This is a genomic window from Agromyces litoreus, from assembly GCF_040496015.1.
Taxonomy (GTDB): Bacteria; Actinomycetota; Actinomycetes; order Actinomycetales; family Microbacteriaceae; genus Agromyces; species Agromyces litoreus.
On record NZ_JBEPKA010000012.1, the window covers coordinates 1 to 56,436 of the forward strand.

Sequence of the window (56,436 nt, forward strand, 5' to 3'; positions counted from 1 at the left end):
GACCTCGAGCGTCGCGGGGCCGAGCGTGGGCGGCGGCGGGTAGGCGGCGAGGGTCTCGTCGCGCACCTCGCGCCGTCGCCACGAGCGGAGCATGAGCCACGCGGCCGTGCCGACGAGCACGACGGCGACGACGACGCCGATCCAGCGGCTATCCACGCGCCGCCTCCTCGGCGATGCCGGCGGACGCGGCAGCGACCTCGTCGGCCGGGCGCACGGCGCCGTCGAGCACCGTGGGCACGCCGCGATGGAACGTCGCGACGACCCGACCCGGCAGGGTTCGGCCGAGGTAGGGCGAGTTGACGCTCCGGCCCGCGAGCCGCTCGGTGCCGAACTCCGAGGACCCGCTGGGATCGACGAGCGTCAGCTCCGCGGCGGAGCCGGCCGCCACCGGCTCGCCGTGCCCGGCGATGCGCCCGATGCGCGCCGGCGTCGCGGAGAGCACCCGGGCGACGTCGGCCCACCCCATGCGGCCCGGCTCGACCATCGTCTGCTGCACCACCGAGAGTGCGGACTCGAGGCCGACCATCCCGTTGGCGGCCGAGTCCCACTGCCCCTCCTTGGCCTCGACGGGGTGCGGGGCGTGGTCGGTCGCCACGATGTCGATCGTCCCGTCGGCCAGGGCCGCGCGCAGCGCGTCGACGTCCTCCTGGCGTCGCAGCGGCGGGTTGACCTTGAACCGCGGGTCGTAGCCCGCCACGAGCTCCTCGGTGAGCAGCAGGTGGTGCGGGGTGACCTCGGCCGTGACGTCGATGCCGCGGGCCTTGGCCCACCGGATCACCTCGACCGACCCGGCCGTGGAGACGTGGCAGACGTGCAGTCGCGAGCCGACGTGCTCGGCCAGGAGCACGTCGCGGGCGATGATCGACTCCTCGGCGACGGCCGGCCACCCGGCGAGCCCGAGCTCGCCCGAGAGCGCGCCCTCGTTCATCTGGGCGCCCTGCGTGAGCCGGGGCTCCTGGGCGTGCTGCGCGATGACGCCGTCGAACGCCTTGACGTACTCGAGCGCGCGGCGCATGAGCAGCGGGTCGAACACGCAGAACCCGTCGTCGCTGAAGACGCGCACGCGTGCCCGGGAGGCGGCCATCGCGCCGAGCTCGGCGAGCTGCTCGCCCCGCAGCCCCACCGTCACGGCGCCGATCGGCTGCACGGTCGCGTAGCCGGCGGCCTCGCCGAGCGTGAGCTCCTGCTCGACGACGCCCGCCGTGTCGGCCACCGGGAAGGTGTTGGCCATGGCGAACACGGCCGTGAAGCCCCCCGCGGCGGCGGCGCGCGTGCCGGTCAGCACCGTCTCGCTCTGCTCGTAGCCGGGTTCGCGCAGGTGCGTGTGCAGGTCCACCAGGCCCGGGAGGGCGACGAGACCCTCGGCGTCGACCTCGGTCGCACCGGCGGCGTCGGTGACGCGGCCGACCTCGGCGATCCGGCCGTCCTCGAGCAGGAGGTCGGCGCGCTCGCCGGTGGGGAGCGCGGCGCCGCGGATCAGGAAGCGCTCGCTCATCGGGCCTCACCCCGTTCGCCGGACAGCAGCAGATACAGGGCGGCCATTCTCACTGATACTCCGTTCGCAACCTGCTCGCGCACCGTCGACTGCGGGGAGTCGGCGGCGCGGGCGGCGATCTCGAGCCCGCGGTTCATGGGGCCCGGATGCATCACCATCGTAGTCTCGGGAAGCTGGGCGAACCGGTGGTCGTCCAGCCCCCAGGTCCGCGCGTATTCGCGGCTGTTCGGGAAGAATGCGCCCTGCATGCGCTCCGCCTGGATGCGGAGCATCATGACGACGTCGGGCGCCGCGGCGAGGGCGCGGTCGAGGTCGTACTCGACCGTCGCCGGCCAGCCGGTCACGTCGACCGGCACGAGGGTGGGCGGGGCGACGAGGGTGACCTCGGCGCCGAGCGTCTCGAGCAGCCACACGTTCGATCGCGCGACCCTGGAGTGCAGGATGTCGCCGACGATGACCACCCGCACGCCGTCGAGGTCCCGTCCACGCGATGCGGCCCCGTGCAGGCGGCGACGCATCGTGAACGCGTCGAGCAGTGCCTGGGTGGGGTGCTCGTGGGTGCCGTCGCCGGCGTTGACGACGCCCGCGTCGATCCACCCGCTCGTGGCGAGCGTGAACGGCGCTCCCGACGCGTGGTGGCGGATGACCACGCCGTCGGCGCCCATGGCCTGCAGGGTCTGCGCGGTGTCCTTCAGGCTCTCGCCCTTCGAGACGCTGGAGCCCTTCGCGCTGAAGTTGATGACGTCCGCCGAGAGCCGCTTGGCGGCCGCCTCGAACGAGATGCGCGTGCGCGTGGAGTCCTCGAAGAACAGGTTCACGACCGTGCGGCCGCGCAGCGTCGGGAGCTTCTTGACCTCGCGGTCCTGCACGGCGGCCATGTCCTCGGCGACGTCGAGCAGCGCGATGGCCTCGTCGCGCGCGAGGTCGCGCGTGCTGAGCAGGTGCCTCATGCGTCGCCTCCCTCGATCGTGACGGAGTCCTCCCCGTCGACCTCGACGAGGTGGACGTTGATGCGCTCACGCGCCGAGCTCGGCAGGTTCTTGCCCACGTAGTCGGCGCGGATCGGGAACTCGCGGTGCCCGCGGTCGACGAGGACCGCCAGTCGGACGGCGCGCGCCCGGCCGAGGTCGGCCAGCGCGTCGAGCGCGGCGCGGATGGTCCGGCCCGAGTAGAGCACGTCGTCGACGAGCACCACGACGCGGCCGTCGATGCCGTCGCCGGGCACCTGGGTGGGATGCGTCTCGCGGATCGGGTTGCGGCCCAGGTCGTCGCGGTACATCGTCACGTCGAGGGCGCCCGCGGGCACGTCGGCGCCGGCGATCCGGGACACGATCCGGGCGAGTCGCTCGGCCAGCGCCACGCCGCGCGTGGGAATGCCGAGGAGGACGAGATCGTCGGCGCCGCGATTGGCTTCGAGGATCTCATGGGCGATGCGGGTCAACGCCCGCTCGAGGTCGGCCTGCTGGAGCACGGTGCGCACAGCGATGCAGACTCCCTTCTCCGCCTCACGGGACGGACTTCAAGGTTGTCGGTCGATCGATCCTACCAGCGCGCGTCGCCTGGTGACGGCACCGCGACGGGACGGCGACGGCCCCGCTCGCGCGAACGCGGGCGGGGCCGAGCAGTGCGGGCGTCAGCCCTTCGCGTGCGAGACCGCCGCGAGCAGTCCGTTGACGAAACCGGCGGAATCGTCGGTCGAGAGCACGGTCGCCGCTTCGACGGCCTCGGCGATCGCGACCGGGTCGGGAACCTCGTCGTTGTAGACGATCTCCCACACGCCGATGCGCAGCAGCGCGCGGTCGACGGCGGGCATGCGCTCGAGGGTCCACCCGCGCGCGTGCGTCGTGATGAGCTCGTCGATCTCATCGCGGTTGTCGACGATCCCGTCGACGATCTCGCGGGCGTAGAGCCACGACGCCTGGCGCTCGGGTTCGTTCACGGCGCGCTCGGCCTCGGCCACGAGCAGCTGCTCGACCGGGACCTGCCGCATGTCCGCGGCGTAGAGCAGGTCGAGGGCGCGCTTGCGCGCCTTCGTGCGGGCGCTCACTAGTCGTTCACGCGGCCGAGGTAGTCGCCCGAGCGGGTGTCGACCTTGACCTTGGTGCCGGTCTCGAGGAACAGCGGAACCTGGATCTCGTAGCCGGTCTCGACGGTCGCCGGCTTGGTGCCGCCCGAGGAGCGGTCGCCCTGCAGGCCCGGCTCGGTGTAGGTGATCTCGAGCACGACCGACGCGGGCAGGTCCACGTAGAGCGGGTTGCCGTTGTTCAGCGCGATCGTGACCGACTGGTTCTCGAGCATGAAGTTCTTGGCGTCGCCGACGACCTCGGCCGGGACCGTCACCTGGTCGTAGTCGGTCGTGTCCATGAAGACGAAGCCGTCGCCGTCGCTGTACAGGTACGTGAAGTCGCGGCGGTCGACGTTCTCGATGTCGACCTTCGCGCCGGCGTTGTACGTCTTGTCGACGACCTTGCCGGACACGACGTTCTTCAGCTTCGTGCGCACGAACGCACCGCCCTTGCCGGGCTTGACGTGCTGGAACTCGACGACGCTCCAGAGCTGGCCGTCGATGTTCAGGACGACGCCGTTCTTGATGTCAGCGGTGGATGCCATGGAAGTGCTTTCCGTTCGATGGGAGGGGAAGTGCGCGGGCACGCCGAACGGGCGTGCGACTGGTCGAGTGTAGTCGACTCAGCTGTGCGATCGCAGGAGCCAGTCCACTGCGAGCCGGTAGGACTCCGCCCCGAACCCCGCGATGACGCCGGAGGCGACGCCGGAGATCACGCTCGTGTGCCGGAACGCCTCCCGCGCGTGCGGGTTCGACAGGTGGACCTCGACGAGCGGCACGCCCACCGTCGCCAGCTGGGCGGCGGCATCCCGCAGGGCGTAGCTGTAATGCGTGAACGCCGCGGGGTTCAGCACGACGGGCACGCGACGGTCGACCGCCTCGTGGATCCAGCCGATGAGCTCGGCCTCGTCGTCGGTCTGCCGGAGGTCGATCTCGACCCCGTCGGGAACGGACGCCGCGAGGCCCGCACCGATGTCCGCGAGCGTCTCCGACCCGTACACCTCGGGCTCGCGCGTGCCGAGCCGTCCGAGGTTCGGTCCGTTCAGGACGAGGATCGTGGTCATGCCCGAAGCCTAGCGGCGCCGCATCCGGCGCATCGGGCGCCCGTGGCCGAGGCGGCCCGGATCGAACGAGCGCTCAGGACGCGATCTCCTGGTACGCCGCGAACAGCAGCGACTGGTCGGGCGCGAGCATCACGGTCGGCTTGCCAAGGTCGTCGAGCACGATGAACCGGAGCTGGCCCGCGCGCGCCTTCTTGTCGCGCTGCATGGTCGCGAGCAGCGTGTTCCAGCGCCCGGCAGGGTACGACGTCGGCAGGCTGAGGAGGTCGAGGATCCGGCGGTGCCGGTCGGCCACCTCGTCCGAGAGCCGGCCGGAGAGCCGGCCGAGCTCCGCGGCGAAGGCCATGCCCACGGCGACCGCCGCGCCGTGTCGCCACTGGTAGCGCTCGGCGTGCTCGACCGCGTGACCGAGCGTGTGACCGTAGTTGAGGATCTCCCGCAGCCCGGCCTCGCGGAAGTCCTCGGTGACGACCTCCGCCTTCATCCGGATCGCGAGCTCGACCACGCGCCGGAACTCCGGCGTCGCCGGGTCGGTCGCGACCTCCGGATCCGACTCGATGACGTCGAGGATCTCGGGGTACCGGATGAAGCCCGCCTTCACGACCTCGGCGAAGCCGGCCAGGACCTCGTTGCGCGGCAGGGTGTCGAGCAGGGCGAGGTCGCACAGCACCGCGGCCGGTGCGTGGAACACGCCGACGAGGTTCTTGCCCTCGTTCGTGTTGATGCCGGTCTTGCCGCCGATCGCCGCGTCGACCATGCCGAGCACGGTGGTCGGCACCTGCACGATCGGCACGCCCCGCAACCAGGTCGCGGCGACGAAGCCCGCGAGGTCGGTGATCGCTCCCCCGCCGAACCCCACGACGGCATCGGTGCGCGTGAAGTCCGCCTGGCCGAGGATCTGCCAGCAGAACGCGGCGACCTCGACGCGCTTGGCCTGCTCGGCGTCCGGCACCTCGGCGAGGAGCACCTCGAACCGGCCGCCGAGCGACTCGCGCAACTCGGCCGCGCGGGCGCCGAGCGTGGACGGGTGCACGACGAGCACCTTGCGCGCCGCCGGGCCGATCGCGTCGGCGAGGCCGTCGAGCACGCCGCGCCCCAGGCGCACGTCGTACCCGTCCTCTCCGCCGACCCGGATCACGGTCGCCTCCTGCTCGCTCATGCGCGTCCTCCAGCCCACTCGGTGATCTGCGCGACGATCCGCGCGACCGAGCGGCGCGAGGTGTCGATGGTGAGGTCGGCGACCTCGTCGTACAGGGGGCGGCGTTCCTCGCGGATGCGGGTCCACCGCTCGATCCCGCCGTCGGCGAGCAGGGGTCGCCCGCCGCCGGTCAGCCGCGGCGCGACCGCCTCCGGCGTGACGTCGAGGCGCACGACGGGGAGGTCGGCGAGGTCGGCGCGCGTCGCGTCGTCGAGGACCGCGCCGCCTCCGAGCGAGACGACCGCCGGTTCGCGCAGCGCCTCGGCGACGACCTCGCGCTCCACGATGCGGAAGTACGGCTCGCCCTCGCGGCCGAAGATCTCGGGGATGGGTCCGTACCGCTCCGCGATCCTCCGGTCCGTGTCGATGTACGGCACGTCGAGGGAGGCCGCGAGGCGCGCGCCGACGCGTGACTTGCCGGAGCCCATCGGCCCGACGAGCACGATCGGCAGCGGCACCTCCCGGCTCCGGGACGCGGCGGGTCGGGCCGCCGCGTCAGGCACGGACCGCGCCGTCGGCGACCTCGCTCGCCAGGGCGTCGGGGATCGCCGCGAGGTAGGACTCGAGGTTCCGACGCGTCTCGGCGACGGAGTCGCCGCCGAACTTCTCGAGCACCGCGTTCGCGAGCGTGAGCGCCACCATCGCCTCGGCGACGACGCCGGCCGCCGGCACCGCGCAGACGTCGGAGCGCTGGTGGTGCGCGGGCGCCGGCTCGCCGGTCGCGACGTCGATCGTCGGCAGCGCGCGCGGCACGGTCGCGATGGGCTTCATGCCCGCGCGGACCCGCAGCACGGTGCCGGTCGACATCCCGCCCTCGGTGCCGCCGGCGCGGTCGCTCGCGCGGATGATGCGTCCGTCGGCGAGGTGCAGCTCGTCGTGCGCGTCCGAGCCGCGACGCGTGGTCGTGAGGAACCCGTCGCCGACCTCCACGCCCTTGATGGCCTGGATGCCCATGAGCGCCGCGGCGAGCTGTGCGTCGAGGCGGCGATCCCAGTGGACGTGCGAGCCGAGCCCCGTCGGCAGCCCGTAGGCGAGCACCTCGACGACGCCGCCGAGCGTGTCGCCCTCCTTGTGCGCGGCATCGACCTCGGCGACCATGCGCTCGCTCGTCACCGCGTCGAAGCAGCGGAGCGGGTCGGCGTCGAGCGCGTCGACGTCCGATGGCATGGGCAGCACCGCCCCCTCGGGCACGTGCACCGGGCCGATCGCGACCGTGTGCGACACCAGGCGGATGCCGAGCTCGCCGAGGAACGACCGGGCGACGGCGCCGAGGGCGACCCGTGCCGCCGTCTCGCGGGCGCTGGCGCGCTCGAGCACGGGACGGGCCTCGTCGAAGCCGTACTTCTGCATGCCCACGAGGTCGGCGTGCCCCGGGCGCGGGCGCGTCAGAGGGGCGCCGCGTCCGCGACCGAGCGTCTCGGGGTCGACCGGCTCCGAGCTCATGACCTGCTCCCACTTCGGCCACTCGGTGTTCCCGATCCGCAGGGCGACCGGGCTCCCGAGCGTGAGGCCGTGCCGGACGCCGCCCGAGACCGCGAGCTCGTCCTGCTCGAACTTCATGCGCGCGCCGCGGCCGTAGCCGAGCTTGCGTCGCGCGAGGTCGGCGCGGATGTCGTCGAGGGTGACGGGGATGCCTGCGGGGAGGCCTTCGAGGATCGCGACGAGTTCGGGGCCGTGCGATTCCCCGGCGGTGAGCCAACGGAGCATGCCCACCATCCTCCCACAGGGTCCTCAGGCGCTCCGGCGCATGACGTCGAGCACGGACTCCTCGTCGGGCAGCGGCTCGAGCGGATCGCCCGACGTGAAGACCCGGACCTGGAGCAGGGCCTGGTGCACGAGCATGCCGAGCCCGTGCACGAGCCGTCCGCCGCGATCGAGCCAGTCCGACGCCAGCGGGGTGGGCCACGGGTCGTAGGCGACGTCGAGCAGCACGGCGGCCTCGACCAGGGCGGCGGAGGGCGCGACGCCGAGGTCGGTCCCGCCGGGCACCGTGCTCACGAGCAGGTCCGCCGGCGGCGCATCGGAGAGCTCGGCGACCGACCCGACCCGCACGACGAGTCCCACGCGGCGCCCGAGCTCGACGACGCCGAGCGCGCGGGAGGGATCGCGCACGAGCACGTCCACCTCGGCCGCGCCGAGCTCGGCCATCGCGATGAGCGCGGACGCGGCCGTGGCGCCGCCGCCGAGGAGGACCGCCCGGTGGACCCGGTCGACGCCGCCGTGCCCGAGCGCGCCGACGATCCCGCCGATGTCGGTGTTGAAGCCCTGCAGCGTGCCGTCGTCGGCGAACCGCAGCGTGTTGGCTGCGCCGGCGAGGTCGACGAGCCGGTCCGCGCCGTCCAGGTGGTCGAGCACCTCCCGCTTGAGCGGCATCGTCAGGGACAGGCCGCGCCACGCGGCATCCGGGTCCGAGCGCACGCGGGCGATGAGGTCGCCCAGCGTTCCGGCCGGGGTGTCGATGGCGTCGTAGCTCCAGTCGAGTCCGAGCGCGGCGTACGCGGCCCGGTGCAGTGCGGGGCTCTTCGAGTGCGCGATGGGCGAGCCCAGCACGGCGAGCCGGACCCGTCGCCGCGCGGTGCGCGCCGGGTCGCCCGAACGGCGTCCGCCGGTCACCGTCATCCGTTCTCGTCGAGGTACTGCAGGAAGCGCTGGACCGCCGCCTCGTGCTCCTCGAGCGTGGCCGAGAACACGGTCTCGCCCGTCTCGAGGTTCACGGTCACGAAGTACAGCCACGGACCGTCGGCGGGGTTCCTGGCGGCGTCGATCGCGACATCGCCCGGGTTGCCGATCGGCCCGGGCGGCAGGCCCGGATGCACGTACGTGTTGTACGGGTTCGACTCGTCGGCGCGCTCCGCGTCGGTCGTCGTCACGAGCGAGTCGTCGCCCGTGCCGTAGTGCACCGTCGAGTCGAACTGCAGCAGCTGCGAGGGGAACTGGTCCGGGTCGAGTCGGTTCCGGATGACGCGGGAGACCTTGTAGGCGTCCGCCTCCGAACCGGCCTCGCGTTCGATGAGCGACGCGATGACGACGGTCTGCCAGCGGTCCTCGGGGGCGACGCCGGCGTCGTCGAGCGACTGGAACGACCGGTCGACGAGGGTCTGCACGACCTCCTCGGCCGACACGTCCGGCGGGAACGTGTACGTCGCCGGGAACAGGAAGCCCTCGACGCTCGTCGCCTGCTCGGGCAGGCCGAGCGCCTGCGGGTCGGCCGCCGCCGCCTGCAGGTCCTCGATGGGGATGCCGGTGGCGGTCGATGCCGCAGCGAGGGCATCACGAGCCCAGAGGCCCTCCTGGATCACGAACGTGTTCTCGAGCTTGTTCTCGGGATCGAGCAGCGCGTCGAGGGCCGCCTCCGCGCTCATCTGGTTCGCCATCGCGTACGCGCCCGGGTAGAACGTCGGCTCGGGGCTGCGGTCGGTCACCGCCGCGATGAACGCGTCGCCCGAGGCGACGATGTCCTGGCCTTCGAGGTTGGCCGCGATCGCCTCGCCGCCGTCGCCCTCGTTGATCATGAACACGACTTCGCCCGTGCCGGACCCGGTGTAGTCCTCCGGCGGCTGGAAGCGCTCGACCAGCGAGGTGATCGGCCCCTGGAGGACGAACGCCGCACCGGCGACGAGCGCGCCGAGGACCAGGAGCGCGATGAGGCAGCCCCATGCGCCGCGACGACGACGGTTCGGTTCGCGTTCCTGCTCCTCGAGCTCCCACGACGACACCGCGCGACGGTCGGAGCGCGAGGGCCGGGTGCCGTCGTCGATCAGGTCGGCGAACGGGTCCTCCCCGTGCGGGTCGGCGCTGGAGATCATGCCCGGACTGGTCGCAGGGCGGATCGACTCCTCGCCCGGCGCCGTGGCGTCGTCGCGCGCGTAGGCGTCGTACCGCGGATCGCCGGACACCGCGGGAGTCGCACCGATACCGGTGAAGTGGTCCTCCCGCCCGGTGCGCCCCGGACTGCCGACGGCCTGGTCGGCGACCCGACGGTCGTCGCGAGCGGTCCGGTCGTACTCGGCGTCGTATCCGTGCTCGTCGTACCGCTGCTGGTCGTACCCGCGCTGATCGCGCGCGGCCCCGTATCGCCGGTCGTCGTACTCGCGACGGTCGTAGCCGCCCCGCTCGTAGCCGCGCTGGTCGTAGCCGCCGTGTTCGTCGTACGCCGCCTGATCGTGTCCCTGCTGGTCGTACCCCTGCCGGTCGTAGCCGGCCCCGTCGTACCCCCGCTGGTCGTAGCCGGCCCGGTCGTAGCCGCCCTGGTCGTAGCCGGCCCGGTCGTAGCCGCCCTGGTCGTAGCCGGCCCGGTCGTAGCCGCGCTGGCCGTAGCCACCCTGGTCGAACCCGGCCTGGTCGTTTCCCCGCTGGTCGTATCCCCGCTGGTCGAACCCGGCCTGGTCGTATCCCCGCTGGTCGTATCCGGCCCGGTCGTACGTGCGCTCGTCGTACCCGCGCGGGTCGACTCCGCCCGTGGGCTCGCCCTGGGCCGCGGCATCCTGCCCCGCGTCCTGCCGCGCCTGCTCCTCCGCGGCGGCACGCTGCTGAGCACGGAGCTCACGTCGCGTCAGCGGGGCGTTCGGCGTCGACCCGGTCGTGGTCGGCGGGTCGGCGGGCCGACGGCGTTCTGGGGGAAGCTGGGTCACGAGGTCAGGGGCCTTCCTCGACGGAGATCGTGCGTCCGGGGGCGGTGCCCGATGCACGTTCGGCATCGATGGCGTGTTGCAAGATGATAACGGCTGCGGCTTGGTCGATGATGGGCCGCTGCTTGCGCGACGACTTCCCGGCCGACCGCAGCGCCTGCTGCGCGCTCACCGTCGACATGCGCTCGTCGACCAGGCGAACCGTTGCGGCGCCGCCGGCCGCCAGCCGCTCGGCGAAGCCGACCGCGTCGTCCGTCGACGCGGTCGGACGGCCCGACAGCGACAGCGGATGACCCACGACGAGCTCGATCACCTCGTGCTCGCCCGCCAGCTCGAGCACCCGTCGGATGTCGGCGTCCTCCCCCTCGGGGCTGCGCGCCACCGTCTCCACGGGGACCGCGAGGATGGCGGACGCGTCGCAGCGGGCGACGCCGACGCGGACCCGGCCGACGTCGATGCCGAGTCGTGCGCCGGGACGCATCATCAGCTTCCCGCGGCGGACCGCGCGGCGCGCAGCGCGGCGGGGATCGCCGTCAGGTCGGAGCCGCCGCCCTGGGCCAGGTCGGGCTTGCCGCCGCCGCCGCCGCCGAGTGCCGCGGCCATGGCCTTCGCGATCGTCCCGGCGTTCGCCCCGGCTTCCCGAGCCGCCGGCGAGGTCGCGGCGATCGCGAGGGGCTTGCCGCCGACCTCGCCGACGAGCGCCACCACGGATGCCGCGTCGCCGAGCTTCGCCCGGACCGCGTTCGCGAGCGAGCGCAGTTCGTCGCCGGAGCCGAGCCGGCCCGTCGCCTCGGCGACGACGAGCAGGTCGCCCACCCGCTCCGCCTTCGACGCCAGGTCGGGCACCCGATCGTTCAGCGCCTTCGCCTCGAAGGCCTGGATCTTCTTCTCCGCCGCCTTCAGGCTCGCGACGAGCTCACCGACGCGGTCCACGAGCAGGTCCGGGCGCGTCTTGAGGGTGCCGGTCAGCTCCTGGACGAGCGCACGCTCCGCCGCGAACCGCTTGAAGGCGTCCTGTCCGACGAGGGACTCGACGCGGCGGTTCGAGGCGCCCACGGACGACTCGCCGACGATGTTGATCATGCCGATCTCGGCGCTTCGCGCGACGTGCGTGCCCGCGCAGAGCTCGCGCGACCAGGGGCCGCCGATGTCGACGACGCGGACGACGTCCCCGTACTTCTCGCCGAACAGCGCCATGGCGCCGAGCGCCTTCGCCTCGTCGATCGGCATCTCGCGGGTCACCACCTCGAGGTTCTCGCGAACCGCGACGTTCGCGACCTCCTCGATCTCGCTGCGCGTCTCGGATGACAGCGCCTGGTTCCAGCCGTAGTCCAGGCGGAGGTAGCCGGCCTTGTTGAACGAGCCGGACTGGTGCGCGGTCGGGCCCAGCACCTGCCGGAGCGCGGCGTGCACGAGGTGCGTACCGGAGTGCGCCTGGGTCGCGCCGCGCCGGTAGTCCTCGTCGACGACGCTCGTCGCGGGTACGCCCACGCCGACCTCGCCCGCGGTCACCTTCACCGTGTGGCTGATGAGGCCCTTCACTGGCTTCTGCACGTCGAGCACCTCGAGTTCGAAGCCGTCGCCGACGATCCGGCCACGATCCGGCGCCTGTCCGCCGGACTCGGCGTACAGCGAGGTCTCCGCGAGGATGACCTCGGCGGTCTGACCGGTCGTCGCCGAGGCCGACGGACGGCCGTCGACGAGGATGCCGAGCACCGTCGAGTCGGTCACGAGGTCGCTGTATCCCGTGAAGACCGTCTCACCACGCGCCCGGAAGTCGCTGTAGACCGAGAGGTCCGCCAGCACCTTCTTCTTCGACTTGGCGTCGGCCTTCGCGCGCGAGCGCTGGTCGGCCATCAGGGCGTCGAACGCCGTGCGGTCGACGGCGAGGCCGGCCTCATCGGCCATCTCGAGCGTGAGCTCGATCGGGAAGCCGTAGGTGTCGTGCAGCAGGAACGCGGTGTCGCCGGCAAGGCGGTCGACTCCGTCGGCCCTCGTCTTCGCGACCGCGGTGTCGAGGATCGCGGTGCCGGCGGTGAGCGTGCGGAGGAATGCCGCCTCCTCGCCGAGCGCGAGCTGCTCGATCTGCGTGTAGTTCGTCGCGACCTCGGGGTAGGCCGCCTTCATCGCGTCGCGAGACGCGGCGAAGAGCTCCCGGAATGTCGGGCCCTCGACGCCGAGCAGGCGCATCGCGCGGATGCTCCGGCGGAGCAGGCGGCGCAGGATGTAGCCGCGGCCCTCGTTGGACGGCGTCACCCCATCGCTCATCAGCATCAGCGACGAGCGGATGTGGTCGGCGATGACGCGCATGCGCACGTCGTCCTCGTGGTCGGCGCCGTAGGTGCGACCCGACAGCTTCGCCGCGGCGTCCAGGACCGGACGCACCTGGTCGATCTCGTACATGTTGTCGACGCCCTGCTTGATGAACGCGACGCGCTCGAGCCCCATGCCGGTGTCGATGTTCTTCTTGGGCAGTTCCTTGACGATCGTGAAGTCGGTCTTCGACTTCACGTCGGCGATGAGGTACTGCATGAACACGAGGTTCCAGATCTCGACGTATCGGTCGTCGTCCGTGGCGGGGCCGCCGTCGATGCCGTACGCGGGCCCTCGGTCGAAGAAGATCTCGGAGCACGGTCCGGCCGGCCCGGGCTGACCGGTGTGCCAGTAGTTCGTGTCCTTGCCGAGGCCCTGGATACGCTCATCGGGCAGGCCCGCGACGCGGCGCCAGATCTCGCGAGCCTCGTCGTCCTCCTCGTAGACGGTGACCCAGAGGTCCTTCGGGTCGAAGCCGTACCCGCCGTCCGCCTCGGGACTGGTGAGGAGCTCCCACGCGAACGTGATCGCCCCCTCCTTGAAGTAGTCGCCGAACGAGAAGTTGCCGTTCATCTGGAAGAACGTGCCGTGGCGAGGGGTCTTGCCGACCTCCTCGATGTCGTTCGTGCGGATGCATTTCTGCACGCTCGTCGCCCTGGCGTAGGGTGCGGGGACGACGCCCGTGAGGTACGGCACGAACGGCACCATGCCGGCGACCGTGAAGAGCAGCGAGGGGTCGTCCGAGACGAGCGAGGCCGACGGCACGACCGTGTGGCCGCGCTCGGCGAAGAAGTCCAGCCAGCGCTGGCGGATCTCTGCAGTCTGCATGGTTCCGTTCTGGTTCGTGGGAATGGTGGAGCGTTCCCGCGGCGTCCGCGGGAACAGGTTCGGCCCGCGGCGCCTAGCGGTCCTCGGCGGCCCGGAGCTCCGCTTCGCGCGCGTGGTAGCCCTCGGCGACGGCGCGGCCGAACGCGCGCGCCTTGGCGTCGAGACCCGCGAAGAACTCACGACCCTGGGCCGTGCGGTTGACCTGGTGGGCGGCCGCGAACCCGGCTGCCACGCCGACGGTGAACCACAGGATGCTCTTCACGTCTCACTCCTCGCTGGGTCGTGCCGCACGGTGCGCACGCGTCCCACCAGTCTAGGGCGTCGCATCGACCTCGCGAGGAGACGACGAACGGGGCCGCGGCGAACCGCGACCCCGTTCGGGAGCACCGACCGACTAGCGGGCGGCGTAGTACTCGACGACGAGCTGCACGTCACACGTGACGGGGACCTCGGCGCGCTTCGGGCGACGCACGAGCTTGGCCTGCAGCTTGTCGAGCTCGACCTCGAGGTAGCCCGGCACCTTGGGCAGGACGTCGACGTGGCCGCCGGCGGCCGCGACCTGGAAGGGCTCGGTGCCCTCGGAGCGCTGCTTGACGCCGATGACCTGGCCCGGCTTCACGCGGAACGAGGGGCGGTCGACGAGCTGGCCGTCGACGGTGATGTGGCGGTGCACGACGAACTGGCGGGCCTGCGAGATGGTGCGGGCGAAGCCGGCGCGGAGCACGAGCGCGTCGAGGCGCATCTCGAGCAGCTCGACCAGGTTCTCACCGGTCAGGCCGTCGGTGCGGCGCGCCTCGTTGAAGGCGATGCGGAGCTGCTTCTCGCGGATGCCGTACTGGGCGCGCAGGCGCTGCTTCTCGCGGAGGCGGACGGCGTAGTCGGAGTCCTGCTTGCGCTTGGTGCGGCCGTGCTCGCCGGGCGCGTACGGGCGCTTCTCCATGTACTTCGCGGCCTTCGGGGTCAGGGCGACGCCGAGTGCGCGGGAGAGGCGGGTCTTGCTTCGGGACTGGTTGGTCACGATGTCCTTTCGGAGGATTCTCAAACGATGTGTTCCGGGCGCGTTCGACGCCGGAAAGACGATGTTCAGAGGGGTTCGCCGCGGGGCGACCGGCTACAGGTCGCATCCCTTCGCCGTGGAGACCGCGCAGCCGCACGCGAGAATCCAGCTTCAGGCCAGCGACGATCCTATCACGGACGGCGGGTCAGGGTTCGCCGCGCACGATGCGCCGGAGCTTGGCCAGCCGCGCAGACACCTCGCGCTCGTTGCCGTGCTCGGTCGGCGAGTAGTACACCGCGCCCCGGAGCGGGTCCGGCAGGTACTGCTGCGCCACGACTCCGATCGCGTCGTCGTGCGGATACGAGTACCCGACCCCGTGGCCGAGCCGCTTGGCGCCCGGGTAGTGGGCATCGCGGAGGTGCTTCGGAACGCGGCCGAGACGCCCGGCGCGCACGTCGGCGAGGGCGGCGTCGATGCCGAGATAGGCCGCGTTCGACTTGGGCGCGGTCGCGAGGTGCACGACCGCCTGTGCCAGCGGGATGCGGCCCTCGGGCATGCCGATGTACTGCACGGCGTCGGCGGCTGCGACCGCGACGCCGAGCGCGGTGGGGTCGGCCATGCCGATGTCCTCCGATGCGAGCACGATGATGCGGCGCGCGATGAAGCGCGGATCCTCCCCCGCCTCGATCATCCGGGCGAGGTAGTGCAGCGCCGCGTCGACGTCGCTGCCCCGCACCGACTTGATGAACGCGCTGATCACGTCGTAGTGCTCGTCGCCGTCGCGGTCGTAGCGCAGCAGCGCCCGGTCCACCGCCCGCGCGACGATGTCCGGCGTGATCACGGGGCGCCCCGCTCGCGCGCGATCGTCGGCGGCGTCCTCGGCGGCGTCCTCGTCCTCGTCGTCACTCCCGACCTCCCCCGGGTCGGCGGCGGCGGCCGCCGATGCCGCGCGCTCGCCGTCGGCCCGCGCGGCCTCCCCCATCGCGGAGGTCGACGCCGCTTCCAGGGCGGTGAGTGCACGCCGGGCGTCGCCGGAGGCGAGCCGCACGATCGCCGCGCGCGCCTCGGGGGCGAGGTCGACGCGTCCGTCGAGCCCGCGAGGGTCGGCGACCGCCCGGTCGACGAGCAGTGCCACGTCGTCGTCGCCGAGTGGTTCGAGCGTCAGCAGCAGCGAACGCGACAGCAGCGGCGAGATCACGGAGAACGACGGGTTCTCGGTCGTCGCGGCGACCAGGATGACCCAGCCGTTCTCGACCCCCGGCAGCAGCGCGTCCTGCTGCGCCTTCGTGAACCGGTGGATCTCATCGAGGAAGAGCACGGTGGACAGGCCGTAGAGGTCGCGGTCCGCCCGCGCCGCCTCCATGACCTGTCGCACGTCCCTCACCCCGGCCGTCACGGCCGAGAGCTCGACGAACTTGCGACCGGAGGATCGCGCGATCGCCTGCGCGATCGTCGTCTTGCCGGTGCCGGGCGGCCCCCACAGGATGACCGAGACGGCGCCCGACTGCCCGCTCCGATCGGCCGCGAGGGCGACGAGCGGCGAGCCCGGCGTGAGCAGGTGCCGCTGGCCCGCGACCTCGTCGAGGCTGCGCGGTCGCATGCGGACGGCGAGCGGGGTCGCGCCGGCGCGCAGTCCGGCCGCCGTGTCCACCATGCGCACCAGCGTAATCGCGGCCGCCGACACCTCGGCGCCGGCGGAGGAGACGGATTCGCCCCGGCGGACCGCGGTTGCGTAGGCTCTCTCCGCAGGATTCCCCCGAAGGAGCAGCGTGGCAACGAACGACCGTCAGGCGCGCGAGGAACGCTCGCGCCTGCGCACCTACCAGGCCCGTCAGGAAGTGCACCGTCGCTCCGTGCGGCGACGCACCCGGGACAACGTCCTCGCCGGCATCGGGCTGGTGGTCGTGCTGACGCTCGCGGTGGTGGCCCAGCTGTTCTACTTCTCGGCCGGTCCGGGCGCGCCCGAGGCCACGCCGACGCCCACGCCGACCCCGGAGGCCGAGGCCCCGTCGCCCGACCTCGCCGAGGATCGCACCTGGGTCGGCGCACTGAGCCTCAACGACGTGCCGCTGTCGATCGAGCTCGACGGGCAGGCGGCCCCGCAGGCCGTCGCGAGCACGGTGAGCCTCGCCGACTCCGGCTTCTACGACGGCCTCGCCTGCCACCGGCTGACCACGCAGGGCATCTTCGTGCTGCAGTGCGGCGACCCGAACGGCGACGGCACCGGCGGCCCCGGCTACTCCTACGGCCCGATCGAGAACGCGCCCGCCGACGACGTCTACCCGGCAGGCACCATCGCGATGGCGCGGGCGGGCGGGGCCGCCGAGAGCCAGGGCAGCCAGTTCTTCATCGTGTACGAGGACTCGACGATCCCGTCCGACGCGGCCGGCGGCTACACCGTGATCGGTCGGGTCACCGACGGACTCGATGCGCTGCGCAGCGACATCACCGACCTCGGCGTCGCGGACGGCGCCCCCGACGGCGCGCCCGCCGACGCGGTGACCATCACGGCCTTCGAGGTCGAGTGAACGCGGCCCCGGAGCCCCGAGGGCACGTCCGGCGGCCCGCTCCGGGGGTGCAATAGGCTTGAAGCCGTCTTCCCGCCGCGCATGCGGCATCCGACCGACGACAGGGTGACTTTCGTGACCGATTCAGCACAGCAACCGTGGGGCCGCGTCGACGAGACGGGCACCGTCTTCGTGCGGACCAGCGAGGGCGAGCGCGAGGTCGGGCAGTACCCCGACGCGACGCCGGAGGAGGCGCTGGCCTACTTCGAGCGCAAGTACGCGGACCTCGCCGGCGCCGTGGCACTGCTCGAGCAGCGCGTGCGCCGCGGCGCGCCTGCGGCCGATGTCGCGAAGGCCGTCGCCACGCTCCAGTCCAGCGTCGCCGACGCCCACGCGGTCGGCGACCTCGAGGCGCTCGCGCGCCGCCTGGATGCGCTGTCGGGGACGACCCAGGAACTCACCGTGCAGCAGCAGGCCGAGGCGAAGGCCGCACTGGCCGACGCCATCGTCGAGCGCACGCGCATCGTCGAGGAGGCCGAGTCCCTCGCGGCCCAGGACCCGGCGAAGACCCAGTGGAAGCAGACGTCGGCGGCACTCGACGACCTCTTCGCCCGGTGGCAGCAGCACCAGCAGGACGGACCGCGCCTGCCCAAGGGCGAGGCGAACGAGCTCTGGAAGCGCTTCCGCGCGGCCCGCTCCACGATCGAGCAGCACCGCAAGGCGTTCTTCGCCGAGCTCGACGCCCAGCACCGCGAGGTCCGGCAGCGCAAGCAGCACCTGATCGAACGCGCCGAGGCGCTCGCCCCGCGCGGGGCGGACGGGGTGCCGGAGTACCGCGCCCTGCTCGACGAGTGGAAGCAGGCCGGTCGCGCGGGCAAGAAGGTCGACGACGCGCTCTGGGCGAAGTTCAAGGCCGCGGGCGACGTGCTCTTCCAGGCCAAGGCCGAGATCGACGCGAAGGACGACGAGGAGTATCGCGCCAACCTCGAGCAGAAGCGCGCGCTCCTCGACGAGGCCGACACGCTCCTCTCCGCGACTGATTCGCGGTCCGCGCGCTCCACGCTGAACGGCATCCAGCGCCGCTGGGACGAGATCGGCCGGGTGCCCCGTGACCAGGTCCGCTCGGTGGAGGACCGCCTGCGCAAGGTCGAGAACCACGTGCGGGCCCTCGAGGACGAGCGCTGGGAGCGCGAGGACCCGGAGAAGAAGGCTCGCTCCGAGGGCATGCTCGGGCAGCTGCACGACGCGATCGAGAAGCTCGAGTCCGAGCTCGCCGACGCCGAGGCGTCCGGCGATGCCGAGGCCGCCGCCGCGGCGCGCGAGGCCCTCGACGCGCGGCGCGCCTGGCTCAAGGCCGTCGGCGGCTGACGCGTCCGGCGCGCGGCGGGTCCGTTCGTCGGGGCCGTCGGCCCTCCTCAGGGGAGCCGACCGCCCCCTCGTCCACAGGTTCCGACCTGGTCCCCGACGCGGCGGCCGGATGGCCGAGCATGGACGCATGGCCAGACTCCCCGCCGTCCTCGACTCCCGCGACCTCCCGCTCGCCGAGCTGTGCGCGGCGCGCATCGACGGCGAGCTCATGCGGCTCGGCGAGCGGTGGTGCCCGATCGACGAACCCGACCTGCCCGCGCTTCGCGCGGCCGCGATCGCGCCTGCGACGCCGACGTCCACGATCCTGGAACGGCGATCGGCGGCATGGGTGCACGGTGCGCTCGCCGTGCCTCCTCGCACCATCGAATGCTGCGTGCCGCACACCGAGCGGGTGTCCGTCCGCTCGATCCCGTCCGGAGTCCGGCTGCGCGAGGTCGCGATCACGCCCGATGAGGTGGCGAGCATCGGCGGCATCCGGTGCACCCGGCTCGATCGGACCATCTACGACCTGGTGCGCGATCCGCACGCCGCTCCCGAGGTGGTCGGCATCGTCGCGGGCCTCCTCGCGATCGGACCCGGCGCGGGGCAGCGCGCCCGCGAACGCATCGAGCGGGCGCACCGGATGCCGCACAAGTCGGTCGCCCTCGAACGTCTGGCCGAGGCCGCAGCCCGCCCCGAGGCCGCGGCCTAGCCGTCGCTGACGCGGTACACGTCGTAGACCGCGTCGATCCGGCGCACCGCGTTCAGCACGCGGTCGAGGTGGGTCGTGTCGCCCATCTCGAAGACGAACCGGCTGATCGCAAGTCGGTCGGTCGAGGTCGAGACGTTGGCAGACAGGATGTTCACGTGGTGCTCGCTCAGCACACGGGTCACGTCCGACAGCAGCCCGGCACGGTCGAGGGCCTCGATCTGGATCTGCACCAGGAAGACGCTCTTCGAACTGGGCGCCCACTCGACATCGATCATCCGGTCGGGCTCGCGCAGCAGCGACTGCACGTTGTGGCACGACGCCTGGTGCACCGAGACCCCCGAGCCGCGGGTGATGAAGCCGACGATGTCGTCGCCGGGGACGGGCGTGCAGCACCGTGCGATCTTGACCAGGATGTCGGGTGCCCCGCGAACGAGCACGCCCGAATCGCTGGTCCGCGGCAGCGGCCGCGAGCGCACCGGGATCGGCGGCAGCTCGGGCTCGTCGACGTCGTCGTCGTCGCGGACCAGCGCGACGACCTTCTCGATGACGGACTGCGTGGACACGTGCCCTTCGCCGACGGCGGCGTACAGCGCCGAGACGTCGTCGTACCGCAGTTGCGCCGCGACCTCGGCGAACGACTCCTGGCTCATGAGCTTCTGCAGCGGCAGGTTCTGCTTGCGCATGGCCCGCGCGATGGCATCGCGGCCCTGCTCGATGGCCTCGTCGCGACGCTCCTTCGTGAACCACTGCCGGATCTTGCTCCGGGCACGCGGGCTCTTGACGAAGGTCAGCCAGTCCTTGCTCGGGCCCGAGTCGGGGTTCTTCGACGTGAACACCTCGACGACGTCGCCACTCGTGAGCTCGCTCTCGAGCGGCACCAGCCGGCCGTTCACCTTCGCACCCATCGTCCGGTGACCGACCTCGGTGTGCACCGCGTACGCGAAGTCGACCGGCGTCGCGCCTGATGGGAGCCCGATCACGCGCCCCTTCGGGGTGAAGACGTAGACCTCCTTCGCACCGATCTCGAAGCGCAGCGAATCGAGGAACTCACCCGGATCGGTCGTCTCCGCCTGCCAGTCGGAGATGTGCGCCAGCCACGCCATGTCGGCGTCCCCGCTCGTCCCCGAGTCGGCACGGCCCGTGGCCATCCGCTCCTTGTACTTCCAGTGCGCCGCGACACCGTACTCGGCGCGCTGGTGCATGTCATGGGTGCGGATCTGGATCTCGACCGGGCGTCCCTTGGGGCCGATGACCGTCGTGTGCAACGACTGGTAGAGGTTGAACTTCGGCGTCGCGATGTAGTCCTTGAACCGCCCGGGCACCGGGGTCCAGCGGGCGTGGATGGAACCGAGGATCGCGTAGCAGTCGCGCACCGAGTTCACCAGCACGCGGATCCCGACCAGGTCGTAGATGTCGTCGAAGTCGCGGCCGCGCACGATCATCTTCTGGTAGATCGAGTAGTACTGCTTCGGTCGCCCCACGACCTTGCCGCGGATCCGCGCGGCCTTGAGGTCCTCTCCGACCAGGTCGATGACCGACTGCACGTACTCCTCGCGCTGCGGCGTGCGCTGCTTGACCAGGCTCTCGATCTCGGCGTACAGCTTCGGGTACAGGACCGCGAACGAGAGGTCCTCGAGCTCCCACTTGATGGCCTGGATGCCCAGCCGATGCGCCAGCGGCGCGTAGATCTCGAGCGTCTCGGTCGCCTTGCGCGAGGCGGACGCCGCGGGCACGAAGCCCCACGTCCGCGCGTTGTGGAGGCGGTCGGCGAGCTTGATGATGAGCACGCGGATGTCCTTGGACATCGCGACGATCATCTTGCGGACCGTCTCGGCCTGCGTCGAATCGCCGTACTTGACCTTGTCCAGCTTGGTGACGCCGTCGACGAGCATCGCGATCTCGTCGCCGAAGTCGGCACGGAGCTGGTCGAGCGTGTACGAGGTGTCCTCGACGGTGTCGTGCAGGAGCGCCGCCGCCACGGCCTTCGAGCCGATGCCGAGGTCGGCGAGGATCTGCGCGACCGCGATCGGGTGCGTGATGTACGGCTCGCCGCTCCGGCGCTTCTGGCCGGCATGGGCCTGATCGGCGACGGTGTACGCGCGCTCGACGACCGAGACGTCGGCCTTCGGATGGTGCATCTTGACCGTCCGGATGACGCCGTCGATCGCTCCGGTCGGCAGTGCCTTGGAGAAGATGCGCGGCACGAGACGGCGCAATGACGCCGTCGAGTTGACACCGGTCTCGGTCATGGGCCCCACACCTCCAGACCTCAATTATCACCGCTTCCGGGGCGCCCGGGGACCACCGGTCCCCGGGCCCCGGTCAAGCGACGGTGACGGCCTCGGCCGAGCTGCCGCCCGCGCGCTCGCGCTCCTTGAGGACCTTCTGGTCGTGACGCTTGATCGCCGGCTCGCCCTCTCGCAGCTGCGAGTAGAGCGGTGCCGCGATGAACACCGTCGACCAGGTGCCCACGATGATGCCGATGAGCAGGGCCAGCGAGATGTCGCGAAGGGTGTCCGCCCCGAGCACGCCCGCGCCGATGAAGAGGATCGCCGCGACCGGGAGCGCCGCCACGACGCTCGTGTTGATGGAGCGCACGAGCGTCTGGTTGACGGCGAGGTTGACCGATTCCGCGAAGGTGCGACGCGACTCCATGCCGTCGTCCGTCGTGTTCTCGCGGATCTTGTCGAACACGACGACCGTGTCGTAGAGCGAGTAGCTGAGGATCGTCAGGATGCCGATCATCGCGGCCGGCGTGACCTCGAAGCCGACCGCGGCGTAGACCCCCGCGGTGACGATGAGGTCGCCGAGCAGCGAGAGCATCGCGGCGAGCGACATCTTCCAGGTGCGGAAGTACAGCGCCATGATGATCGCCGCGAGCAGCAGGAAGGCGAGGAGGCCGACGAGCGCCTGCCGTGTCACGTCGGCGCCCCAGCTCGCCCCGATGAACGAGGACGTCACCTCGGACTCGGGCACGCCGTACGCATCGGCGAGGGCAGCCGTCAGCTGGCGGGACTCGGCCTGCTCGAGCTGGTCGGTCTGCACCCGGACGCCCTCGTCGCCGACGATCGTGACGCGCGCGACCGCGTCAGGGGCGACCTCGGCGACCGCGTCGACGGCGGGCTGCGCCGTCGCCGATGAGACGCCGGAGATCTGGAACTGGGATCCGCCCCGGAACTCGATGCCGAAGTTGAAGCCGCGCGCGAACGGCATCAGCAGCGAGAGGATGATCAGCACTGCCGCGATCGCATACCACTTGCGGCGGCCGCCGACGAAGTTGAACGAGCGCTTGCCCGTGTAGAGGTCGTTGCCGAACGTCGTGAGTCGGTTGGCCATCAGGACTCCTTGCCTTCGCCGGCGCCGACCTTGGCGTCGGCCTGTGCCGCCTTGCGCTCGGCGATGGTCTGGCGCTTCTGCGCCTCGCGCGAGCTGGAGGCCGCCTTCTTCGCGGGCACTGCCACGGGCTTGCGGAACTCCGCACGACCGCGGTACACGGCGCCGAGCGCCTGCGGGTCGAGCCCGGACCATGGATGGCCGCTGGAGAAGAACCGCGTCTGCGCGAGCAGCTGCAGCATCGGGTGGGTGAACAGGATCACGACGACGACGTCGATGATGGTCGTGAGACCGAGGGTGAACGCGAAGCCGCGCACGCTGCCGACCGCGAGGATGAACAGCACGACCGCAGCCAGCAGGTTCACGCCCTTCGAGGCGAGCACGGTGCGCAGGGCGCGCTTCCAGCCGGCCTCGACCGCGCCGACGAGCGGACGCCCGTCGCGCAGCTCGTCGCGAACGCGCTCGAAGTACACGATGAACGAGTCGGCCGTGAAGCCGATCGCGACGATCAGGCCGGCGATGCCCGCGAGCGAGAGCCGGTATCCCTCGCGCCACGACAGGATCGTGATCGTGAGGTAGGTGATGATGCCGGCGATGATGAGCGAGGCGATCGTGACGCTTCCGAGCGCCCGGTACTGGAACAGCGTGTAGATCACCACGAGCACGAGGCCGATGAGGCCGGCGATGAGGCCGGACTGCAGCTGCGAGGTTCCGAGCGTCGCGGAGATGGTGTCCGAGGACTGCACCTCGAACGAGATCGGCAGGGCGCCGAACTTCAGCTGGTCGGCCAGGGCCTTGGAGGTCTCCTGGGTGAAGTTGCCCGTGATCTGCGGGCGGCCGTCGGTGATGACGGCGTTCATCTGCGGCGCCGACAGGACGGCGCCGTCGAGGACGAACGCGAACTGGTCGCGCGGCGTCTGGCCGTTCAGCGCGAACAGTCGCTGGCTGACGTCGGCGAACGACTCGGCTCCGCGGTCGTTGAAGACGATGTTGACCGCCCACTGCCCGGTGCTGGCGCCGGTCTGGGTCGACACCGTGCCGTTCGTCGCGTCGACGATGTCCTCGCCGCCGACCTCGACCGGGCCGAGCAGGTACTTGATGGTGCGGGTGTCATCGCAGGTGACGAGCGGCTGGTCGGACGGTGCGACGTTGGCGGTGCCCTCGTCGAGCGCGGCGCAGTCGAACGTGTCGAACTCGTCCTGCAGCGCGGGCGTGATCCAGTTCGGGTCGCTCGCGTCGGTGGGCTCCACCTCGGGCGTGTCCGACAGTTCCCCGTCGGCGCCGTCGGTGGCCTCGGGGGTGTCGGTGGGCGTGATCACCTGGTTGGCGGCGGCGTCCGCGAGGAGCACCGGGCGGAGCTCGAGCTTCGCCGACGACTCGATCCGGTTCCGGGTCTGCTCGTCGAGCTCGCCGGGGATCGCGACGACCACGTTCTCGCCGCCCTGGGTGTTGATCTCCGCCTCGGCGACGCCCGACGCGTCGACGCGCTGGCGGATGATCGCCACCGCCTGGTCGAGCTGCTCCTGGGTGACCGTCTCACCGTCCGCGAGCTGCGGGGCGAGGATGATCTGCGTGCCGCCCTCGAGGTCGAGCGCCAGCTTCGGGGTCCAGGACCCGTCGCCGAAGATCACCCCCGCGGCGTTGATGCCGAACAGGGCGACGATCAGGACGCCCAGCCAGGTCAGGGATCGCACGGCCTTGCGGACGGGCGTGGGTCGCGAGGACCGCTTCGATGGTGCAGCCACGGTTGTGCCTTCTCTGCAGGGAGCCCGCGCAGCATCGCGCGAGCAGAGCGGTGGGGTGGGCTCAGTCGTCCGACTTCTTGGCGTCGGGCGCCTCGTCGTTCGGCGTCTCGTCGACGCGCTCGCCGAACTCGGGCTCGCCCTCGACCGGGGTCGACGCCACGGCGGGCTCCTCGACGGGGTCGACGACGCGCGAGATCGTCTGGCGGTGCACGGTGAGCACCGTGCCCGGCGACGACTCCAGCTCGACCTGGTTCTCGTCCTCGTCGATCGACAGGATCGTGCCGAAGACCCCGAAGTTCGTCATGACCTTCGCCCCGGGCACGACCTTGGCCTGCAGGTCGCGCATCTCCGCCTGACGACGCCGCGAGTTGCGGAACATGAAGAAGATGAGCACCGCCAGGACGGCGAGCATGATGAGGGTCAGCGGATCCATGGAGTGGGAAACCTTCCGGTGTGCGCTCGGCGCACGATCAGGGGTGGGGTGGCCGAAGCCTCCAAGGATTATAGGTCATCGATGGGCAGCGTCGTCCCGGCGTCGGCGGTCTCACGCACGAGGCCGAAGTGCCGCCAGGCGTCCGACGTGGCCATGCGACCGCGCGGCGTGCGAGTGATCAGGCCGATGCGGACGAGGAACGGCTCGACGACCGCCTCGATCGTCTCAGCCTCCTCTCCGACCGACACCGCGAGCGTGTTCAGGCCCACCGGTCCCCCGCCGAACCGGTTCAGGATGGTGAGCATGACGGCGCGGTCGAGCCGGTCGAGGCCGAGCGCGTCGACGTCGTAGAGCTCGAGCGCCGCGCGGACGGCCTCGACGTCGGCGCTCCCGCCGTGCACGAGCGCGTAGTCGCGGACCCGGCGCAGCAGCCGGTTCGCGATGCGCGGGGTGCCCCGGCAGCGACCAGCGATCTCCGCGATCGCATCGCGGTCGATGTCGAGGCCGAGCATGACCGCCGCGCGCGCCAGCACCTGCTCGAGCTCCGCCTCGTCGTAGAACTCGAGGTGTGCCGTGAACCCGAACCGGTCGCGCAGGGGGTTCGGAAGCAGCCCGGCCCGGGTCGTCGCGCCGACGAGCGTGAACGGGGCGAGGTCGAGCGGGACGGAGGTCGCGCCGGCGCCCTTGCCGACCATGATGTCGATGCGGAAGTCCTCCATCGCCAGGTAGAGCATCTCCTCGGCGGAGCGCGCCATGCGGTGGATCTCGTCGATGAAGAGCACTTCGCCCGGCACGAGCGAGGAGAGGATCGCGGCGAGGTCGCCGGCGTGCTGGATGGCCGGCCCGCTCGACATGCGGAGCGGACGCCCGCCCTCGTGCGCCACGATCATCGCGAGCGTGGTCTTGCCGAGCCCGGGCGGGCCCGCGAGGAGGATGTGGTCGGGTGTGCGCTGCTGCATCGCCGCGGCCGAGAGCAGCAGCTGCAGCTGGCCGCGCACGCGGGTCTGGCCGACGAACTCCTCGAGGCTCCTGGGTCGGAGCGCCCCCTCGAACGCGAGTTCCGCCTCGGAGGCGAGTTCCGGATCGGTCAGGTCCTCGGTGCTCATCGGGCGCGCGCTCCCTGCTGGGCCGGTCCGAGCCTCGCGAGCGTCAGCCGGAGCAGGACGGGCACCGAGGCCGCAGCCGCCTCGTCGGCGGTCTCAAGGGTCTCGGCGAGCGCCTCGCCGGCGAGCCGCTCGGACCAGCCGAGACCGGTCAGCGCAGCGAGCACGTCGTCGGCGATGCCGCCGGTGGCGACCGGGGCACCGGATGCCGCCGCGGCGGGCGCGACCACCTTGCCCGCGAGCGAGACGGTGATCAGCTTGGCCGTCTTGGGGCCGATCCCGCTCACGCGGCGGAACGCGGCGTCGTCCTCGGACTCGACCGCGCGGGCCACGTCGGCGGGCGACATCGTCGACAGCACGCCGAGCGCCGACTTCGGGCCGACGCCGGTGACGCCGATCAGCAGCGCGAACACCTCGAGTTCGTCGGTCGTCGCGAAGCCGAAGAGCGTGAGCGAGTCCTCCCGGACCACGAGCGACGTGTGCACGAGCACCTCGTCGCCCTCGCGACAGGCGAGGACGAACGCGGGAGTGGCGTTCACGAAGTAGCCCACGCCCGAGACCTCGACCACGAGGGAACTGCCGGAGGCCTGGAGCACGCGACCGCGGAGGGAGGAGATCACTCCTTCACCCTACGGGCCGCCCCCGACACGCTCGCGGCACGCTCTGCGGCGAGCCACGCACGCTGCGCCGGCGTCATCGGCGTGCCGGTCGCATCGCCGCCGGAACGCCGCCCGGCCGGACCGCCGCGCGCCGACGCATCCGCGATCGCGGCTCCCGCGGCACCTCCGGTCCGCCACGCGTGGCAGATCGCGAGCGCGAGCGCGTCCGCGGCATCCGCGGGCTTGGGCACCGCCTCGAGGCCCAGGATGCGCGCGACCATGGTGCCGACCTGCTTCTTGTCGGCGCGACCGTACCCGGTGATCGCCGCCTTCACCTCGCTCGGCGTGTGCAGCGCCACCGGCAGCACGCGGCGCGAGGCGATGAGCATCGCCACGCCCGAGATCTGCGCCGTGCCCATGATCGTCGAGACGTCGCTGCGCGCGAACACCCGTTCGAGTGCGACGGCGTTCGGGCGGTGCTCCTCGATGATCGCCTCGAGTCCGTCCGCGATGCGCTCGAGTCGCGCCGGCGTCGGCAGGTCGGCGGGCGAGCGCAGCACGACGACGTCGACGAGCCTGGCCGTCCGGTCCGGGGCGACGTCGACGACGCCCACGCCGCAGCGGGTCAGCCCGGGATCGATGCCGAGGACCCGCACGGGCACTACTCCGAGTCCGCCTCGAGTTCGGCCTGCACCTCGGCGGTGAGGTCGAAGTTGCTGTAGACGTTCTGCACGTCGTCGCTGTCCTCGAGCGCGTCGATGATGCGGAAGACCTTCTTCGCCGTCTCGGCATCGATCTCGACCTTGAGGTTCGGCACGAACTCCACGTCGGCGGACTCGTAGTCCAGCCCGGCGTCCTGCAGGGCGGTCCGCACGGGGACCAGGTCGGTCGCCTCGGTGACCACCTCGAAGCCCTGCGCGTGCGGCTCGACCTCCTCGGCGCCCGCCTCGAGCGCCGCCATCATCACGTCGTCCTCGGTGGTGCCGTCGCCCGACACGACGATGACCCCCTTGCGCGAGAAGTTGTAGGCGACCGAGCCCGGGTCGGCGAGCGTGCCGCCGTTGCGCGAGAGCGCGGTGCGCACCTCGGCCGCGGCGCGGTTCTTGTTGTCGGTGAGGCACTCCACCATGAGCGCGACGCCGCTGGGGCCGTAGGCCTCGTACATGATGTTCATGTACTCGACGCTCTCGCCGGAGATCCCCGCGCCGCGCTTGATGGCGCGATCGATGTTGTCGTTCGGGACCGAGGTCTTCTTGGCCTTCTGGACCGCGTCGTAGAGCGTCGGGTTGCCCGCCAGATCGGCGCCGCCGAGCTTCGCGGCGACTTCGATGTTCTTGATGAGCTTGGCGAACGACTTCGCACGGCGCGCGTCGATGACGGCCTTCTTGTGCTTGGTCGTCGCCCACTTGGAATGCCCGGACATGCCTCTCCCGACTCGGTGATCAGTACCCGGACATTCTAGGCCAGCGCTCCCCCACCGACCGGCGACGGGCGCGCCGGAGGGCCCGACGAGGCGCCGCGGGACGCACCGGGATCAGGCGACCTCCGGCATCCCCGCCGGGAAGAGCTCGCGATGCCAGGCCGTGTAGCGGCGCTTCAGCATGATCGCCCACAGCAGCCTGACGGGCGCGGGCATGTGCGCCCGGAACCACTCGGAGCGCTCGTCCTCGGGCACGGCATCGAGCATCAGGCCGAGCTGCACGGGCAGCCCGTCCTTCGGGATGCGCTCCTGCCCGTGCTCGCCGAGCGCACTCCATTCCCGTTGGCTCAGCTCCTCGGCGGCGACCGGGATGATGTCGTCCTCCTCGTCCCGGAGGTGCACGCCGAGCAGCGCACCGACGTCGTCGAGCGCGATCGCGAGGGCTTCGGCCGTTTCCGCGTCCGGCTGGTCCCGCCAGCGGGGCGAGGCCGACTCGACGCGACCGAGGAGTTCGGCGACCCGGCGATGCTGCTCGCGCATCAGCTCGACGGTCGCCTCGCACGCGGGCCGTCGTGCCTCGACCTTGCCGAACAGCAGTTCGTCCTCGGCCTCGTGGTGCAGGTGGAGTGCGAGGGCGACGAGGTCGACGGAATCGGCGACGACGCCGGCGCGGGCCCGATCGCCGGGCGGCGCCGTTCGCACGAGCTTCGGCATCTCACGGAACCCCCAGCGGAAGATCCGGTGGACGATCAGGATGTCCGACGTGTCGCAGCCGACCGTCTCCCCCTCGGGGAGTTCATCGGAGGTGCTCGGGAGGCGCTCTGCCATGGGGGTATCAAACCCCGTCGACCGACGATCCGCCAGAGGTCCCGTGCGGGCTCCGACGCCGAATCGGCGATCGACCGGGACGGCATGCCCCCGGCGAACGCCCGGCGCGCTACGCCGCGGCGCCCACCGCCGCCCGGACCTTGTCGAGGAAGTAGGCGTGGAACCGATGATCGCCGAGGATCTCGGGATGGAAGCTCGTGCCGACCAGGCCGCCCTGCTCGACCGCCACGACGCGACCGTCGGGCAGCGCCGCGAGCGGCGTCGCGCGCTCCCCGACGGACTCGACGACCGGCCCGCGGATGAAGACCGCGCGCACCGGCGGCTCGCCGAGCACCGGGATGTCGAGTTCGACCTCGAACGACTGGTTCTGGGAGCCGAACGCGTTCCGGCGCACGACCACGTCGAGCCCGCCGAGGTTCTGCTGGCCCGGGATCGCCTCGAGCACGGTGTCGGCGAGCATGATGAGCCCGGCGCACGTGCCGTACACGGGCATGCCCTCGGCGATGCGGCGCCTGAGCGGCTCCGCCACGCCGAAGGCCCGCGACAGCTTGTCCATGACGGTCGACTCGCCGCCGGGGATCACGAGTCCGTCGATGCCCTCGACGTCCTCGGGACGGCGCACCAGCACGATGCGCGCCCCGAGGCCTGCGAGCACGCGTGCGTGCTCGCGGAAGTCGCCCTGCAGCGCCAGGACGCCGACGGTCGGGCCTGCGGCATCCGCCAGGCCCTGCGACTCGTCGCGGAGGGTCACCATCCGCGCTCGGCGAGGCGGTGCGGCGCCGCGAGGTCGGCGACGTTGATGCCGACCATGGCCTCGCCCAGGCCGCGCGACACCTCGGCGATCACCTTCGGGTCGTCGTAGAACGTGGTGGCCTTGACGATCGCGGCCGCACGCTGCTCGGGGTTGCCCGACTTGAAGATGCCGGAACCGACGAAGACGCCGTCGGCGCCGAGCTGCATCATCATCGCCGCGTCGGCCGGGGTCGCCACGCCGCCCGCGGTGAAGAGCACGACCGGGAGCTTGCCGGTCTCGGCGACCTCGAGCACCAGCTCGTACGGCGCCTGCAGCTCCTTCGCGGCGACGTAGAGCTCGTCGCGCGTCATCGACTTCAGCTGGTTGATCTCGGAGGTGATCTTGCGGATGTGCTTGGTCGCCTCGGAGACGTCGCCCGTGCCGGCCTCGCCCTTGGAGCGGATCATGGCGGCACCCTCGTTGATGCGGCGGAGGGCCTCGCCGAGGTTGGTCGCCCCGCAGACGAAGGGGGTCGTGAAGGACCACTTGTCGATGTGGTTGACGTAGTCGGCGGGCGAGAGCACCTCGGACTCGTCGATGTAGTCGACCTCGAGCGCCTGGAGCACCTGGGCCTCGACGAAGTGGCCGATGCGGGCCTTCGCCATCACCGGGATCGACACCTCGGCGATGATCGCCTCGATGAGGTCGGGGTCGCTCATGCGCGCGACGCCGCCCTGGGCGCGGATGTCGGCGGGGACCCGCTCCAGTGCCATGACGGCGACGGCGCCGGCGTCCTCGGCGATCCGGGCCTGCTCGGGCGTGACGACGTCCATGATCACGCCGCCCTTCAGCATCTCGGCGAGGCCGCGCTTGACTCGGCTCGAGCCGATCTCGGCAGTGCTCATCGTGATTCCCTTTCGACGGATGACGCGCGATCGCGCGACGGATGACGCGCGATCGCGCAAATTCTCGGACAAGGCGCTTGCTTGGCCTAGGCCAAAAGATAGCATGGACCGGACCCTGCACTTCGACGCGTATCGGATCGTGACATGACCCTCGAGATCACCGGCCGCTCCGCCGCGGACATCGCCGCGAGCGTGCGCGCGCTCGTCGAGCGCGGCGCCCTGCGGCCGGGCGATTCGCTGCCGCCGGTGCGCAATCTCGCCGACCACCTGGGCGTGAACCGGAACACGGCCGTCGCCGCCTACCGCCAGCTCACCTCGGCCGGCGTCCTCGTCACCCGCGGCCGCGGCGGCACGCTCGTCGCCGACCGCTCCGCGGTGTCCCAGGAGGGCTTCGCCGCCGACAGCGTGTTACGCGACGTCGCGACCGGCAACCCGGATCCCGACCGGATCCCGGACCCGTCCCGCGCGCTCGCGCGCATGGCCGGCCGCCCGGTGCTCTACGGCGAACCGGTCGTCGATCCCGGCCTGGAGCGGTGGGCGCGGGAATGGATGGCGGCCGACCTCGCGCCGTCCGACGTGCGCCTCACGGTCACGAGCGGCGCCGCCGACGCGGTCGAGCGCCTGCTCGCCCAGGCCCTCGTGCGCGACGACGCGGTGGCCCTCGAGGATCCCTGCTTCCTGACCAGCATCCACACGGTGCGGGTGGGCGGGTACCGGCCGGTGCCGGTCCCGGTCGACGACGAGGGCATGACGGCCGACGGGTTGCGCGCCGCGCTCGACCAGGGCGTCCGTGCCGTCGTGTGCACGCCGCGCGCGCAGAACCCGACGGGCGCGAGCCTGACCGAGCGGCGCGCCGACGAGCTCCGCGCCGTGCTGCGCGACCACCCGTACGTGCTCGTCATCGAGGACGACCACTTCTCGATGCTCTCGCGCGACACGTTCAGATCGATCATCGGGCCGGAGCACCGGCGATGGGCGCTCGTGCGGTCGGTCTCGAAGTTCCTCGGCCCCGACATGTGCCTCGCCGTCACGGCATCCGACCCGGAGACCGCCGACCGGCTCTCCATGCGGCTGAGCCCGGGCACGACCTGGGTCAGCCACCTCCTCCAGCGGCTCACGCTGTCCCTCGTCACCGACCCGGTGGTGGCACGGAGCATCGCCGACGCCGGCGAGCACTACGCGTCGCGGAACGAGGCGTTCGCCGCGCGACTCACCGAGCTCGGCGTGCCCGCCGGAGCGGGCGACGGCCTCAACCTCTGGGTGCCGTTGCCGGTGCCGGCTCGCGACGTGTCCGAGCAGCTCATGCGCCGTGGATGGCTGGTTCGCGCCGGCGACGAGTTCGCCCTGGCCGACGAGCCCGCGGGCCACCGCCTCCGGCTGACGGTGCACGACCTGTCCGACGCCGACGCCGAGCGGCTCGCGAACGACGTCGCCGCGGCCGTCCGCGCGGCCGGCGGCCCGCTCGCCGCCCCGGGGATGGAATGATCGTCGGGTGAAGGTCCTCTCCATCCAGTCCGCGGTCGCATACGGTCACGTCGGCAACTCGGCGGCCGTGTTCCCCCTCCAGCGCATCGGCGTCGAGGTCATGCCGGTCTACACGGTGAACTTCTCCAACCACACGGGCTACGGCGCCTGGCGCGGCCCGATGATCGGCCCGGACGACGTGCGAGCGGTGATCGACGGGATCGAGGACCGCGGCGTGTTCCCCGAGGTCGACGTCATCCTGTCCGGCTACCAGGGCGGCGAGGGCATCGCCGACGTCATCCTCGACGCGGTCGCCCGCATCAAGGCCGTGAACCCCGACGCGATCTACGCGTGCGACCCGGTCATGGGCAACGCCAAGAGCGGCTGCTTCGTCGCCCCGGCGATCCCGATCCTGCTGCGCGAGCGCGTCGTCCCCGCCGCGGACCTGATCACGCCGAACCAGTTCGAGCTCGGCTACCTCACCGGAACCGAGCCGGGCTCGCTCGAGTCGACGCTCGAGTCGGTCGACCTCGTCCGCGCGTCCGGCCCGCGCACGGTCCTCGTGACCAGCGTCGAGCGACCCGACGCCGAGGACGGCACGATCGAGATGCTCGCGGTCGACGACGATGGTGCGTGGATCGTGCAGACCCCGCGCCTGCCGCTGAAGGCCAACGGCTCGGGGGATGTCACCGCGGCGCTGTTCACCGCCCACTCCCGCCGCACCGGTTCCGTGCGCGACGCACTCGCGATGACCGCGTCGAGCGTGTTCGACCTCCTGTCGAACACCCACGAGTCGGGGCAGCGGGAACTGCGGCTCATCGAGTCCCAGGATGCCTACGCGCACCCGCGCATGCAGTTCGAGGTGCGTCGGGTGCGCTGACGCCGCGGCCTCAGCGGGGCCAGGCCTCGGCGAGCTCCTCGCGCACCTCGCCGAGCAGGCGCGGCAGCGCCTTCGTGCCCGCGATGATCGGGAAGAAGTTCGCGTCGAGGGCCCAGCGCGGCACGATGTGCTGGTGCAGGTGCCCGGCGATGCCGGCGCCGGCGATGCGGCCCTGGTTCATGCCGATGTTGAAGCCGTCGCAGCGCGAGACCTGCTTGACGGTGCGCATGGCGACCTGGGTGAGCTCGCCGATCTCGACGACCTCCTCGGGCGTGGCCTCGTCGTACGTCGCGATGTGGCGGTACGGGCAGACCAGCAGGTGGCCGCTGTTGTACGGGTACAGGTTCAGCAGCACGTAGGCGTGCGTCCCACGCGCGACGATCAGCGACTGCTCGTCGCTCAGCTCGGGCGCGCGGCAGAACGGGCAGGCATGCTCGTCCGGTTGCTGCCCGTGCTGGATGTAGACCATCCGGTGCGGCGTCCAGAGGCGCTGGAACGCATCGGGCACCCCCGCGAGGTCGGCCGCGTCATCCGTCGGGACGCCGTCGAACTCGTCGGGCTGGTACGCGCTGGTCATGCGAACAGGTCGTCCCTGGTGCTGATCTGGCGACGATCGGCGATCGCCTCGTGGATGCGGCGCTCGGCCTCGGCGATCGAGACGCCGTTCTCCTGCGTGCCGTCACGGAAGCGGAAGCTCACGGTCTCGGCGGTTCGGTCGTTCTCGCCCGCGATGAGCTGGATCGGCACCCTCTGCTTGGTGTGCGTGCGGATCTTCTTCTGCATCCGGTCGTCGCTGGTGTCGAGCTCGGTCCGGACGCCCGCTCCGGAGAGCTGGGTGAGGATGCCGCCGAGGTACGGGGCGTACTCGTCCGCGACGGGGATGCCCACGACCTGCACGGGCGAGAGCCAGAGCGGGAACGCGCCTGCGTAGTGCTCGGTGAGCACGCCGAAGAAGCGCTCGATCGACCCGAACTTCGCCGAGTGGATCATCACGGGCTGCTGGTGCGTGCCGTCCGCCGCGGTGTACTCGAGGCCGAAGCCCTCGGGCTGGTTGAAGTCGTACTGGATGGTCGACATCTGCCAGGTGCGGCCGATCGCGTCGCGTGCCTGCACCGAGATCTTCGGGCCGTAGAAGGCGGCGCCGCCCGGGTCGGGCACGAGCTCGAGGCCGGAGCGCTCCGCGACCTCGCGCAGCACGTTCGTCGCGACCTCCCACTGCTCGTCGGTGCCCTTGAACTTGTCGGAGTCCGCGTCACGGGTCGACAGCTCGAGGTAGAAGTCGTCGAGGCCGAAGTCGCGCAGCAGGCCCAGCACGAAGTTCAGCAGGTGATCGATCTCGGCGGGCGCCTGCTCCGGCGTGACGTAGCTGTGCGAGTCGTCCTGCGTGAGACCGCGGACGCGAGTGAGGCCCTGTACGACACCCGACTTCTCGTACCGGTAGACCGTGCCGAACTCGAAGAACCGCAGCGGAAGCTCGCGGTACGAACGCCCGCGAGAGCGGTAGATGAGATTCTGCATCGGGCAGTTCATCGCCTTGAGGTAGTACTCGCTGTTCTCCAGCTCCATCGGCGGGAACATCGTGTCCTTGTAGTACGGCAGGTGTCCGGACATCTCGAAGACGTGCGCCTTCGTGATGTGCGGCGTCGAGACGTACTGGAAGCCCTCCTCGATGTGCCGCCGGCGGACGTAGTCCTCCATCTCCCGCTTGATCACACCGCCCTTGGGGTGGAAGACGGGCAGGCCCGAGCCGATCTCGTCGGGGAAGCTGAACAGGTCGAGCTCGAGGCCGAGCTTGCGGTGGTCGCGGCGGGCGGCCTCCTCGAGCCGGTGCTGGTAGGCGCGCAGCTCATCCTTGGTCGGCCACGCGGTGCCGTAGACGCGCTGCAGCTGCGGGTTCTTCTCCGACCCGCGCCAGTACGCGGCGGCGACGCGCATGAGCGCCCAGCCGTTGCCGATCATCCGGGTGTTCGGCAGGTGCGGACCGCGGCAGAGGTCCATCCAGGCCACCTCGCCCGTCTTCGGGTCGACGTTGTCGTAGATCGTCAGCTCGCCGCCGCCGACCTCGACGTTCTCGTTGTCGTCGCCGGATGCGGCCGAGCCCTTCAGCCCGATGAGCTCGAGCTTGTAGGGCTCGCCGGCGAGCTCGACGCGCGCCTCGTCGTCGCCGACGACCCGGCGCACGAAGCGCTGGCCGGAGCGGATGATCCGCGCCATCTCCTTGTCGAGGACCTTCAGGTCCTCCGGGGTGAAGGGCTCGGCGACGTCGAAGTCGTAGTAGAAGCCGTCGGTGACCGGCGGGCCGATGCCGAGCTTCGCGTCGGGATTGACCTTCTGCACGGCCTGGGCGAGCACGTGCGCCGTCGAGTGCCGCAGGATCGCCAGCCCGTCGGGCGAGTCGATCGTGACCGGCTCGACGGTGTCGGCATCCGTCACCGTCGTCGCGAGGTCCTTGAGCTCGCCGTTGACGCGCATCGCGACAACGGATCGATCGGTGAAGAGCTCGAAGCCGTCGGCCAAGTGGATCCACTCCCCTGCTGTGTGAGACGCAACCCCTCAACTGTAGTCGCGTGCGCCGCACGTGCCGCGCGCGTCGCGGTCCGATCCCGCGGCCGACGATCGACGACCCCCGAACGGGCGTGGCGGCGGCCGATCCCGGCCTGCCACGCTCCTCACGGATGGAGGCATCGAGGCCTCCTCAGGAGATCGGAGCGCGTCATGAACCGCACCACCCTGTTCCACGCCGCCGCCGCCGTCGCCGTCGCGGTCCTCGTCGCCGCCGGGGGCACCGCGGCGCAGGCGCACGATGACGACCTGCCCGAGCTGCCGCCGGGCGCCCTCCTCCCCGACGTGATCGAGGAGGTGCCGCACCACCTGCAGATCCAGAACACGCAGCAGCGCGAGTTCCTGCGGTTCTCGACCACCCACATCAACATCGGCGAGGGCAACCTCCAGATCCGCGGCGGCGGCCAGGTCGAGCCGTGCGTCTCCGACGACATCGGGTACGACGAGTGCACGGTGGCCACGCAGGAGATCCTCGACGCCGCGGGCGACGTGGTGGCCACGCACGACGCCGGCAGCGCGGTGTTCCACCCGGAGCACAACCACTGGCACCAGTCGGCGGTCGCGCTGTTCGACATCCGGAGCGCCGCCCCGGGCGACGACCCGGACGACCCGGCGACGTGGAGCACCGTCTGGTCGGAGGGCGTGAAGATCACGTTCTGCTTCGTCGACATCGAGTTCATCGGCGACACCGGCTCGCTCAAGAAGGTGAAGCCGCGCACCTACTTCGAGTGCAACGGAGAGCTGCAGGGGCTCGCATCCTGGTGGGCGGACTCGTATCACCAGTCGACCCCGCTGCAGGAGCTCGACGTCACCGACGTCCCGGACGGCGAGTACGTGCTGACCCACCTGGCCGACCCCGACGGGCACTGGATCGAGTCCGACGAGACCAACAACTTCACGTGGGTGAAGTTCCGGCTGAGCCGGACGAGCTCGAACGCGAAGGTCGAGGTGCTCGACCACTCGCCGTGCGAGCCGCTGGTCATCTGCGGATTCGGCGGCAACCCCTGATCCGACGCGAGCGCGGGTGCGGCCCGCACCGGCTCCCCTCGGAGACGACGAAGGCCCCGGCTGCTGCCGGGGCCTTCGTGCTGGTGGGCGATACTGGGATCGAACCAGTGACCTCTTCCGTGTCAGGGAAGCGCGCTACCGCTGCGCCAATCGCCCGTGACCTGAGTCGAGCCGCACGGGCCCTGCTCGAGGTGGATACGGGATTCGAACCCGTGTATACGGCTTTGCAGGCCGCTGCCTCGCCTCTCGGCCAATCCACCGTTGCTTGGGTTCACCACCAAACGAACAAGAACCGGCTTGCGCCGGTTGCTTGATCAGAGCGGATGACGAGACTCGAACTCGCGACCCTCACCTTGGCAAGGTGATGCGCTACCAACTGCGCCACATCCGCGTTTGCGATCCGCATTTCTGCGTGCAGAAAGACGATAACCCATCCGATGAACGAATGACAAACCGAGCGCGACCAGCGGGTCGTTCGGGCCGGTCACCTGCCCATTCCGGGTGCGCGATCCGGGCGTGTCGTCGGCCCGCGGTCGCCGCTCGCGGCCACGCTCGACACCACCCTCGGGAGCCCCGGTGCGCCGATGTGCAATCCACCCGGCCCGTGGGCTAGTATCGATCCGCGGCCGGATCCCATCGGGCCGCGTATCCCACATGGGCGATTGGCGCAGCTGGTAGCGCGCTTCCTTCACACGGAAGAGGTCGTCGGTTCGAGCCCGGCATCGCCCACCGAGATCGAGACGCCCCCGGTTCCCCGGGGGCGTTCGTCGTTCCCGGGGTCGGCCGCGCGTTCGGAGCGACCCGGACCTCACCCCCAAGCCGTACCGGCGGGCGAGCGCCTCGACGACCCGCTCGTACCGCGACACGTCGAGTGACGCGGCCTCGCGTCGCATCCCGTCGGCGTGGATGCGGAACACCCGGTCGATCCGCGCCCAGCTCGGTCTCCCGTCGCGATCCCACGGGCCGGCGCCGAGCTCGACCGCGTCGGGGTCGCCCTCCTGCGGACGGCTCGTGAGTGGGACCGCGAGGAAGGTGTCGTCCTCGCCCGCCGCGACGACGACGACCGGGCGGTCCTTGCCACGGCCGTCGCGCTCCACGTAGGGCACCCAGGTCCAGACGACCTCTCCCGGATCCGGCTCGCCGTCGCGCTCGGGGGTGTACGAGAAGGCCACGCGGCCGACCCGACCGGGGTCGAGTTCCACCGTCGCGGCCGGGCCGAAGCGACCCGGGGAGCCGGGGTCATGCGAGGAGCGACCGGAGGACGCCGTCGCGCCTGCCGACGGGTCGGGACGCGGCCGGGAGGCCGTCGAGGACGAGAACGGTCGGATGACACGCCCGAGGGCGGTGAGGAAGCGGCGGGCGTCAGGCACACCCGCACACTATCCCCACCGCCCTCGCGGTGATCGCAGGATCAGACGGTCTCGAGCTTGTAGCCCTCCTCGCCGTGGACGATCGTGTCGATGCCCGCCAGCTCGTCCTCGTTCTTGACCCGGAAGCCGATCGTCTTCTCGATGGCGAAGCCGACCACGAGGGCGACGATGAACGAGTAGAGCAGGACGCCGACGGCGGCGATCGCCTGCACGGCGAGCTGGCCGAGGTCGCCGCCCACGAAGAGGCCGGTCTCGGTCGCGAAGAAGCCGAGGTAGAGCGTGCCGATGAGGCCGCCGACGAGGTGGATGCCCACGACGTCGAGCGAGTCGTCGAAGCCCCACTTGAACTTCAGCTCGATCGCGATGGCGCAGACGGCGCCGGCGACGACGCCGAGGAGCGTCGCCCAGCCCGGGGTCAGGTTGGCACAGGCCGGGGTGATGGCGACGAGGCCCGCGACGGCGCCCGAGGCGGCACCGACCGAGGTCGGCTTGCCGTCCTTGATCTTCTCGACGACGAGCCAGGCGAGGATCGCGGCGGCGGTGGCCACGAGCGTGTTGACGGCGATGAGGCCGACGCCGGGCATGCCCTCGGCGAGGAACTCCGCGCCGGCGTTGAAGCCGAACCAGCCGAACCACAGGATCGAGGCGCCGAGCAGGGTCAGCGGCACGTTGTGCGGCTTGTCCATGCCCTTCTGGAATCCGACGCGCTTGCCGAGCACCAGCGCGAGCGCGAGTGCCGCAGCACCGGCGTTGATGTGGACCGCGGTACCACCGGCGTAGTCGATCACGCCCGGGAGGCCGAGGTTGTCGCCGAGCGAGAGGATCCAGCCGCCGCCCCACACCCAGGCCGCGACCGGGAAGTAGACGAGGGTGGCCCAGATGCCGGCGAAGATCATCCACGCGCCGAACTTCGCACGGTCGGCGATCGCGCCGGAGATCAGCGCGACGGTGATGATCGCGAACGTCGCGCCGAAGACCACGCCGAGCAGGTCGGCATTGGCGCTCTCACCGGAGGCGATGCCGGCGAGCCCGAAGTCGGAGAACGGGTTGCCCGAGAACTCCCACGCGCTGCCGACCGCGCTCATGTTGAAGCCGTACAGCACCCAGAGGACGCTGATGAGTCCCATTGCGCCGAAGCTCATCATCATCATGCTGACGACGCTCTTCGCCTTCACCAGGCCGCCGTAGAAGAACGCGACGCCCGGCGTCATGAAGAGCACGAGCGCGGATGCCGTGACGGCCCACGCGATGTTGCCGCTATCCATAGGTAATCCTCACACCTCTTGGTTTGCAGGGGACGTACCGCGAGGGGGATGAGACAGGGGCTCGGTCTCGGGGTACGGGGATCAGAATGGTGCGGCAACGTTTCGACGACGGGGCCTCGCACGTTTCGCAACGGTTACGGAATCGTCCCGTATGTAACGAGCGTGTTTCCGGATGCCGCGATGCGCCTCCGAATGCGCGCGCGGCCGGGGTCGCGGAACGGACCCGACCGATGCGGCCGGGGCCGTGCGACGGGGGGCCGCGGCTCAGTCGTGCGGCGGGAGCTCGCCCGTCGTGAGGGCGATCATGCGCGACATCGAGCGCAGGTACTTCTTTCGGTACCCGCCGTCGAGCATGTCGCCGCCGAAGACCTCGTCGAGCGGCGTGCCGCCGGCCATGATCGGCACCTCGGCGTCGTACACCCGGTCGATGAAGGCGACCAGCCGGAGCGCCGCGTTCTGGTCGGTGAGCTCGTGCACGCCGGTGAGGCCGATGAACTCGATCCCGTCGATGAGCTTGATGTACTTCGACGGGTGCACGGTCGACAGGTGCGACATGAGGGCGTCGAACGAGTCGAGCGAGACGCGGTGCCCTCGCCCGGAGAGCGTGGCCGCCGCGTGCTCGACCGCGTCGTCGTCCGCGAGCACCTCCGCGTGCCCCTCGGTATCGCGTCGACGGTAGTCGAGTCCGTCGATCCGCAGGGTCTCGAAGTTCGAGGAGAGCCCGTGGATCTCGCGGAGGAAGTCGGCGGCCGCGAAGCGTCCCTCGCCGAGGGCGTTCGGTGGCGTGTTGCTCGTCGCCGCCACGCGGGTGCCGCCGGCCATGAGCTCGCCGAGGAAGCGGGTCATGAGCATCGTGTCGCCCGGGTCGTCGAGCTCGAACTCGTCGATGCAGATGAGCCGCGCGCCCTTCAGCAGCTGCACGGCCGGCGCGTAGCCGAGGGCGCCGACCAGGGCGGTGTACTCGATGAACGTGCCGAAGTACTTCGGGCCGTGCGCGACGTGCCAGAGCGCGGCGAGCAGGTGGGTCTTGCCGACGCCGAACCCGCCGTCGAGGTAGACGCCGGGCAGTTCGATGCGCGCCGGGCGCTTGCGCGAGAAGAAGCCGCCCGGTCGCTGCGCGGCTCGCCACGCGCCCGCGAACGTGTTCAGACGGTCGAGCGCGGCCTGCTGGGACGGGAAGTCGGGGTCGGGCCGGTACGACTCGAACGAGGCGTGCTCGAACTGCGGCGGCGGGACCAGCTCAGAGGCGATCTCCGCCCCGGTGATCGAGGGGTTGCGGTCGACGAGGTGCTCGATCGCGGATGCCGATGCAGGGGTCATGGGCGTCAGGCTCCTGTTGCCGAGGATGACGGGCACGGTGCCGATGCCCCGCACCACGCGTAGATTCGTCGATGGACGGGTCACCAGCCTAGTCCGCTCCCCGATCCGCCTTCGCCCCACCGGGCGTCCACTGGAGGTCCCCATGCCCGTCGAGTTCGATCCCGCCGCCAAGCTGGCCGAATACGCCCACCCCGAGCGTCTCGTGACCACTGAATGGCTCGCCGAACGCCTGGACGCCCCGGGGCTGGTCGTCGTGGAATCGGACGAGGACGTGCTCCTCTACGAAGTCGGCCACATCCCCGGCGCGGTCAAGGTCGACTGGCACACGGAGCTGAACGACCCGGTCGTGCGCGACTACCTCGACGGAGCGCAGTTCGCCGACCTGCTGGGCGGCAAGGGCATCTCGCGCGACGACACCGTCGTGATCTACGGCGACAAGAACAACTGGTGGGCCGCATACGCGCTCTGGGTCTTCACGCTGTTCGGTCACGAGGATGTGCGCCTGCTCGACGGCGGGCGCGACAAGTGGATCGCCGAGGGCCGCCCGCTCACGATCGATGCACCGCGACGCGAGCGCGTCGACTACCCGGTCGTGGAACGCGACGACACGACGATCCGGGCCTTCAGGGAGGACGTGCTCGCGCACTTCGGCGACCCCCTCATCGACGTCCGCTCGCCCGAGGAGTACACCGGCCAGCGCACGCACATGCCGGCCTACCCCGAGGAGGGGGCGCTGCGCGGCGGCCACATCCCGACCGCGGCCTCGGTGCCGTGGGCCCGTGCCGCGGCCGAGGACGGCACGTTCCGCACCCGGACCGAACTGGACGCGATCTACCGCGACGAGGTGGGCCTGCACGACGGCGACGACGTCATCGCGTACTGCCGCATCGGGGAGCGCTCGAGCCACACCTGGTTCGTGCTCACCCACCTGCTCGGCTTCGACCGGGTCCGCAACTACGACGGATCGTGGACCGAGTGGGGCAGCGCCGTCCGCGTGCCGATCGCGACGGGTCCCGAGCGCGGCGAGGTCCCCGGGCGGTAGTCCGGCCGCGCGGGCGCCGGGCGATGGGAGAATGGACCGGATGGATGCCACGACCCTGCCCCCGGCGCTCGCCGAGACGCGCGAGGACTTCCTCGCGCTCGGCGTGCGCGACCGGCTGACGCTCCTGCTCGACTTCTCGAACGAGCTCCCCGAGCTCCCCGAGCGCTATCGCGACCACCCCGACCTGCTCGAACGGGTCGAGGAGTGCCAGTCCCCCGTGTACATCTTCGTCGAGCTCGACGACGACGGGCTGGTGCACATGCACGCGACGGCCCCGGCGGAGGCGCCCACCACGCGCGGCTTCGCGTCGATCCTCGCGCAGGGCTTGGACGGCCTGACGCCCGAGGAGGTCATGTCGGTCCCGGCGGACTACCCGCAGTCGCTCGGCTTGAACGAGGCCGTCTCACCGCTGCGGGTGCGCGGGATGTCGGGCATGCTCGCCCGCGCGAAGCGCCAGCTCTCGGAGCGGCTCGCGGCCTGACCTCCTCGCCCGCTCGCGCCGGCTCAGTGGGCCGCGAGCCAGTCGCGCACGAGCATCGACCACCGGCGCGGGTCGTGGTTCCAGAGCTTCGTGTGCCGGGCGCCCTCGAAGACCTCGAACTGCACGAGGTCCGGGCGGACCTCTGCGAGGCGGCGTGATCCGTCGATGGGCACGAACCCGTCGTCCTCGCTGTGCATGAGCAGGATCGGCACGTCCAGTTCGTCGGCGCGGGCGACGGCGTCGAGCGCTTCGAGGTCGATCGGTGCCGCCAGGCCCGTCAGCGTCCCGGCGATCGGAGCGCTGAGCACGCGCGCGACCGCACCGCCGAGCTCGTCCGGAAGCCCCATGGCCCGACCCTGGAAGCGGAGGATGTCCGGCCAGTCGACCGCCGGGGACTCGAGGATGACGCCCACCAGGCGTTCGCGCACCTCGGCGGACCGGAGGACGGTCTGCAGCGCGATCGAGCCGCCCATCGACCAGCCCATGAGCACGATCCGTCGCGCTCCCCGCTCCACGGCGAAGTGCACCGCCGCGACGACGTCCTCCCATTCGGTGCCGCCGAGCCCGTAGCGACGGTCCTCGCTGGCGGGGGCGTCGCCGTCGTTGCGGTACGACACCAGCAGGGTCGACCAACCCGCCTCCGCCGCCGGCTCGACGCCGCGCAGCCCCTCCGGTCGTCGGGCCCCCCGGCCGTGCACCTGGATGACCCAGTCGCCCGACGTCGCGCCCGCGTCGTCGGTCGCGGGGACGAACCAGGCCGGCGCCGGGCCGAGCCGGGTGGGGACCATGACGTTCTCGTAGTGCGCGGAGACCTCCCACGGCCCGAGGTGGAACCATCCGCTCATGCGGCCACGGCCGGCACGGTCGAGTCGCCCGAAGTCGACCGACTCGACCACGCGTCGGACTCGGTGGCCGTCGTCGTGGAGGACGTCGCCGACGCGCGCGTACCCGGAATCGTGCTCGAACCACAGCCCGTAGCGGCCGCGCATGCGTGCGAGGTCGGAGCCGCCGAGCACGACCTCCCCGGCCGCAAGGTCCGTCCGCTCGATGCGGATGTCGTCCTCCTGCTGGGTCTCGGGAGTGACCACGCGTCGCGCGAACAGCACCGCCGTCGCCGCACTCGCGGCCAGGAACGCGCCGCCCAGGATCGCGATCCCGCCGAGCACCGCACCCACCGGCCCCATCGTGCGCTCGAGCCGTGCCATGCTGCCTCCTGCTCCGTCGGGATGAGCCCGACCCCCGCGGCGCGCCGCCACCGGGCCCCGTGCTGCAGACTCTAGTCTGCGAGGGTGTCCGACTCGGCGACCACACCTCCCCCGGAGTTCGCCGCGGCGCTGGAATCGCTGCGGTCCGCGACACCGCGACCGGAACTGCGCGTGTCGGAGATCACCGCGCCCTCCTCGCTGGCGCCGTGGGCGGTCGCCCTCGCCGCCGACCTCGTCCCCGGTCGGCACGCCGAGGACTCCGAGCTCGGCACGGGCCGCTTCGTACTGCTGCACGACCCGTCGGAGCCGGAGTCGTGGGGCGGCCGGTTCCGCGTCGTCTGCTTCGCGCAGGCTCCGCTCGAGACCGACATCGGCATCGACCCGTTCCTCGCCGATGTCGCATGGTCGTGGCTCGTCGACGCCCTCGACGCCCGGGACGCGCGCTACGTCGCCGCGTCGGGCACCGTGACGAAGATCCTCTCCACCGGCTACGGCGAACTCGCCCGGCAGGGCGACGGCGCGGAGCTCGAGCTCCGCGCCTCCTGGACCCCGCTCGACGCCGAGATCGCACCGCATGTGGAAGGGTGGAGTGAGTTGCTGTGCATGCTGGCCGGCCTGCCTCCGGGTTCGGAGGGGGTGACGGCCTTTCCCACACGGAGGAGGAGACGTGGCTGACGAGTTCCACGTGATCGACTCCCGTGCGGCCTACGACGACGCCGTCGAGGCCATCACGGGCGGCGTGGGCCCGGTCGCCGTCGACGCCGAGCGCGCGAGCGGGTTCCGCTACTCGCAGCGCGCCTACCTGATCCAGGTGTTCCGGCGCGAGGCGGGGACGTTCCTGCTCGATCCGACGCGCATCGAGGACTTCGGCTCGCTCCAGGGGGCGATCCGCGACGAGGAGTGGGTCCTCCACGCGGCGAGCCAGGACCTCGCCTGCCTGCGCGAGGTCGGCCTCGACCCGGCGCACGTGTTCGACACCGAACTCGCCGCGCGCCTCCTCGGGATGCCGCGGGTCGGACTCGCCTCGGTCGTCGAGGAGCTGCTCGGCGTCAAGCTCGCGAAGGAGCACTCGGCCGCCGACTGGTCCACGCGCCCGCTGCCCCAGTCGTGGCTCACGTACGCCGCCCTCGACGTCGAACTGCTGGTCGACGTGCGCGACCGCCTGGCCGAGCGGCTGGTCGACGCCGGCAAGGAGGAGATCGCACGCGAGGAGTTCCATGCGACGGTGCACCGCGCGGCGAAGCCGCCGGCCGCGGAGCCCTGGCGGCGACTGAGCGGCATCCACGCGCTGCGCTCGCCCCGCAACCTCGCGGTCGCGCGGGCGCTGTGGCAGGCACGCGACGCGCTGGCGGCGGAGACGGACGTCGCGCCGGGCCGCCTGGTGCCGGACGCCTCGCTCCTCGCGGCGGCCAAGGCCCTGCCCGAGTCGAAGCGAGCCCTCGCCGACCTGAAGGCCTTCAACGGGCGCGCCAGCCGCACCGAGCTCGACCGCTGGTGGGACGCGATCGAGTCGGCGCGCACGGCGGAGCCGCCCGCCGCGCGGGTCCCGAGCGACGCACCCCCGCCGCCGCGGTCCTGGGCGGCCCGGAACCCCGAGGCGGACGCCCGGCTGCGCCTCGCGAAGGCCTCGGTCGCGGAGGTCGCCGAGCGGCTCGACATGCCGCTGGAGAACCTGCTCACGCCCGATCACCTGCGACGGGTGGCGTGGCGCCCGCCGACGGACTCCACCCCTGAGGCGATCGGCCTGGCCCTGTCCGACCTGGGCGCGCGCACGTGGCAGGTTGAGGCTACCTCACAGATAATCGCGGCTGCGTTTGTACAGGCTGCACAATCGCTCGAAGACGCCGCGCACGAGCCTTCGTAGGAACCGCCAACCGATTCCGCCCCCGTGCGGGGGCCTTCCTACGATCGTCACATTCCTCATTCGAAAGGGAGCTGCAGCGTGGCTGAACGAGCTGACGTCGTGTTCGTCGACGGGGTCCGTACCCCCTTCGGCAAGGCCGGCGACAAGGGCATGTACTGGAACACCCGGGCGGACGACCTGGTCGTCAAGGCGATCGTGGGGCTGCTCGAACGCAACCCGAACGCCCCCAAGGAGCAGATCGACGACGTGGCCATCGCCGCCACGACGCAGACCGGCGATCAGGGCCTGACGATCGGGCGCAGCGCCGCGATCCTCGCGGGCCTGCCGAAGTCGGTCCCCGGCTTCGCGATCGACCGCATGTGCGCGGGCGCGATGACCTCCGTCGCGATGCTCGCCGGATCCATCGGCTTCGGCCAGTACCGGCTGGCGATCGGCGGCGGCGTCGAGCACATGGGCCACCACCCGATGGGCTCGGGCGTCGACCCGAACCCGCGGTTCGTGGCCGAGAAGATGGTCTCCGAGGACGCCCTCGTCATGGGCGCGACCGCCGAGCGCATCCACGACCGCTTCCCGCACCTGACGAAGGATCGCGCCGACCGCTACGCGATGGGCAGCCAGCAGAAGACCGCTGCGGCCTACGAGGCGGGCAAGATCCAGCAGGACCTCATCCCGGTCGCGATCCGCTCCGGCGAGGGCTGGGGCATGGCGACGCGTGACGAGGTCATGCGACCCGAGACCACGCTCGAGGGCCTGGCGACGCTGAAGACGCCGTTCCGCCCCCACGGTCGCGTGACCGCGGGCAACGCCTCCGGCCTGAACGACGGCGCGACCGCCGCCCTCCTGGCCAGCGGCGACGCCGCCAAGGAGTACGGCCTGAACGTCAAGATGAAGCTCGTGAGCTACGCCTTCGCGGGCGTGGACCCGGCCATCATGGGCATCGGCCCGGTGCCGGCGACCGAGAAGGCGCTGCGCCTGGCGGGCCTCACGATGGACGACATCGGCATCCTCGAGGTGAACGAGGCGTTCGCCGTGCAGGTGCTCTCGCTGCTCGACCACTACGGCATCGACGACGACGACCCCCGCGTGAACCCGTGGGGCGGCGCGATCGCCGTGGGCCACCCCCTGGCCTCGTCGGGCGTGCGCCTGATGAACCAGCTGGCCAGCCAGTTCGCCGAGCGCCCCGACGTGCGCTACGGCATCACGACCATGTGCGTGGGCCTCGGCCAGGGCGGAACCATGGTCTGGGAGAACCCGAACTACTCGCGCAGGGCCGCGAAGAAGGCCTGAGGGACGAGGCGATGACCGACTACACGAAGATCGATTTCACCGAGCTCGCGGGCATGTTCGACGACGAGGTCGTCACGCATTCCTACGTGCGCGACATCCCCCTCTCGGAGGGCCGCACGCTCGCGCTCGTCACGCTCGACAACGGCCGTGATCACACGCGCCCGAACACGCTCGGCCCGAACACGCTGCTCGAGTACGCCGCCACCCTCGATCGGCTCACCGAGCGGGCCGCGGCCGGCGAGATCCACGCCGTGGCGGTGACCGGCAAGCCGTTCATCCTGGCGGCGGGCGCCGACCTCTCCAAGGTCTCGCAGCTGCCGAACCGCGAGGCGGGCCTGCGCATCGCGCAGCTCGGCCACCACGCGCTCGGCAAGCTCGCGACCGTGGGCGTGCCCTCGTTCGCGTTCATCAACGGCCTCGCGCTCGGCGGCGGCGTCGAGATCGGCCTGCACGCCGACTACCGCACGGTCGACGCATCCCTGCCGGCGGCGGCCCTGCCCGAGGTGTTCCTCGGCATGATCCCGGGCTGGGGCGGTGCGACCCTGCTGCCCAACCTGATCGGCATCGAGAACGCACTGAAGATCGTCGTCGAGAACCCCCTGAAGCAGAACCGGACGATCAAGGCGCCCGAGGTCCTCGACCTCGGCATCGCCGACGTCATGTTCCCCTCGGTCACCTACCTCGAGGACTCGATCCGCTGGGCCGACGACGTCGTCTCGGGCCGGGTGAAGGTCAAGCGCCCGAACGAGCCCGGCAAGCTCGAGCGCATGGTCAAGTGGGATGCGGCGATCGGCATCGCGAAGAAGATGCTGCAGAACCGGATCGGCACGGTGCCGAAGTCGCCCTACGCCGCGCTCGAGCTGCTCAAGGCGGCCAAGTCCGGCAGCCGCGAGGAGGGCTTCGCCCGCGAGGACGAGATGCTCGCCGACCTCGTGTCCGGCGACCAGTTCCACGCGTCGATGTACGCCTTCAACCTCGTGCAGAAGCGCGCGAAGAAGCCGGCCGGTGCTCCCGACAAGTCGATCGCGAAGCGGGTCTCCAAGGTCGGCGTCCTCGGTGCGGGCTACATGGCCAGCCAGTTCGCCCTGCTGTTCCTGCGCCGCCTCCAGGTGCCGGTGGTCATCACCGACCTCGACCAGGAGCGCGTCGACAAGGGCGTCGCCTACATCACCGGCGAGATCGACACCCTGCTCGGCAAGGGACGCATCTCCTCCGACGAGGCCAACCGGCTCAAGGCCCTCATCCACGGCACGACCGACAAGGCCGAGTTCGCGGACTGCGACTGGGTGATCGAGGCGGTGTTCGAGGAGCTCTCGATCAAGCAGGACGTCTTCGCCGAGATCGAGCCGATCATCTCCCCCGAGGCCGTGCTCGCGACCAACACCTCGTCGCTGTCGGTCGAGGAGATCGGTGCCAAGCTCGAGCACCCCGAGCGCCTGGTCGGATTCCACTTCTTCACCCCGGTCGCGGTGATGCCGCTCATCGAGGTCGTGAAGACGAGCCGGACCGACGACGAGACGCTGTCGACGGCGATGGTGACCGCCGCCAAGCTCAGGAAGAACGCCGTCATCACGGCCGACACGCCCGGCTTCGTGGTGAACCGCCTGCTCGCCGTGCTGCTCGGCGAAGCCATGCGCGCGGTCGACGAGGGCACGCCGTTCGAGACGGTCGACGAGGCCATGGCGCCGCTCGGCCTGCCGATGGCGCCGTCGGCGCTGCTCGACCTCGTCGGGCTGAAGGTGGGCGCGCACGTGCTCGACACGCACCACGCCGCATTCCCGGACCGCTTCTACCGGTCCGAGAACCTGCACGAGCTCGCCGACTACGGCACGCTCCTCGACAAGGACGACAAGGGCAAGGTCAAGGGCTTCGACAAGGGCGCGCTGAAGATCGTCGCCGGCGGCACGACGCCGTCGACCCCGGAGGAGATCCTCACCCGCCTGCAGGACGGACTCGCTCGCGAGACGAAGCTCATGCTCGACGGCGACGTGGTCGCCGCGGCCGAGGACATCGACCTCTGCATGATCCTCGGTGCGGGCTTCCCGTTCCAGATGGGCGGCCTGACCCCGTACCTCGACCGCGTGGGAGCGTCCGAGCGGGTCTTCGGCGACACCTTCCACCACCCGCCGATCCGGGGCGTCGAGTCCTGATCGCGTAGTCGCACCACCGCGGACGGCCCCCGACGAGATGTCGGGGGCCGTCCGTATGCTCGCGGCGTGACGCGCTTCCAGTACTACGTGGCCTCGACGCTCGACGGGTTCATCGCCGACGAGCACGACGGGCTCGAGTGGCTCCTCCAGTTCGGCATGGCGGAGTTCACCGAGCACTACGAGCGCTTCTTCGCCGGGGTCGGCTCCCTCGTGCTCGGGGCGACCACCTATAAATGGGTGCTCCGCGAGGGCGGCGGTTGGCCGTACGGCGAGCTCCCGACCTGGGTGCTCACGCATCGCGAGCTCGAGACGCCGCCGGGCGCCGACATCCGATTCGCCGCCGGAGCGATCGAGTCCGTGGCGGATGCCGCGGCCGCGGCGGCGGGCGACCGCAACGTCTGGGTCATCGGCGGCGGCCCGGTCGCGGCGCAGTTCCTCGAGGCCGGCCGACTCGACGAGTTGCTCGTCACCTACATGCCCGTGGCCCTGGGCCGCGGTCGCGCGCTCCTGCCGGTCGACCGGGCGACGACGCCGCTCAGCCTCACGGCCGTCACGAGGCTCGGCGACGCGGTCGAGCACGTCTATCGCGTGGGGTGAGGCGGGCAGCCTCCCGGGCTCGCCTCGAGCGGCCGGAGGTCAGACCCTCGGCTGTGCCCCGGTGTCGGTCGGGAGTTCCATGCCGGCGTTGCGGGCGTGCGGGAGCTTGCTGCCGAGCACCATGGCGGTGACATCGCGCGCGATGTGCTGCGGCGTCAGGCCGACCCGCTCCAGGATGTCGCCGCGCGAGCCGTGGTCGAGGAACTCGTCGGGCAGTCCCACCTCGGTGACCGCCGTGTCGACTCCCGCCTCGCGGAGGTCCTGGCGGATCCGAGTGCCGATCCCGCCGACCCGGATCCCGTCCTCGACGCTGACGAGGATCCGGTAGTCGCCGGCGAGCGAGACGACGCTCTCCGGCACGGGAACGACCCAGCGGGGGTCGATCACCGTCGCGCCGATCCCCTGCGCCTCGAGGCGCCGGGCGACCTCGAGTCCGACGCCCGCCATCGGGCCGACCGTGACGATGAGCACGTCGTGCCGGTCGCTCTCGACGAGCACGTCCACCCCGTCGTGCGTGCGCCGCTCGGCGTCGTATTCGGTCCCGACCGTGCCCTTCGGGAAGCGCAGCACCGTCGGCGCGTCGGGGACCCGCACGGCCTCGCCGAGCTCCTCCGCGAGGCGGACCGAGTCACGCGGCGCGGCGATGCGGATGCCCGGCACGACCTGCAGGATCGAGAGATCCCACACGCCGTGGTGGCTCGGCCCGTCCGGACCGGTGACGCCGGCGCGGTCGAGCACGAACGTGACGCCGGCGCGATGCAGCGCGACGTCCATGAGCAGCTGGTCGAACGCGCGGTTCATGAAGGTCGCGTAGACGGCCACGACGGGGTGCAGGCCGCCGAACGCGAGGCCGGCGGCGCTCGTCACGGCGTGCTGCTCGGCGATGCCGACGTCGAACACCCGCTCGGGGAACCGCTCCGCCATGCGGTGCAACCCGGTGGGCCGCAGCATCGCCGCGGTGATGCCGACCAGGCGCTCGTCGCGCTCCGCGAGCGAGACGAGCTCGTCGGCGAACACGCTGGTCCACGACGGCGCCGACGCGGTCACCAGGGACTCCCCCGTCTCCGGGTCGATCTGGCCCACGGCGTGGAACTGGTCGGCCACGTCGCGGCGAGCGGGTTCGTAGCCACGCCCCTTCTCGGTGATCGCGTGCACGATCACCGGGGCCCCGTAGTCCTTGGCCTGCCGGAGCGCCTCCTCCACCGCGCGCTCGTCGTGCCCGTCGATGGGGCCGATGTACTTGATGTCGAGGTTCGAGTACAGCGCCTCGTTGCCGCTCACGCGGCTGAGGAATCCGTGGAGCCCTCCGCGCACGCCGCGGTAGATCGCGCGACCGGGCGCACCCAGGCGGTCGAACGCGCTGCGGCTGCGCAGGTGGAGCGAGCGGTACGTCTGCTTCGTCCGCACCGTGTTCAGGAACCGCGCCATGCCGCCGATGGTCGGCGCGTACGAGCGCCCGTTGTCGTTGACGACGACCACGAGGTTGCGCGTGTTGTCGTCGGAGATGTTGTTGAGCGCCTCCCACGTCATGCCACCCGTGAGCGCGCCGTCGCCGACGACGGCGACCACGTGCCGGTCGCCCTGACCGGTCATCTCGAACGCCTTCGAGATGCCGTCGGCCCACGACAGCGAGCTCGACGCGTGCGAGCTCTCCACCACGTCGTGCTCCGACTCGCCGCGCTGCGGGTATCCCGCGAGGCCATTCGTCTGGCGGAGGGTGGTCAGGTCGCGCCGGCCAGTCAGGAGCTTGTGCACGTACGACTGGTGACCGGTGTCGAAGATGATCGGGTCGCGGGGCGAGTCGAAGACGCGGTGGATCGCGAGCGTGAGCTCGACCACGCCGAGGTTGGGCCCGAGATGACCGCCGGTCTTCGACACCTCGGCGACGAGCACCTCGCGGATCTCTCGGGCGAGCGCGTCGAGCTGGTCGTCGGAGAGCGCATCGAGGTCGCGCGGTCCGCGGATCGTGTCGAGCAGCCTCATGCGTCGTGCCTCCGGGTGCGTGGGGCGCGGTGCGCGCCCGGGTTTCGTTCGAGTGTACGCCGGGCGGCCTGTGAGCCCGGGAAGAGGTCGGGGGCGGTGAGCCGAAGCTCGCCGCCCCCGACGCGTGCCGACGTCAGACCAGGCTGCGCAGCACGTACTGCAGGATGCCGCCGTTGCGGTAGTAGTCCGCCTCACCGGGGGTGTCGATGCGGACCACGGCGTCGAACTCCACCGTCTGCGCGCCCTCGGGCGAGAACTCGCTGGGCTCGGCGACGACGTGCACCGTCTTCGGCGTCGTTCCCTCGTTCAGCTGCTCGAGTCCGGAGATCGAGATGACCTCCGTGCCGTCGAGCCCGAGCGAGTCGGCCGACTCGCCCGCCGGGAACTGCAGCGGCACGACGCCCATGCCGATGAGGTTCGAGCGGTGGATGCGCTCGAAGCTCTCGGTGATGACGGCCTTGACGCCGAGCAGGTTCGTGCCCTTCGCCGCCCAGTCGCGGCTGGAGCCCGAGCCGTACTCCTTGCCCCCGAGGACCACGAGCGGGGTGGCCTGCGCCTGGTAGTTCATCGACGCGTCGTAGATGAACGACTGCGGGCCGCCCTCCTGCGTGAAGTCGCGGGTGTACCCGCCCTCGACGCCGTCGAGCAACTGGTTCTTCAGGCGGATGTTCGCGAACGTGCCGCGGATCATGACCTCGTGGTTGCCGCGACGCGAGCCGTAGGAGTTGAAGTCCTTGCGGTCCACGCCGTGCTCGGTGAGGTACTGGCCCGCGGGGCTGTCCGCCTTGATCGAGCCGGCCGGCGAGATGTGGTCGGTCGTGACCGAGTCGCCGAGCTTGGCCAGGACGCGTGCGCCTGAGATGTCGGAGACCGGGGTCGTCTCGAGCGTCATGCCCTCGAAGTACGGGGGCTTGCGCACGTAGGTCGACTCGGGGCTCCACTCGAAGGTCGCACCGCTCGGCGTGGGCAGGGTCCTCCAGCGCTCGTCGCCCTCGAAGACGCTCGAGTACTGCTTGTCGAACATGTCCTTGTCGATCGACGCGTCGATCGTGGCCTGGACCTCGGAGGCGTCGGGCCAGATGTCCTTCAGGTAGACCTCGTTGCCGTCGCCGTCGGTGCCGAGCGGGTCGGACTCGAAGTCGAAGTTCATCGTGCCGGCGAGCGAGTACGCGATCACGAGCGGCGGGCTCGCGAGGTAGTTCATCTTGACGTCGGGGTTGATGCGACCCTCGAAGTTGCGGTTGCCCGAGAGGACGGCCGTCACGGCGAGGTCGTTCTGCTGGACCGCGGCCGAGACCTCCTCGATCAGGGGCCCCGAGTTGCCGATGCAGGTGGTGCAGCCGTAGCCGACCGTGTAGAACCCGAGGTCCTCGAGGTCCTTCGTGAGGCCGGACTTCTCGTAGTAGTCGGTGACGACCTTCGACCCGGGGGCGAGCGTCGTCTTGACCCACGGCTTCGCCTTGAGGCCCTTGTTCACCGCGTTGCGGGCGAGGAGGCCTGCGGCGAGCATGACGGACGGGTTCGACGTGTTGGTGCACGAGGTGATCGCGGCGATCGTCACGGCACCGTGGTCGAGCGTGTAGTCCGTGCCGTCCGCCGCCTGCACCTTGGTGGGCTTCGACGCGGTCGCCGGAGCGTGGCTGCGGTGGTGGTGGACGTGGTGGCTGTGCTCGTCCTCCGGCGAGTTGCCGGGCGGGTCGGAGGCCGGGAACGACTCGGCGACCTCGAGGTCGACGAGGTCGTGCTCGACGTCGGCGTAGTTCGTGAGGTCCTGCTCGAACTGCGACTTCGCCTCGGAGAGCACGATGCGGTCCTGCGGGCGCTTCGGGCCGGCGATCGACGGGACGACGGTCGCGAGGTCGAGCTCGAGGTACTCGGAGTAGACGGGCTCGTTGTCGGCGTCGTGCCAGAGCTTCTGCTCCTTGGCGTACGCCTCGACGAGGGCGAGCTGCTCCTCGCTGCGCCCGGTGAGACGCAGGTAGTCGATCGTGACGTCGTCGATCGGGAACATGGCGGCGGTCGAGCCGAACTCCGGGCTCATGTTGCCGATGGTGGCGCGGTTGGCCAGCGGCACGGATGCCACGCCCGAGCCGTAGAACTCGACGAACTTGCCGACGACCCCGTGCTTGCGGAGCATGTCGGTGATCGTGAGGACCACGTCGGTCGCGGTCACGCCCGCGGGGATGGCGCCGGAGAGCTTGAAGCCGACGACCTTCGGGATGAGCATCGACACGGGCTGGCCCAGCATGGCCGCCTCGGCCTCGATGCCGCCGACGCCCCAGCCGAGCACGCCGAGACCGTTGACCATCGTCGTGTGCGAGTCGGTGCCGACGCAGGTGTCGGGGTAGGCGCGAGTCACGCCGTCGCCTCCGTCGGTGGACACCGTGCGGTGGTAGATGACCTTCGCGAGGTGCTCGATGTTGACCTGGTGCACGATGCCCGTGCCCGGCGGGACGACCTTGAAGTCGTCGAACGCGGTCTGGCCCCAGCGCAGGAACTGGTAGCGCTCGCCGTTGCGCTCGTACTCGATCTCGACGTTGCGCTCGAGGGCGTTCTCGGTGCCGAAGAGGTCGGCGATCACGGAGTGGTCGATGACCATCTCGGCCGGCGAGAGCGGGTTGATCTTGTTCGGGTCGCCGCCGAGCGCCACGACCGCCTCGCGCATGGTCGCGAGGTCGACGATGCAGGGCACGCCGGTGAAGTCCTGCATCACCACGCGCGCCGGCGTGAACTGGATCTCCGTGTTGGGCTCGTCGGTCGGCACCCAGGATCCGAGCGCCTCGATCTGCTCCTTCGTGACGTTCGCACCGTCCTCGGTGCGCAGCAGGTTCTCGAGGAGCACCTTCAGGCTGAACGGGAGCTTCTCGTGACCGGCGACCGTGTCGATCCGGTAGATCTCGTAGGACTCATCCCCGACGTGGAGCGTGTCCTTCGCCCCGAAACTGTTCACTGCAGACACGATGTCCTCTCCTTCGCGGATGCCGCCGTCGCGGCCGTTCGCGGCGTCCCCGGCGTCGTGCTCCGGGAGCCGCCCCAGCAAGGCTAGCCCAACCGCGTCACGCGCCGACAGGATGTGCCGGCACCCGGGATTTATCTTGATGTCGAGATAACTGTATCACCCGTCGGTGCGCTTGGCCGGGTACACGGCGCGTACCACCAGCCACGAGAACACGAGCAGCAGCGCGTAGAGCGGTACGCCCATGAGCAGCCGCGTCGCGCCGAGCGCCTCCACGTTGCCCGCGAAGTAGAACGGGACCTGGACCACGAGCCGCCCGACGAACATGCCGAGCCACACCAGGGTCAGCAGCTGCATCGCGCGATAGGTGCGGCGGCGCTGGCGCCAGGCCGTGCCATCGCCCATCAGGAATCCGACGATGATGCCCACGAGTGGCCAGCGCACGAGCAGCGACACGATGATCCCGACCGCGTAGGCCGCGTTCGTGTAGAAGCCGATGACGTAGTTGTCCTCGGCGCGCCCGGTCCACAGCGACAGCGCCGCCGAGGCGCCGACGCCGACGAGCCCGGCGATCGCCTGCGTGGGCTGGCTGCGCGTGACCAGCCTCGCCAACGTGAAGACCACGGCGAGGCCGACCGAGGCCGCGAGGGCCCAGCCGAGTTCGCGCGTGAACGTGAAGACGACGAGAAAGACCAGGCCCGGCAGGATCGCCTCGGCCATGCCGCGGATGCCGCCGAGCGCGCCGAGCAGGTCGCCGGGCGTGAGCGTCTCGTCGCGCGCGATGCGCCCGAGTCCCGAACGCTCGGCGGCAGCGGCGATCTGACGGCCGAACTCGGCCGTCGCCTCGTCGGACTCCCCCGCCGCCGGCGCCGACTCCGGAACCGACTCGCCGTGCGGGTCGGGCTCGCTCCGGGCGGGCTCGCTCCGGGCGGGCTCGCTCCGGGCGGGCTCGTCCCCGCTCACGCGGGCTGACCGCCCTGCGACGCCGGCATCCGGAGCGGGATGAGGTCGCGCGGCGGCATCGGGGTGGTGCCGCGCACGACGACGATCGACCGGAAGAGCTCCTCGACCTTCGCCGCAGCCGTCGGATCCGTCGCCGCCTCGCCGGCGATGACGCCGCGCAGGAACCAGCGCGGGCCGTCGACGCCGATGAAGCGGGCGAGGCGCATCCCCCCGGCCTGGCCCTCGGCCGTGGTGACCGGGATCTGGGCCAGCAGCTCGGGGCCGAACGTGCCCTCGCGCACCTGCGTGGTACCGCCCTGCCGGGAGATCTGGTCGGCGATCTGGGTGCGGATCTCGTGCCAGAGCCCGCTCGACCGCGGTGCGGCGAACGGCTGCACCTGCAGGGTGGAGTTGGCGAAGTCGAGGCCCACCGCCACGACGCGCTTCGTGCCCTCCTCGACCTCGAGGCGGAGGTGCAGGCCCTCGCGGGGCACGACCTTCACGCCGCCGAGGTCGACGTACGGACGCACGGGGTTGGCCTCGGACTCGTCCAGGGGGCCGTTCGTCGCACGGTCCTGGGGCGCCGACTTGGGGTGGTCGGCGGGGATGTCGTCGATGTTCTCGATGTCGCTCACGCGTGTGCTCCTGACTGGTGTGCCCCGAATCCGGTCGATCCGAATCCTCCCTCGCCGCGGAGGCTCCCGGGCAGCTTCTCGACTTCTACGAACCGCGCACGGCCGACCGGCATCACGACGAGCTGGGCGATCCGGTCGCCCTCCTCGATGCGGTAGGCCTCGCGGGCGTCGGTGTTCAGCAGTGCGACCTTGATCTCGCCTCGGTACCCGGCGTCGACGGTGCCCGGGGCGTTCACGATCGTCAGGCCGTGCTTGAACGCCAGGCCCGAACGCGGCACCACGAACGCCACGTAGCCGTCGGGCAGCGCAATCGCCACCCCGGTGCCCACGGTGGCCCGTTCACCGGGCTCGAGCACCACCGATTCGGCGGCGTGGAGGTCGGCGCCCGCGTCGCCCGGGTGGGCGTAGGCGGGCAGGCGGTCGGCCGTGATCAGGACGTCGACGGATTCGGTCACCGTTCGAGGGTAGTGCAGAAGTCTGGTCTGATAGTTCCCATGCCCGACTACCGCGAACGGCTCTGGCCGACGCCCTGGATCTACCTCTCCAGCCTGCTGCTCATCCCCGCGAGCATCCTCGTGCTCGCGCCGGTGTCGCTGCCCGCGGGCATCGCGACGGGGATCATCCTCTACCTGGCCGTCGCCGGGTCGCTGACGCTGACCTCGCCGGTGATCGAGGTCTCAGCGGGCCGCCTTCGCGCGGGCCGCGCCGAGGTTCCGCTGGAGCTGACCGGCGAGGCGTCCGCGGCGACGGGCGATGCCGCCCGGGTCGAGCGCGGCACCGGCCTCGACGCCCGCGCGTTCCTGGTCATCCGGGGATGGATCGCGGACGTCGTGCGCGTGCCGATCACGGACGCCGCGGACCCGGCGCCCTACTGGCTGGTCTCGACACGGCACCCGCACGAATTGGCCGCCGCGATCAATGGATCGCGACGGCCTCGTGGTGATGGAGCGGCGGCCTAGGCCGCGCACTCCAGGCAGATCGGCCCGAGCTTGGTCTCGTGGTCGATCTGCGAGCGGTGCTTCACGAGGAAGCAGCTCACGCAGGTGAACTCGTCCGCCTGCGGCGGGAGCACGACGACGTCGAGCTCGACGTCGGACAGGTCGGCACCCGCCAGGTCGAAGCTGCCCGGGTTGTCGGCGTCTTCGGCGTCGACGTTCCCCGACATCTTGTCGGGC

General features: G+C 71.2%; 52 protein-coding genes, 4 tRNA genes and 1 pseudogene (1 of these 57 only partly in view). 15 read left to right on the top strand and 42 right to left on the bottom strand.

Annotation, left to right across the window (positions count from 1 at the left end; genetic code table 11):
* Nucleotides 1-148: 148 nt before the first annotated feature.
* The 16 genes from ABME01_RS10215 to ABME01_RS10290 all read right to left on the bottom strand — a co-directional run bounded on the left by ABME01_RS10215 (nt 149) and on the right by ABME01_RS10290 (nt 16,239).
* On the bottom strand, nt 149-1,495 hold the full coding sequence (locus ABME01_RS10215) for a dihydroorotase (RefSeq protein WP_353828301.1): 1,347 nt from the start codon (nt 1,493-1,495) through the stop codon (nt 149-151).
* Complete coding sequence (locus tag ABME01_RS10220; protein WP_353828302.1) at nt 1,492-2,445, bottom strand: aspartate carbamoyltransferase catalytic subunit; 954 nt, start codon at nt 2,443-2,445, stop codon at nt 1,492-1,494. The genes ABME01_RS10215 and ABME01_RS10220 overlap by 4 nt, the downstream gene beginning before the upstream one ends.
* Nucleotides 2,442-2,981, bottom strand: coding sequence for a bifunctional pyr operon transcriptional regulator/uracil phosphoribosyltransferase PyrR (gene pyrR / locus ABME01_RS10225; protein WP_353828408.1), 540 nt, complete (start codon nt 2,979-2,981; stop codon nt 2,442-2,444). The genes ABME01_RS10220 and pyrR overlap by 4 nt, the downstream gene beginning before the upstream one ends.
* A 147-nt stretch (nt 2,982-3,128) precedes the next feature.
* The gene (gene nusB, locus ABME01_RS10230; protein WP_353828303.1) at nt 3,129-3,542 is read right to left on the bottom strand and encodes a transcription antitermination factor NusB; all 414 of its coding nucleotides are present in this window, start codon (nt 3,540-3,542) and stop codon (nt 3,129-3,131) included.
* Entirely contained in the window at nt 3,542-4,105 is a 564-nt protein-coding gene (gene efp, locus ABME01_RS10235) for an elongation factor P (RefSeq protein ID WP_353828304.1), read from the bottom strand. The genes nusB and efp overlap by 1 nt, the downstream gene beginning before the upstream one ends.
* 78 nt (nt 4,106-4,183) lie before the next feature.
* The gene (locus tag ABME01_RS10240) at nt 4,184-4,624 is read right to left on the bottom strand and encodes a type II 3-dehydroquinate dehydratase (RefSeq protein WP_353828305.1); all 441 of its coding nucleotides are present in this window, start codon (nt 4,622-4,624) and stop codon (nt 4,184-4,186) included.
* 73 nt (nt 4,625-4,697) lie between these two features.
* Complete coding sequence (gene aroB, locus ABME01_RS10245; RefSeq protein WP_353828306.1) at nt 4,698-5,780, bottom strand: 3-dehydroquinate synthase; 1,083 nt, start codon at nt 5,778-5,780, stop codon at nt 4,698-4,700.
* On the bottom strand, nt 5,777-6,322 hold the full coding sequence (locus tag ABME01_RS10250; protein ID WP_353828307.1) for a shikimate kinase: 546 nt from the start codon (nt 6,320-6,322) through the stop codon (nt 5,777-5,779). The genes aroB and ABME01_RS10250 overlap by 4 nt, the downstream gene beginning before the upstream one ends.
* Nucleotides 6,315-7,526 carry a chorismate synthase gene (gene aroC, locus ABME01_RS10255; protein WP_353828308.1) on the bottom strand — a complete coding sequence of 404 codons (1,212 nt, stop codon included), beginning with the start codon at nt 7,524-7,526 and terminating at the stop codon, nt 6,315-6,317. The genes ABME01_RS10250 and aroC overlap by 8 nt, the downstream gene beginning before the upstream one ends.
* 24 nt (nt 7,527-7,550) lie before the next feature.
* Nucleotides 7,551-8,438 carry a shikimate dehydrogenase gene (locus ABME01_RS10260; protein ID WP_353828310.1) on the bottom strand — a complete coding sequence of 296 codons (888 nt, stop codon included), beginning with the start codon at nt 8,436-8,438 and terminating at the stop codon, nt 7,551-7,553.
* Nucleotides 8,435-10,450 (bottom strand): endolytic transglycosylase MltG, encoded by a 2,016-nt coding sequence (gene mltG, locus ABME01_RS10265; RefSeq protein ID WP_353828311.1) that lies wholly within the window; start codon nt 10,448-10,450, stop codon nt 8,435-8,437. The genes ABME01_RS10260 and mltG overlap by 4 nt, the downstream gene beginning before the upstream one ends.
* Before the next feature lie 4 nt (nt 10,451-10,454).
* Nucleotides 10,455-10,928 (bottom strand): Holliday junction resolvase RuvX, encoded by a 474-nt coding sequence (gene ruvX / locus ABME01_RS10270; protein WP_353828409.1) that lies wholly within the window; start codon nt 10,926-10,928, stop codon nt 10,455-10,457.
* Nucleotides 10,929-10,930: 2 nt separating this feature from the next.
* Entirely contained in the window at nt 10,931-13,588 is a 2,658-nt protein-coding gene (gene alaS / locus ABME01_RS10275; protein ID WP_353828312.1) for an alanine--tRNA ligase, read from the bottom strand.
* 73 nt (nt 13,589-13,661) lie between these two features.
* The gene (locus ABME01_RS10280; RefSeq protein ID WP_353828313.1) at nt 13,662-13,850 is read right to left on the bottom strand and encodes a hypothetical protein; all 189 of its coding nucleotides are present in this window, start codon (nt 13,848-13,850) and stop codon (nt 13,662-13,664) included.
* 132 nt (nt 13,851-13,982) lie between these two features.
* On the bottom strand, nt 13,983-14,606 hold the full coding sequence (gene rpsD / locus ABME01_RS10285) for a 30S ribosomal protein S4 (RefSeq protein ID WP_353828314.1): 624 nt from the start codon (nt 14,604-14,606) through the stop codon (nt 13,983-13,985).
* Nucleotides 14,607-14,790: 184 nt separating this feature from the next.
* Nucleotides 14,791-16,239 (bottom strand): replication-associated recombination protein A, encoded by a 1,449-nt coding sequence (locus ABME01_RS10290; RefSeq protein WP_353828315.1) that lies wholly within the window; start codon nt 16,237-16,239, stop codon nt 14,791-14,793.
* 115 nt (nt 16,240-16,354) lie between these two features.
* Here ABME01_RS10290 and ABME01_RS10295 point away from each other — a divergent pair, with 115 nt between their 5' ends.
* The 3 genes from ABME01_RS10295 to ABME01_RS10305 all read left to right on the top strand — a co-directional run bounded on the left by ABME01_RS10295 (nt 16,355) and on the right by ABME01_RS10305 (nt 19,151).
* On the top strand, nt 16,355-17,113 hold the full coding sequence (locus ABME01_RS10295) for a peptidylprolyl isomerase (protein ID WP_353828316.1): 759 nt from the start codon (nt 16,355-16,357) through the stop codon (nt 17,111-17,113).
* A gap of 114 nt (nt 17,114-17,227) precedes the next feature.
* The gene (locus tag ABME01_RS10300) at nt 17,228-18,460 is read left to right on the top strand and encodes a DUF349 domain-containing protein (protein WP_353828317.1); all 1,233 of its coding nucleotides are present in this window, start codon (nt 17,228-17,230) and stop codon (nt 18,458-18,460) included.
* Between the two features lie 127 nt (nt 18,461-18,587).
* Complete coding sequence (locus ABME01_RS10305) at nt 18,588-19,151, top strand: hypothetical protein (RefSeq protein WP_353828318.1); 564 nt, start codon at nt 18,588-18,590, stop codon at nt 19,149-19,151.
* Here ABME01_RS10305 and ABME01_RS10310 read toward each other — a convergent pair.
* The 11 genes from ABME01_RS10310 to pdxS all read right to left on the bottom strand — a co-directional run bounded on the left by ABME01_RS10310 (nt 19,148) and on the right by pdxS (nt 30,250).
* On the bottom strand, nt 19,148-21,400 hold the full coding sequence (locus tag ABME01_RS10310; RefSeq protein WP_353828319.1) for a RelA/SpoT family protein: 2,253 nt from the start codon (nt 21,398-21,400) through the stop codon (nt 19,148-19,150). The genes ABME01_RS10305 and ABME01_RS10310 overlap by 4 nt on opposite strands.
* A gap of 73 nt (nt 21,401-21,473) precedes the next feature.
* Nucleotides 21,474-22,487 carry a protein translocase subunit SecF gene (gene secF / locus ABME01_RS10315; protein ID WP_353828320.1) on the bottom strand — a complete coding sequence of 338 codons (1,014 nt, stop codon included), beginning with the start codon at nt 22,485-22,487 and terminating at the stop codon, nt 21,474-21,476.
* Entirely contained in the window at nt 22,487-24,229 is a 1,743-nt protein-coding gene (gene secD, locus ABME01_RS10320) for a protein translocase subunit SecD (RefSeq protein ID WP_353828321.1), read from the bottom strand. Before secD ends, secF begins: the two co-directional genes overlap by 1 nt.
* A 61-nt stretch (nt 24,230-24,290) precedes the next feature.
* Nucleotides 24,291-24,662 (bottom strand): preprotein translocase subunit YajC, encoded by a 372-nt coding sequence (yajC, locus tag ABME01_RS10325; RefSeq protein ID WP_353828322.1) that lies wholly within the window; start codon nt 24,660-24,662, stop codon nt 24,291-24,293.
* A 68-nt stretch (nt 24,663-24,730) separates the two neighbouring features.
* Entirely contained in the window at nt 24,731-25,768 is a 1,038-nt protein-coding gene (ruvB, locus tag ABME01_RS10330; protein ID WP_353828323.1) for a Holliday junction branch migration DNA helicase RuvB, read from the bottom strand.
* On the bottom strand, nt 25,765-26,385 hold the full coding sequence (gene ruvA, locus ABME01_RS10335) for a Holliday junction branch migration protein RuvA (RefSeq protein WP_353828324.1): 621 nt from the start codon (nt 26,383-26,385) through the stop codon (nt 25,765-25,767). The genes ruvB and ruvA overlap by 4 nt, the downstream gene beginning before the upstream one ends.
* Nucleotides 26,382-27,020 carry a crossover junction endodeoxyribonuclease RuvC gene (gene ruvC / locus ABME01_RS10340; protein WP_353828410.1) on the bottom strand — a complete coding sequence of 213 codons (639 nt, stop codon included), beginning with the start codon at nt 27,018-27,020 and terminating at the stop codon, nt 26,382-26,384. The genes ruvA and ruvC overlap by 4 nt, the downstream gene beginning before the upstream one ends.
* Before the next feature lie 5 nt (nt 27,021-27,025).
* A complete protein-coding gene (locus tag ABME01_RS10345) occupies nt 27,026-27,787 on the bottom strand; it encodes a YebC/PmpR family DNA-binding transcriptional regulator (RefSeq protein WP_353828325.1) in 762 nt (253 codons plus the stop codon).
* Between the two features lie 111 nt (nt 27,788-27,898).
* The gene (locus tag ABME01_RS10350; protein WP_353828326.1) at nt 27,899-28,612 is read right to left on the bottom strand and encodes a hemerythrin domain-containing protein; all 714 of its coding nucleotides are present in this window, start codon (nt 28,610-28,612) and stop codon (nt 27,899-27,901) included.
* A 109-nt stretch (nt 28,613-28,721) separates the two neighbouring features.
* Entirely contained in the window at nt 28,722-29,366 is a 645-nt protein-coding gene (gene pdxT / locus ABME01_RS10355) for a pyridoxal 5'-phosphate synthase glutaminase subunit PdxT (protein ID WP_353828327.1), read from the bottom strand.
* Nucleotides 29,360-30,250, bottom strand: coding sequence for a pyridoxal 5'-phosphate synthase lyase subunit PdxS (gene pdxS / locus ABME01_RS10360; protein ID WP_353828328.1), 891 nt, complete (start codon nt 30,248-30,250; stop codon nt 29,360-29,362). The genes pdxT and pdxS overlap by 7 nt, the downstream gene beginning before the upstream one ends.
* A 144-nt stretch (nt 30,251-30,394) precedes the next feature.
* Here pdxS and ABME01_RS10365 point away from each other — a divergent pair, with 144 nt between their 5' ends.
* Both ABME01_RS10365 and pdxY read left to right on the top strand, forming a co-directional pair.
* Nucleotides 30,395-31,735 carry an aminotransferase class I/II-fold pyridoxal phosphate-dependent enzyme gene (locus ABME01_RS10365; RefSeq protein ID WP_353828329.1) on the top strand — a complete coding sequence of 447 codons (1,341 nt, stop codon included), beginning with the start codon at nt 30,395-30,397 and terminating at the stop codon, nt 31,733-31,735.
* Nucleotides 31,736-31,742: 7 nt separating this feature from the next.
* Nucleotides 31,743-32,594, top strand: coding sequence for a pyridoxal kinase PdxY (pdxY, locus tag ABME01_RS10370; RefSeq protein WP_353828330.1), 852 nt, complete (start codon nt 31,743-31,745; stop codon nt 32,592-32,594).
* Nucleotides 32,595-32,604: 10 nt separating this feature from the next.
* Here the strand turns inward: pdxY and ABME01_RS10375 are convergent, their stop codons facing one another.
* Both ABME01_RS10375 and thrS read right to left on the bottom strand, forming a co-directional pair.
* Nucleotides 32,605-33,171 carry an HIT family protein gene (locus ABME01_RS10375; RefSeq protein WP_353828331.1) on the bottom strand — a complete coding sequence of 189 codons (567 nt, stop codon included), beginning with the start codon at nt 33,169-33,171 and terminating at the stop codon, nt 32,605-32,607.
* Nucleotides 33,168-35,066, bottom strand: a complete 1,899-nt coding sequence (gene thrS, locus ABME01_RS10380) for a threonine--tRNA ligase (protein WP_353828411.1) — start codon at nt 35,064-35,066, stop codon at nt 33,168-33,170. The genes ABME01_RS10375 and thrS overlap by 4 nt, the downstream gene beginning before the upstream one ends.
* A 243-nt stretch (nt 35,067-35,309) precedes the next feature.
* Between thrS and ABME01_RS10385 the strand changes: the two genes are divergently transcribed.
* On the top strand, nt 35,310-36,164 hold the full coding sequence (locus ABME01_RS10385) for a lysyl oxidase family protein (protein WP_353828332.1): 855 nt from the start codon (nt 35,310-35,312) through the stop codon (nt 36,162-36,164).
* Between the two features lie 81 nt (nt 36,165-36,245).
* On the opposite strand, the gene ABME01_RS10390 is transcribed toward ABME01_RS10385, so the two are convergent.
* The 3 genes from ABME01_RS10390 to ABME01_RS10400 form a co-directional block, all read right to left on the bottom strand.
* Nucleotides 36,246-36,320: transfer RNA gene (locus ABME01_RS10390), tRNA-Val, on the bottom strand.
* Between the two features lie 33 nt (nt 36,321-36,353).
* Nucleotides 36,354-36,424: transfer RNA gene (locus ABME01_RS10395), tRNA-Cys, on the bottom strand.
* A gap of 58 nt (nt 36,425-36,482) precedes the next feature.
* Nucleotides 36,483-36,555: transfer RNA gene (locus ABME01_RS10400), tRNA-Gly, on the bottom strand.
* Nucleotides 36,556-36,820: 265 nt separating this feature from the next.
* On the opposite strand from ABME01_RS10400, the gene ABME01_RS10405 reads away from it, so the two are divergent.
* Nucleotides 36,821-36,893 (top strand) — tRNA-Val (locus tag ABME01_RS10405).
* A 113-nt stretch (nt 36,894-37,006) separates the two neighbouring features.
* On the opposite strand, the pseudogene ABME01_RS10410 reads toward ABME01_RS10405, so the two are convergent.
* From ABME01_RS10410 to zapE, 3 genes and pseudogenes are all read right to left on the bottom strand, one after another.
* Nucleotides 37,007-37,534, bottom strand: a pseudogene (locus ABME01_RS10410) (type II toxin-antitoxin system PemK/MazF family toxin); the annotation flags it as partial.
* 41 nt (nt 37,535-37,575) lie between these two features.
* Nucleotides 37,576-38,799, bottom strand: a complete 1,224-nt coding sequence (locus ABME01_RS10415) for an ammonium transporter (RefSeq protein WP_353828333.1) — start codon at nt 38,797-38,799, stop codon at nt 37,576-37,578.
* 264 nt (nt 38,800-39,063) lie between these two features.
* Complete coding sequence (zapE, locus tag ABME01_RS10420; protein ID WP_353828334.1) at nt 39,064-40,119, bottom strand: cell division protein ZapE; 1,056 nt, start codon at nt 40,117-40,119, stop codon at nt 39,064-39,066.
* 142 nt (nt 40,120-40,261) lie between these two features.
* Here zapE and ABME01_RS10425 point away from each other — a divergent pair, with 142 nt between their 5' ends.
* Together ABME01_RS10425 and ABME01_RS10430 are read left to right on the top strand one after the other, a co-directional pair.
* Nucleotides 40,262-41,161, top strand: coding sequence for a sulfurtransferase (locus ABME01_RS10425; protein ID WP_353828335.1), 900 nt, complete (start codon nt 40,262-40,264; stop codon nt 41,159-41,161).
* Between the two features lie 40 nt (nt 41,162-41,201).
* On the top strand, nt 41,202-41,642 hold the full coding sequence (locus ABME01_RS10430; protein ID WP_353828336.1) for a SufE family protein: 441 nt from the start codon (nt 41,202-41,204) through the stop codon (nt 41,640-41,642).
* Nucleotides 41,643-41,665: 23 nt separating this feature from the next.
* Here ABME01_RS10430 and ABME01_RS10435 read toward each other — a convergent pair whose 3' ends face one another.
* On the bottom strand, nt 41,666-42,847 hold the full coding sequence (locus tag ABME01_RS10435) for an alpha/beta hydrolase family protein (protein ID WP_353828337.1): 1,182 nt from the start codon (nt 42,845-42,847) through the stop codon (nt 41,666-41,668).
* Between the two features lie 84 nt (nt 42,848-42,931).
* On the opposite strand from ABME01_RS10435, the gene ABME01_RS10440 reads away from it, so the two are divergent.
* From ABME01_RS10440 to ABME01_RS10460, 5 genes are all read left to right on the top strand, one after another.
* Complete coding sequence (locus tag ABME01_RS10440) at nt 42,932-43,522, top strand: DUF3000 domain-containing protein (protein WP_353828338.1); 591 nt, start codon at nt 42,932-42,934, stop codon at nt 43,520-43,522.
* Nucleotides 43,515-44,711 carry an HRDC domain-containing protein gene (locus ABME01_RS10445; protein ID WP_353828339.1) on the top strand — a complete coding sequence of 399 codons (1,197 nt, stop codon included), beginning with the start codon at nt 43,515-43,517 and terminating at the stop codon, nt 44,709-44,711. The genes ABME01_RS10440 and ABME01_RS10445 overlap by 8 nt, the downstream gene beginning before the upstream one ends.
* A gap of 78 nt (nt 44,712-44,789) precedes the next feature.
* Complete coding sequence (locus ABME01_RS10450) at nt 44,790-45,998, top strand: thiolase family protein (RefSeq protein ID WP_353828340.1); 1,209 nt, start codon at nt 44,790-44,792, stop codon at nt 45,996-45,998.
* Nucleotides 45,999-46,009: 11 nt separating this feature from the next.
* Nucleotides 46,010-48,148 carry a 3-hydroxyacyl-CoA dehydrogenase NAD-binding domain-containing protein gene (locus ABME01_RS10455; protein WP_353828341.1) on the top strand — a complete coding sequence of 713 codons (2,139 nt, stop codon included), beginning with the start codon at nt 46,010-46,012 and terminating at the stop codon, nt 48,146-48,148.
* Nucleotides 48,149-48,214: 66 nt separating this feature from the next.
* Nucleotides 48,215-48,745 carry a dihydrofolate reductase family protein gene (locus tag ABME01_RS10460; RefSeq protein ID WP_353828342.1) on the top strand — a complete coding sequence of 177 codons (531 nt, stop codon included), beginning with the start codon at nt 48,215-48,217 and terminating at the stop codon, nt 48,743-48,745.
* 39 nt (nt 48,746-48,784) lie between these two features.
* On the opposite strand, the gene dxs is transcribed toward ABME01_RS10460, so the two are convergent.
* The 5 genes from dxs to dut form a co-directional block, all read right to left on the bottom strand.
* A complete protein-coding gene (dxs, locus tag ABME01_RS10465; RefSeq protein ID WP_353828343.1) occupies nt 48,785-50,728 on the bottom strand; it encodes a 1-deoxy-D-xylulose-5-phosphate synthase in 1,944 nt (647 codons plus the stop codon).
* Nucleotides 50,729-50,861: 133 nt separating this feature from the next.
* Complete coding sequence (gene acnA, locus ABME01_RS10470; RefSeq protein ID WP_353828345.1) at nt 50,862-53,687, bottom strand: aconitate hydratase AcnA; 2,826 nt, start codon at nt 53,685-53,687, stop codon at nt 50,862-50,864.
* 156 nt (nt 53,688-53,843) lie between these two features.
* On the bottom strand, nt 53,844-54,647 hold the full coding sequence (locus ABME01_RS10475) for a DUF3159 domain-containing protein (RefSeq protein ID WP_353828346.1): 804 nt from the start codon (nt 54,645-54,647) through the stop codon (nt 53,844-53,846).
* Nucleotides 54,644-55,261 (bottom strand): DUF3710 domain-containing protein, encoded by a 618-nt coding sequence (locus ABME01_RS10480; RefSeq protein WP_353828347.1) that lies wholly within the window; start codon nt 55,259-55,261, stop codon nt 54,644-54,646. The genes ABME01_RS10475 and ABME01_RS10480 overlap by 4 nt, the downstream gene beginning before the upstream one ends.
* On the bottom strand, nt 55,258-55,716 hold the full coding sequence (dut, locus tag ABME01_RS10485; protein ID WP_353828348.1) for a dUTP diphosphatase: 459 nt from the start codon (nt 55,714-55,716) through the stop codon (nt 55,258-55,260). The genes ABME01_RS10480 and dut overlap by 4 nt, the downstream gene beginning before the upstream one ends.
* Nucleotides 55,717-55,755: 39 nt before the next feature.
* On the opposite strand from dut, the gene ABME01_RS10490 reads away from it, so the two are divergent.
* Complete coding sequence (locus ABME01_RS10490; protein ID WP_353828349.1) at nt 55,756-56,220, top strand: DUF3093 domain-containing protein; 465 nt, start codon at nt 55,756-55,758, stop codon at nt 56,218-56,220.
* Here the strand turns inward: ABME01_RS10490 and ABME01_RS10495 are convergent.
* Nucleotides 56,217-56,436: the 3' portion of a DUF4193 domain-containing protein gene (locus ABME01_RS10495; RefSeq protein WP_353828350.1), read on the bottom strand. The gene runs 74 nt beyond the window's last position; 220 of the gene's 294 nt are visible here — the last part of the coding sequence; its start codon lies beyond the right edge, outside the window; the stop codon is at nt 56,217-56,219. The genes ABME01_RS10490 and ABME01_RS10495 overlap by 4 nt on opposite strands.

Coding starts and splice junctions, on each gene's coding strand:
- ABME01_RS10215 (WP_353828301.1), bottom strand. CDS start 1,495: ATGAGCGAGCGCTTCCTGATCCGCGGCGCCGCGCTCCCCACCGGCGAG.
- ABME01_RS10220 (WP_353828302.1), bottom strand. CDS start 2,445: ATGAGGCACCTGCTCAGCACGCGCGACCTCGCGCGCGACGAGGCCATC.
- efp (WP_353828304.1), bottom strand. CDS start 4,105: ATGGCATCCACCGCTGACATCAAGAACGGCGTCGTCCTGAACATCGAC.
- ABME01_RS10240 (WP_353828305.1), bottom strand. CDS start 4,624: ATGACCACGATCCTCGTCCTGAACGGACCGAACCTCGGACGGCTCGGC.
- aroB (WP_353828306.1), bottom strand. CDS start 5,780: ATGAGCGAGCAGGAGGCGACCGTGATCCGGGTCGGCGGAGAGGACGGG.
- aroC (WP_353828308.1), bottom strand. CDS start 7,526: ATGCTCCGTTGGCTCACCGCCGGGGAATCGCACGGCCCCGAACTCGTC.
- ABME01_RS10260 (WP_353828310.1), bottom strand. CDS start 8,438: ATGACGGTGACCGGCGGACGCCGTTCGGGCGACCCGGCGCGCACCGCG.
- ruvX (WP_353828409.1), bottom strand. CDS start 10,928: ATGCGTCCCGGCGCACGACTCGGCATCGACGTCGGCCGGGTCCGCGTC.
- alaS (WP_353828312.1), bottom strand. CDS start 13,588: ATGCAGACTGCAGAGATCCGCCAGCGCTGGCTGGACTTCTTCGCCGAG.
- ABME01_RS10290 (WP_353828315.1), bottom strand. CDS start 16,239: ATGGTGGACACGGCGGCCGGACTGCGCGCCGGCGCGACCCCGCTCGCC.
- ABME01_RS10305 (WP_353828318.1), top strand. CDS start 18,588: ATGGCCAGACTCCCCGCCGTCCTCGACTCCCGCGACCTCCCGCTCGCC.
- ABME01_RS10310 (WP_353828319.1), bottom strand. CDS start 21,400: ATGACCGAGACCGGTGTCAACTCGACGGCGTCATTGCGCCGTCTCGTG.
- secF (WP_353828320.1), bottom strand. CDS start 22,487: ATGGCCAACCGACTCACGACGTTCGGCAACGACCTCTACACGGGCAAG.
- yajC (WP_353828322.1), bottom strand. CDS start 24,662: ATGGATCCGCTGACCCTCATCATGCTCGCCGTCCTGGCGGTGCTCATC.
- ruvB (WP_353828323.1), bottom strand. CDS start 25,768: ATGAGCACCGAGGACCTGACCGATCCGGAACTCGCCTCCGAGGCGGAA.
- ABME01_RS10345 (WP_353828325.1), bottom strand. CDS start 27,787: ATGTCCGGGCATTCCAAGTGGGCGACGACCAAGCACAAGAAGGCCGTC.
- ABME01_RS10350 (WP_353828326.1), bottom strand. CDS start 28,612: ATGGCAGAGCGCCTCCCGAGCACCTCCGATGAACTCCCCGAGGGGGAG.
- pdxT (WP_353828327.1), bottom strand. CDS start 29,366: ATGGTGACCCTCCGCGACGAGTCGCAGGGCCTGGCGGATGCCGCAGGC.
- pdxS (WP_353828328.1), bottom strand. CDS start 30,250: ATGAGCACTGCCGAGATCGGCTCGAGCCGAGTCAAGCGCGGCCTCGCC.
- ABME01_RS10365 (WP_353828329.1), top strand. CDS start 30,395: ATGACCCTCGAGATCACCGGCCGCTCCGCCGCGGACATCGCCGCGAGC.
- ABME01_RS10375 (WP_353828331.1), bottom strand. CDS start 33,171: ATGACCAGCGCGTACCAGCCCGACGAGTTCGACGGCGTCCCGACGGAT.
- thrS (WP_353828411.1), bottom strand. CDS start 35,066: ATGCGCGTCAACGGCGAGCTCAAGGACCTCGCGACGACGGTGACGGAT.
- ABME01_RS10385 (WP_353828332.1), top strand. CDS start 35,310: ATGAACCGCACCACCCTGTTCCACGCCGCCGCCGCCGTCGCCGTCGCG.
- ABME01_RS10415 (WP_353828333.1), bottom strand. CDS start 38,799: ATGGATAGCGGCAACATCGCGTGGGCCGTCACGGCATCCGCGCTCGTG.
- zapE (WP_353828334.1), bottom strand. CDS start 40,119: ATGACCCCTGCATCGGCATCCGCGATCGAGCACCTCGTCGACCGCAAC.
- ABME01_RS10425 (WP_353828335.1), top strand. CDS start 40,262: ATGCCCGTCGAGTTCGATCCCGCCGCCAAGCTGGCCGAATACGCCCAC.
- ABME01_RS10430 (WP_353828336.1), top strand. CDS start 41,202: ATGGATGCCACGACCCTGCCCCCGGCGCTCGCCGAGACGCGCGAGGAC.
- ABME01_RS10435 (WP_353828337.1), bottom strand. CDS start 42,847: ATGGCACGGCTCGAGCGCACGATGGGGCCGGTGGGTGCGGTGCTCGGC.
- ABME01_RS10455 (WP_353828341.1), top strand. CDS start 46,010: ATGACCGACTACACGAAGATCGATTTCACCGAGCTCGCGGGCATGTTC.
- dxs (WP_353828343.1), bottom strand. CDS start 50,728: ATGAGGCTGCTCGACACGATCCGCGGACCGCGCGACCTCGATGCGCTC.
- ABME01_RS10490 (WP_353828349.1), top strand. CDS start 55,756: ATGCCCGACTACCGCGAACGGCTCTGGCCGACGCCCTGGATCTACCTC.